The 44,344-nt window shown below is 70.6% G+C and carries 38 protein-coding genes and 1 pseudogene; 21 read left to right on the forward strand and 18 right to left on the reverse strand.

The window, feature by feature from the left end:
- The 7 genes and pseudogenes from B2K11_RS03845 to B2K11_RS03875 form a co-directional block, all read right to left on the reverse strand.
- Positions 1 to 1,234 (reverse strand): annotated as a pseudogene (locus B2K11_RS03845) (hypothetical protein); the annotation flags it as partial.
- Positions 1,235 to 1,354: 120 nt separating this feature from the next.
- Positions 1,355 to 2,485 (reverse strand): glycosyltransferase, encoded by a 1,131-nt coding sequence (locus B2K11_RS03850; RefSeq protein WP_163616959.1) that lies wholly within the window; start codon positions 2,483 to 2,485, stop codon positions 1,355 to 1,357.
- Positions 2,486 to 2,488: 3 nt separating this feature from the next.
- Positions 2,489 to 3,949: an LCP family protein gene (locus B2K11_RS03855; RefSeq protein ID WP_204260001.1), complete on the reverse strand. Its 1,461-nt coding sequence runs from the start codon at positions 3,947 to 3,949 to the stop codon at positions 2,489 to 2,491.
- Positions 3,950 to 3,954: 5 nt separating this feature from the next.
- The gene (gene purE / locus B2K11_RS03860; protein WP_163616991.1) at positions 3,955 to 4,422 is read right to left on the reverse strand and encodes a 5-(carboxyamino)imidazole ribonucleotide mutase; all 468 of its coding nucleotides are present in this window, start codon (positions 4,420 to 4,422) and stop codon (positions 3,955 to 3,957) included.
- Between the two features lie 251 nt (positions 4,423 to 4,673).
- A complete protein-coding gene (locus B2K11_RS03865) occupies positions 4,674 to 5,810 on the reverse strand; it encodes a 5-(carboxyamino)imidazole ribonucleotide synthase (protein ID WP_163616961.1) in 1,137 nt (378 codons plus the stop codon).
- Between the two features lie 67 nt (positions 5,811 to 5,877).
- Entirely contained in the window at positions 5,878 to 6,462 is a 585-nt protein-coding gene (locus tag B2K11_RS03870) for a PH domain-containing protein (protein WP_163616962.1), read from the reverse strand.
- A 193-nt stretch (positions 6,463 to 6,655) separates the two neighbouring features.
- The gene (locus tag B2K11_RS03875) at positions 6,656 to 7,471 is read right to left on the reverse strand and encodes a biotin--[acetyl-CoA-carboxylase] ligase (protein WP_163616963.1); all 816 of its coding nucleotides are present in this window, start codon (positions 7,469 to 7,471) and stop codon (positions 6,656 to 6,658) included.
- A 139-nt stretch (positions 7,472 to 7,610) separates the two neighbouring features.
- Here B2K11_RS03875 and B2K11_RS03880 point away from each other — a divergent pair, with 139 nt between their 5' ends.
- Complete coding sequence (locus tag B2K11_RS03880) at positions 7,611 to 9,209, forward strand: acyl-CoA carboxylase subunit beta (protein ID WP_163616964.1); 1,599 nt, start codon at positions 7,611 to 7,613, stop codon at positions 9,207 to 9,209.
- A complete protein-coding gene (locus B2K11_RS20575) occupies positions 9,206 to 9,502 on the forward strand; it encodes an acyl-CoA carboxylase subunit epsilon (RefSeq protein ID WP_239525700.1) in 297 nt (98 codons plus the stop codon). The genes B2K11_RS03880 and B2K11_RS20575 overlap by 4 nt, the downstream gene beginning before the upstream one ends.
- A gap of 514 nt (positions 9,503 to 10,016) precedes the next feature.
- Here B2K11_RS20575 and B2K11_RS03890 read toward each other — a convergent pair.
- The 4 genes from B2K11_RS03890 to B2K11_RS03905 are packed head-to-tail and all read right to left on the reverse strand — an operon-like array spanning position 10,017 to position 14,424.
- A complete protein-coding gene (locus B2K11_RS03890; protein WP_163616965.1) occupies positions 10,017 to 11,114 on the reverse strand; it encodes a hypothetical protein in 1,098 nt (365 codons plus the stop codon).
- Entirely contained in the window at positions 11,111 to 12,361 is a 1,251-nt protein-coding gene (locus tag B2K11_RS03895) for an ATP-binding protein (protein ID WP_204259998.1), read from the reverse strand. The genes B2K11_RS03890 and B2K11_RS03895 overlap by 4 nt, the downstream gene beginning before the upstream one ends.
- Positions 12,351 to 13,028 (reverse strand): response regulator transcription factor, encoded by a 678-nt coding sequence (locus B2K11_RS03900; protein ID WP_163616966.1) that lies wholly within the window; start codon positions 13,026 to 13,028, stop codon positions 12,351 to 12,353. Before B2K11_RS03900 ends, B2K11_RS03895 begins: the two co-directional genes overlap by 11 nt.
- A gap of 22 nt (positions 13,029 to 13,050) precedes the next feature.
- Complete coding sequence (locus tag B2K11_RS03905) at positions 13,051 to 14,424, reverse strand: class I SAM-dependent RNA methyltransferase (RefSeq protein WP_163616967.1); 1,374 nt, start codon at positions 14,422 to 14,424, stop codon at positions 13,051 to 13,053.
- A gap of 139 nt (positions 14,425 to 14,563) precedes the next feature.
- Between B2K11_RS03905 and B2K11_RS03910 the strand changes: the two genes are divergently transcribed.
- From B2K11_RS03910 to B2K11_RS03920, 3 genes are all read left to right on the forward strand, one after another.
- The gene (locus B2K11_RS03910; RefSeq protein WP_163616968.1) at positions 14,564 to 15,253 is read left to right on the forward strand and encodes a nucleoside triphosphate pyrophosphatase; all 690 of its coding nucleotides are present in this window, start codon (positions 14,564 to 14,566) and stop codon (positions 15,251 to 15,253) included.
- 155 nt (positions 15,254 to 15,408) lie between these two features.
- Complete coding sequence (locus B2K11_RS03915; RefSeq protein WP_163616969.1) at positions 15,409 to 17,175, forward strand: biotin carboxylase N-terminal domain-containing protein; 1,767 nt, start codon at positions 15,409 to 15,411, stop codon at positions 17,173 to 17,175.
- A gap of 41 nt (positions 17,176 to 17,216) precedes the next feature.
- Positions 17,217 to 17,513 (forward strand): hypothetical protein, encoded by a 297-nt coding sequence (locus B2K11_RS03920; protein ID WP_163616970.1) that lies wholly within the window; start codon positions 17,217 to 17,219, stop codon positions 17,511 to 17,513.
- 58 nt (positions 17,514 to 17,571) lie between these two features.
- Here the strand turns inward: B2K11_RS03920 and B2K11_RS03925 are convergent, their stop codons facing one another.
- Positions 17,572 to 19,029: an NAD(P)H-quinone dehydrogenase gene (locus tag B2K11_RS03925; protein WP_163616971.1), complete on the reverse strand. Its 1,458-nt coding sequence runs from the start codon at positions 19,027 to 19,029 to the stop codon at positions 17,572 to 17,574.
- A gap of 106 nt (positions 19,030 to 19,135) precedes the next feature.
- Here B2K11_RS03925 and B2K11_RS03930 point away from each other — a divergent pair, with 106 nt between their 5' ends.
- The 3 genes from B2K11_RS03930 (at position 19,136) to B2K11_RS03940 (ending at position 23,635) form a co-directional block, all read left to right on the forward strand.
- A complete protein-coding gene (locus B2K11_RS03930; RefSeq protein WP_163616972.1) occupies positions 19,136 to 19,969 on the forward strand; it encodes a purine-nucleoside phosphorylase in 834 nt (277 codons plus the stop codon).
- A gap of 35 nt (positions 19,970 to 20,004) precedes the next feature.
- A complete protein-coding gene (locus B2K11_RS03935; RefSeq protein WP_163616994.1) occupies positions 20,005 to 22,020 on the forward strand; it encodes a phospho-sugar mutase in 2,016 nt (671 codons plus the stop codon).
- Positions 22,021 to 22,159: 139 nt separating this feature from the next.
- Entirely contained in the window at positions 22,160 to 23,635 is a 1,476-nt protein-coding gene (locus B2K11_RS03940) for an MFS transporter (RefSeq protein ID WP_163616973.1), read from the forward strand.
- A gap of 27 nt (positions 23,636 to 23,662) precedes the next feature.
- Here B2K11_RS03940 and B2K11_RS03945 read toward each other — a convergent pair whose 3' ends face one another.
- The 5 genes from B2K11_RS03945 to B2K11_RS03965 form a co-directional block, all read right to left on the reverse strand.
- Positions 23,663 to 24,571, reverse strand: coding sequence for an ATP-binding cassette domain-containing protein (locus B2K11_RS03945; RefSeq protein ID WP_163616974.1), 909 nt, complete (start codon positions 24,569 to 24,571; stop codon positions 23,663 to 23,665).
- On the reverse strand, positions 24,568 to 25,449 hold the full coding sequence (locus B2K11_RS03950) for an ABC transporter ATP-binding protein (protein WP_163616975.1): 882 nt from the start codon (positions 25,447 to 25,449) through the stop codon (positions 24,568 to 24,570). Before B2K11_RS03950 ends, B2K11_RS03945 begins: the two co-directional genes overlap by 4 nt.
- The gene (locus B2K11_RS03955) at positions 25,446 to 26,318 is read right to left on the reverse strand and encodes an ABC transporter permease (protein WP_204259999.1); all 873 of its coding nucleotides are present in this window, start codon (positions 26,316 to 26,318) and stop codon (positions 25,446 to 25,448) included. Before B2K11_RS03955 ends, B2K11_RS03950 begins: the two co-directional genes overlap by 4 nt.
- Positions 26,315 to 27,274, reverse strand: a complete 960-nt coding sequence (locus B2K11_RS03960; RefSeq protein WP_163616976.1) for an ABC transporter permease — start codon at positions 27,272 to 27,274, stop codon at positions 26,315 to 26,317. Before B2K11_RS03960 ends, B2K11_RS03955 begins: the two co-directional genes overlap by 4 nt.
- A gap of 72 nt (positions 27,275 to 27,346) precedes the next feature.
- The gene (locus B2K11_RS03965) at positions 27,347 to 28,912 is read right to left on the reverse strand and encodes an ABC transporter substrate-binding protein (RefSeq protein WP_163616977.1); all 1,566 of its coding nucleotides are present in this window, start codon (positions 28,910 to 28,912) and stop codon (positions 27,347 to 27,349) included.
- Positions 28,913 to 29,079: 167 nt separating this feature from the next.
- Between B2K11_RS03965 and B2K11_RS03970 the strand changes: the two genes are divergently transcribed.
- Positions 29,080 to 29,664 carry a GNAT family protein gene (locus tag B2K11_RS03970; protein WP_163616978.1) on the forward strand — a complete coding sequence of 195 codons (585 nt, stop codon included), beginning with the start codon at positions 29,080 to 29,082 and terminating at the stop codon, positions 29,662 to 29,664.
- A 632-nt stretch (positions 29,665 to 30,296) separates the two neighbouring features.
- Entirely contained in the window at positions 30,297 to 30,878 is a 582-nt protein-coding gene (locus B2K11_RS03975; protein ID WP_163616979.1) for a hypothetical protein, read from the forward strand.
- Between the two features lie 138 nt (positions 30,879 to 31,016).
- Here the strand turns inward: B2K11_RS03975 and B2K11_RS03980 are convergent, their stop codons facing one another.
- Positions 31,017 to 32,966 carry a PRD domain-containing protein gene (locus B2K11_RS03980; RefSeq protein WP_163616980.1) on the reverse strand — a complete coding sequence of 650 codons (1,950 nt, stop codon included), beginning with the start codon at positions 32,964 to 32,966 and terminating at the stop codon, positions 31,017 to 31,019.
- A 244-nt stretch (positions 32,967 to 33,210) separates the two neighbouring features.
- Between B2K11_RS03980 and B2K11_RS03985 the strand changes: the two genes are divergently transcribed.
- From B2K11_RS03985 to B2K11_RS04035, 11 genes are all read left to right on the forward strand, one after another.
- The gene (locus B2K11_RS03985; protein ID WP_163616981.1) at positions 33,211 to 33,567 is read left to right on the forward strand and encodes a PTS sugar transporter; all 357 of its coding nucleotides are present in this window, start codon (positions 33,211 to 33,213) and stop codon (positions 33,565 to 33,567) included.
- A gap of 97 nt (positions 33,568 to 33,664) precedes the next feature.
- Positions 33,665 to 33,943: an HPr family phosphocarrier protein gene (locus B2K11_RS03990; RefSeq protein ID WP_163616982.1), complete on the forward strand. Its 279-nt coding sequence runs from the start codon at positions 33,665 to 33,667 to the stop codon at positions 33,941 to 33,943.
- 2 nt (positions 33,944 to 33,945) lie between these two features.
- Positions 33,946 to 35,637, forward strand: a complete 1,692-nt coding sequence (gene ptsP, locus B2K11_RS03995) for a phosphoenolpyruvate--protein phosphotransferase (protein ID WP_163616983.1) — start codon at positions 33,946 to 33,948, stop codon at positions 35,635 to 35,637.
- Positions 35,638 to 35,677: 40 nt separating this feature from the next.
- Positions 35,678 to 37,234 carry a PTS mannitol transporter subunit IICB gene (locus B2K11_RS04000; RefSeq protein ID WP_163616984.1) on the forward strand — a complete coding sequence of 519 codons (1,557 nt, stop codon included), beginning with the start codon at positions 35,678 to 35,680 and terminating at the stop codon, positions 37,232 to 37,234.
- Between the two features lie 173 nt (positions 37,235 to 37,407).
- Positions 37,408 to 37,845, forward strand: coding sequence for a PTS sugar transporter subunit IIA (locus tag B2K11_RS04005; protein ID WP_163616985.1), 438 nt, complete (start codon positions 37,408 to 37,410; stop codon positions 37,843 to 37,845).
- Positions 37,845 to 38,999 (forward strand): mannitol-1-phosphate 5-dehydrogenase, encoded by a 1,155-nt coding sequence (locus B2K11_RS04010; protein WP_163616986.1) that lies wholly within the window; start codon positions 37,845 to 37,847, stop codon positions 38,997 to 38,999. The genes B2K11_RS04005 and B2K11_RS04010 overlap by 1 nt, the downstream gene beginning before the upstream one ends.
- 45 nt (positions 39,000 to 39,044) lie before the next feature.
- Positions 39,045 to 39,845, forward strand: a complete 801-nt coding sequence (locus B2K11_RS04015; RefSeq protein ID WP_163616987.1) for an alpha/beta hydrolase — start codon at positions 39,045 to 39,047, stop codon at positions 39,843 to 39,845.
- Between the two features lie 281 nt (positions 39,846 to 40,126).
- Positions 40,127 to 40,849: a TSUP family transporter gene (locus tag B2K11_RS04020; protein WP_163616988.1), complete on the forward strand. Its 723-nt coding sequence runs from the start codon at positions 40,127 to 40,129 to the stop codon at positions 40,847 to 40,849.
- Positions 40,850 to 40,995: 146 nt separating this feature from the next.
- Positions 40,996 to 42,408, forward strand: coding sequence for an NAD(P)/FAD-dependent oxidoreductase (locus B2K11_RS04025; RefSeq protein WP_163616989.1), 1,413 nt, complete (start codon positions 40,996 to 40,998; stop codon positions 42,406 to 42,408).
- Positions 42,405 to 43,541: a bile acid:sodium symporter family protein gene (locus B2K11_RS04030; protein ID WP_163616990.1), complete on the forward strand. Its 1,137-nt coding sequence runs from the start codon at positions 42,405 to 42,407 to the stop codon at positions 43,539 to 43,541. Before B2K11_RS04025 ends, B2K11_RS04030 begins: the two co-directional genes overlap by 4 nt.
- On the forward strand, positions 43,538 to 44,344 hold an 807-nt coding region (locus tag B2K11_RS04035; protein WP_239525702.1), incomplete at its 3' end, for an NAD-dependent epimerase/dehydratase family protein. The genes B2K11_RS04030 and B2K11_RS04035, both read left to right, overlap by 4 nt.

The raw sequence follows: 44,344 nt of genomic DNA on the forward strand, positions 1-44,344 counted from the left end.
CCGACTTGAGCCCTTGCCACGTGGCCAGAATCCCGTACCACACGGCATGCGCTCCGGTTGCAGCTGACCAGTAGATCTTGCCGTGTTGGAACTCCTGGTAGCACCCGTCGCTCGGCAGACCACAACCCTGCTCCTCGATCGGGTAACCCAATTTGCCGACCTCATAACCCAACGACGACCACTCCGAGAGGATCACCCCGTAAGTCGCATGAGCACCAGTCGACGCAGTCCAGTGGATCTTTCCGCTCCGGAAGTCTTGGTAGCACCCACCACTGGCGATCCCGCAGACGACATCCTGCAGTGCCGGTCCGAGAACACCGCTCTCCCCGCCGAGAGACAGGTATGCAGCACGAATGGCGGACGCGCCGGAATTTGCCTGCGGGGAGCCGAACCAATCCGTGAAGTACTGGAAGAAGTTGCGGTTGCCGTAGGCCGAGCATCCGTCGCCCTCACCGTAACCCGCTCGCAACGCCGCGGCGTTCGGCTGGTATGGCGTGTAGTAGTAGAGGTTTGCGGTCGCCTGATTCTGAATGTAAACCGGTGACGAGCCGCAGGCGGCGTTCGGATGCCAGCGCACGTTCCAGGTCTTGCCGGGCGCGTACCAGGTGAAGTACTGGCTCGTTCCGGGCGGGTTGGCGTACCGCTTCAGTTGCCACGCGGCGCCGTAGACCTGGTTGAAGAAACCGTAGTACCGGGTGTCGCAGGCGGCTGTGTCGGGACATCCCTGCCCCATGGCGATCGTGTAGCGCCAGTCGGACGGCCACGTGTGCGTGACCAGTCCCTGCTCCTTCTGCAACATGACTATCAGCGCCTGCGGGTTGATGCCGCACGCTTGCGCCACCTTGTAGATGATCGCCGATGCCCGTTCGCGCATCCCCCCCGGGTAGGCGCCGCACATGGCGTCCGCGCTCGTCGCGCGAGATGTGTCGTACCAGTCCTTCAGGCAGACATAGCCCGACTGGCACGTCGGCACCTTCGACTGCAGGAACTGCTGGATCTGCCCTTCGCTCATCGTGTTGCGGTCGGAGAAGACGGCGTCGCTGATGATGTTGCCCGGTTGGAACTTGGAGAGGTCCGCGGCCCGCACGATGCTGGCATCGACGATGCCGGCGGCCGACTCCCCGGCTGCCGTCGCCGATGCCTCGGAGGATCCCGCGACCCCTGAGAGGACGCCCGCGAGGAGCGACACCAGTGCTGCGCACACCACCAGCAGAGACCGCGCTCGCGCGGCCATGGCACGTTTCCGACCCCCCGGCATGCGACCAGTGTGGCGCATGTGAAAGCCCACGACCAGCAGATTCGAGAATCTGATCGCCTTTCAAGCCTGCAACTGTCCGCTTCAGGCTCGACCGATCTACAGCTCGGCGTGCAGCATCCAGACCTTGTCGGCGGCTTCACGCCACGAAAACGCCCGTCCTCGATCCCCCGCGAGCACGCCCAGTCGCTCGGCGGCGGCGGTCGAGCCCAGCGACGCGGCCAAAGCTGCCCCGAGGCCGTCGACAAGACTCGACGCGTCGGTTCCCGCGATGAGGACCCCGCCCTCGGCGACCACGTCGCTGTGCACCCCGGACGACGCCGCGATGACCGGCACGCCAAGCGTCAGGGCGTCCACGACGCGCCAGGGGAACGCCGCGCGCCGCGACGGCGCGACGAACGCGACGGCTGCGCCGAACACCGCGGCACGATCCTCCACCGACAGCACCCCGCGCACGTGCAGCCCGCGTTCGGGGATCCCGGCCGCTGAGGCGAGGTCCGCAACCGCCGGCTCGTGGCCTTCTTCGACGTCGATCACCACGACAGGCAGGTCGACACCGGATGCCGCCACCGCCGCGAGTCCGGCATCCAACCCCTCAGAACCCAGCGGCCCGCCGGCCAAGAGGATGAACCCCTCGGGCAGGCCGAGTTCGCGACGGCGGCCGACCTCGTCCACCGGCACCGAGAAGCCCAGGGGGGACGCGCCCGCGATCACACGCATCCGGTCACCGAGCCCAGGGGCGATCTCCGCCACCCGGGCCGCCAGCGAATGCGTCGGCACCACCACGGCGTCGGCGTGCTTCACCGCGCGCTTGAGCATCGCCTTGTGCCACGCGACGACGGGGCGCGGCAGCTCGGCGGGCGACTCCCACGGGCGCAGATCCCACACGGTCACCACGGTCTGATCGTTGTCGTGCAGGCGGTCATGACGCACGAGCGGCGCGAAGAGCGACGGCGCGTGGATCATGCCGCCGCCGATGCCGGTGCCCACGCCGAGCTGCAATGCGGCCGACAGCTCGCGCCGCGGGAGTGCCGTGCGCCGCACGCCGGCCAACCCGGGAACGGCAGCCAATGCCTCATCCGAGCCGCCGGCCGGCGCGATGGCCTCGACCTCGCAACCGGAGGGGGCGCCGATCACGAGCGCCCGCGCGAGCTCGCGCGACGCCTCGGCGAGCTCGGGCTCGGTCGGCGCAACGAGCTGGTCGAGCACGACGCGCAGCGTGGCCACCACGGGTCAGCCCTCCGGCGTGGGGGTCGGCGGGTGGAGGGTCGTCTGCACGAGGTCGGCGATGTACGCGTAGTCGGGGTTGAACTCGTCGATGCCCTCTGCCGGGGTCAGCTCGATCGTCTGCACCGGCTGCTCCTTGGCCTTCAACCCGAGGTCGACGAGCGTCGGGATGAACGACTGGGGCAGGTCCGTCTTGACGAGGTCCGCACCCGCCGTGGCGACATCCTGGAAGCGCGTGAGCACGACCTGCGGCGTGAACTGCGCGAGGATCGCCTCCTGCAGCTCGCGCTGACGCCTCATGCGATCGAAATCGCTCGTCGTGTACCGCGAGCGGGCGTACCACTGGGCGGTGTCGCCGTCCATGTGCTGCGCGCCCGGTTCGATCCACCCGATGGCCCAGTCCTCAGCGGGCTCACCGGGGTACGACGGCCCGCCGCCCTTGGGCAGACGCTCGGTGACCGTGATGTCGACGCCGCCGAGCGCATCCACGAGCGCAGCGAAGCCGTGCATGTCGACGAAGACGTAGTACGGGATCTCGATGCCGAGGATGCCCTCGGCCGCGTCCTTCGTCGCCTCGATGCCCGGCTCCGAGCCCTGGGCCTCGGCATCCGGATACAGCGTCTTTCCGTCCTCGCAGACCTCGACCTCGGTGCGGAGCTGATTGATCCCACTCCCCCACCCGCAGGTCGGATCGGCGTGGCCCTCGTGTCCGTCGGGGTATCTGTCCTGCAGCGGACCCTCCGCGAACGGGAAGTTCGGCATGTCGCGAGGGATGCCGGTGATGGTGGTCGCGCCCGTCTCGGCGTTGACCGACACCACCGAGATGCTGTCGAACCTCATCGAGTCGCGGCCCTCGCCGCTGTCGGCGCCCAGCAGCAGGATGTTGTAGTAGCCCTCGGACGGCGCCACCGTCGGGCCGCTGGCGCCGAAAACCGTGCTGATGGTGCTGCGCACCGCGCCGAGGGTGGTCGCGGCGTACGCGGCGGTGCCGCTGGCCACGACCATCAGCCCGATGGCGACGAGCGCGATCCCGAACCGCGCGCCGCGTCCCGTCTTGACGAGACGCACGAGCCGAAGCGTGTCGATGGTGAGCACGCCCCACAGCACCGCGTAGCCGATGAGCAGTCCCTGCGCCAGCAGCAGCGGGAGGGGTCGCAGCAATGCGAGCCAGTCGGGCAGCCACGCGCTCGTGACGACGCTGAGTCCCGCGGTCGGGGCGAGCAGCGCGAACAGCACCGCGATCACGAGGAGCACCCACATCAGCAGCGTCGCGCCGATGCCGAAGCGTCCGAGCCTGCGGTTGCCGGCGAGCACCTGCGCGGACCCGGGAATGAGGAAGTTCAGCGCGACCAGCCACCACCCGCGGCGCGTCATGACCGCGCGGGACGAGGCATCCGGATTCCGCATCGGGCGCTCCTCGACGACGCCCGGCTTGACCAGGCGTGCTTTTGCGCTCGGCGGGCTCATGACGCTCACAGCGACTCCTTGAGCCGCCGGTTCTTCTGCTCGACCTGCGCTTCGAGGTCTCGGGCATAGGCCTCGACTCGATCAGCGATCGCGTCGTCGGCGGCCCCGAGGATCCGCGCGGCGAGCAGTCCGGCGTTCTTCGCGCCGTTGATGGAGACGGTGGCGACCGGGATGCCGGCGGGCATCTGCACGATGCTGAGCAGCGAGTCCATCCCGTCGAGGGTCGCGAGCTGCACGGGCACGCCGACGACGGGGAGTGCGGTGAGCGAGGCCAGCATGCCGGGAAGGTGCGCGGCTCCGCCGGCACCGGCGATGATGACGCGCAGGCCGCGCGAGCGGGCTTCACGGCCGTAACGCAGGAGCTTGTCGGGGGTGCGATGCGCCGAGACGACCTCGACCTCGTGCGGAATCCCGAAGTCCGTGAGCGCCTGCGAGGCATCGCTCATGACCCGCCAGTCGGAGTCGGAGCCCATGACGACGCCGACGAGCGGCGCCTCGGAGGAATGGAGGGGCCGCGATTCAGCAGAGGGCGCAGTCACCTGTCAAGGCTAGGGGCGAAGGCTGGAAGATCCCCGCAACGGCGCGGCCGTTCCGGTCGTTGAGCGAGGAACGAGACGAAACGCCCGCACCCGATGCACGACTTGGGCTCAACCCCTGTCGTCTCGCGTTTCGACTCGCAAGCTCGCTCAACGACCGAAGCATCGGCCCGACTGCGGGCCTCGGATCAGTCCTGGAAGAAGGATGCCGCGGCCCGGGCCCGGTACGCCACGTCGTCGAGGTCGTCGCCGATGACGTTGATGTGCCCGACCTTGCGCCCGGGGCGGGACGCCTTGCCGTAGGTGTGGACCTTGGCCTGCGGGTGCTCCTGCATGGCCGCGGTGAAGCGCGCGTCGAGAGGATCCTCGGTCGGGCCCCCCAGGATGTTCACCATCACCGCCCACTCGGCGACCGGTTCCGTCCCGCCGAGCGGAAGATCGAGCACGGCGCGCAGGTGCTGCTCGAACTGGCTCGTGACGGCGCCGTCCTGGCTCCAATGTCCGCTGTTGTGCGGGCGCATCGCCAGCTCGTTCACCAGGAGCCGTTCGTCGGTGGTCTCGAACAGCTCGACGGCCAGCATCCCGGTCACGCCGAGGCCCTCGGCGATCCCGACGCCGATCTCGGCGGCCACCTGCTGCAGGCGTCCGCTCGAGTGAGGAGCCGGCGCGATCACCTCGGCGCAGACGCCGTCGCGCTGCACGGTCTCGACGACCGGGTAGGCCCCCATGGCGCCGGAGGGGCGGCGGGCCACCTGCTGCGCGAGCTCGCGCGTGAAGTCGACGAGCTCCTCGACGAGGAGGGCGCCGCCATGGGCGTCCTCGGCGAGCGTCGCGAACCAGTCGTCGGCTTCGGTGCCCGCCGACACCACGCGGACGCCCTTGCCGTCGTAGCCGCCCCGAGGGGTCTTGACGACGGCGCGGCCGCCGTGGTCGTCGATGAAGGCCTGCAGCTCGTCAGCGTCCGTGACGGCCGCCCAGTCGGGCTGCGGCATCCCGAGCTCCTGCAGGCGTGCCCGCATGACGAGCTTGTCCTGCGCGAACTTCAGCGCGTCGGGGCCGGGGTGCACCGCGACCCCTTCGCCGACGAGGGCGGCGAGGACGTCCTGCGGAACGTGCTCATGGTCGAAGGTCACGACGTCGACGTCGCGCGCGAACGCGAGCACCGTGGCGGCGTCGCGGTAGTCGCCGACGGCGGTGGCGGCAAGGGATGCCGACATCCCCTCGTCTTCGGCGAGCACCCGCAGCTCGACCCCGAGCTCGACCGCCGGCGCGATCATCATGCGGGCCAGCTGCCCGCCCCCGACGACTCCGACTCGCAGCGCCATGCACTCTCCCTCTCGCCTTGAAGCTCCCTCCATCATCCCGCACGACGGGATGACGAACGAGCCGCAGTCAGGCCTGCGGGAGGGGCGGCCGTGGCGGGACCCCGGGCGGCGGGCCCGGTGGCAACGGCTGAGCGTCGCGGTGCGCGAGGATCTGGTTCACTTCGACCTGATCGACGAGCGCCTCGTGCACGAGGTCGGCGCTGGGGATGTTGGCGAGCCGCAGCGGCTCGTCGATGCCGTTGCTGAGGGTGATCGTGCCGGCACCCCAGATGCGCTGCAACAGGCCGCGATGCACCTTGAGCGTGTACCCCCGGACGTGGGCGAGCTCGCGGCGCTTCACCGCGAACACCCCCCGACGCTCCACCACGCGCCGTGTCGTGATCGTGTACACGTGCCCCCACCACACCAGGTACGGAAGGAGGACGAGCACCAGCACCACGCCGGCGGCAGCGGCCAGCAGCATCCAGTTCTCGAAGGGCGCCGGAAGGTTGCCGTAGAAGTACCCGCAGGCGCCGGCCACCGCCATGAGCACCAGCACCGACCATGCGAGCCGGCGCGCGTGCGGGCGGAACCGCGCGACGAGCAGCTCCGGCGTCGGTGCGCCGGGCGCTGGTGTGAGCGGTCTGCCGCCGTAGCTCGTCGGCTGCGTCATGTCCCCATTGTGCGACGAGCCGCAGACAGTTCAGGGCGCACCCGCCGTTTTCCGTCATGCCGGCGCGTTTCGTACCGCTCGGTCGACGACCGGGACACCGGATGCCTCGGGTTCGGGTGCAGGCGTTTCGTCTCGCTCGTTCCCGCTCGCTCAACGACCGGGGCTCAGGATGCGCGCGCTCAACGACCGGGACTCAGGAGACGACGGGACGCGCCCTGACGTGCACGACGTCGCCGGCCGACACCACGCTCTCGTACTCGCCGTCCTGCACGACCACCAGTCGTCCGTCGGCGTCGATGCGCTGCGCCCGTCCCCACAGTGTCTGGCCGTCCGGCAGCGACACGGCGACGTCGCTTCCCAGCGTGCTGCAGAGCGCTTCGACCTCGGCGAGCACGCCCGACGCGGCGGCATCCCCTCCGGCGGCGACGATCGCGGTCAACTGCTCGTCGAGTGCGGCGAGGTAGTCGGCCAGCAGGCGGTCCTCCTCGCACGTCAGGCCGGCGGCAGCGAACGACGTCGCGGTGTCGACGGGGAGGTCGGCGCGCGGCATCCGTGTGTTCACACCCGCACCGATCACGACGACATCGGGATGCCCCGGCACCACCTCCGCGAGGATGCCGCAGACCTTCCCGCCATCGAGCAGCACGTCGTTCGGCCACTTCAGTGCGGCGGTGTGCACGGTGCCGGCGAGCTGCGCGGCGATCGCGCGGGTCATGGCCGCGCCGGCCAGCAACGGGACCCAGCCGCGCGCCGCGGCGGGGATCGCCGATGCGTCGATGACGACCGAGACGGCGAGCGCGGTGCCCGGCGGCGTCACCCAGGCGCGATCGAGGCGGCCGCGCCCCGCGCGCTGGTCGGTGGTGAGCAGGAGCGACAAGTGCGGCCATTCGTGCGGCGCCTCGACGAAATGGCGCACGACATCGGCGTTGGTGGAGTCGGTGGTCTCCACGACCTGGACGCGCGGGCTCACGCCGGCGGTGAGCGGGAACCCCTCGGACGAGTACGACATGGTGCTCACGCTACGCCCGTCGCTGTGTGCGGAACTCTCCCCTTTCGCTATTCCGGAGTGCGGACTCCCGAGGACGCACAGCGGATGCCGCGACCCCTTGTACCAACCCTCCAACAGATCCCCCGAACCCGCCGATAGGGTGGAATCCGTGACCGATCAGCCCGACCTCTCGACGACCGCCGGCAAGATCGCCGACCTCCGCGCACGCTTCCAGGAGGCCGTCCTCGATCCCGAGGAGGTCGCCAAGGAGAAGCAGCACGCGAAGGGCAAGGGCACCGCGCGCGAGCGCATCGACATGCTCCTCGACACCGGAAGCTTCGTCGAGCTGGACGAGTACGTGCGCCACCGCACCACCGCCTTCGGCATGGACCGCTCCCGTCCCTACGGCGACTCGGTCGTCAGCGGCGTCGGCACGATCCACGGCCGCACGGTCGCGGTGTACTCCCAGGACTTCTCGACGTTCGGCGGATCGCTCGGCGAGGTCGCCGGCGAGAAGATCATCAAGGTCATGGAGTTCGCGCTGCGCTCCGGCATCCCCATCGTGGGAATCCTGGACTCCGGTGGCGCCCGCATCCAGGAAGGCGTCGTCGCCCTCGGCAAGTACGGCGAGATCTTCCGCCTCAACACCCGGGCCTCCGGCGTCATCCCGCAGATCTCGATCATCATGGGCCCGGCCGCCGGCGGTGCGGTGTACTCCCCCGCGCTGACCGACTTCGTGGTCATGGTCGACAAGACCAGCCAGATGTTCGTCACCGGACCCGATGTGATCAAGACCGTGACCGGCGAGGACGTCGGCATGGAGGAGCTCGGCGGCGCCTACACGCACAACACTCGCTCCGGCGTCGCGCACTACCTCGCGGAGGACGAGGACGACGCGATCGACTACGTCCGCTCGATGCTCGGCTTCCTCCCCGACAACAACATGGCGGAGCTGCCCGTCTACGAGAGCGGCTTCGAGTTCGAGACGACGGATGCCGATCGCGCACTGAACGCGATCATCCCCGACTCGCCCAACCAGCCGTACGACATCCACCAGGTGATCCGCGGCATCGTCGATTCCGAGGACTTCCTCGAGGTGCAGCCGCTGTTCGCACCCAACATCGTGATCGGCTTCGGACGCATCGAAGGACGCTCGGTGGGCATCATCGCCAACCAGCCGTCGCAGATGGCCGGCACGCTCAACATCGAGGCGGGCGAGAAGGCCAGCCGGTTCGTGCGCTTCTGCGACGCGTTCTCGATTCCGATCGTGACGCTCGTCGATGTGCCGGGATACCTGCCCGGCACCGACCAGGAGTGGACGGGTGTCATCCGCCGCGGCGCGAAGCTGCTGTACGCGTACGCCGAGGCGACCGTGCCGCTGGTGACCGTGATCCTCCGCAAGGCCTATGGCGGCGCCTACATCGTGATGGGCTCCAAGCAGCTCGGCGCCGACGTGAACCTCGCCTGGCCCACGGCCGAGATCGCCGTCATGGGCGGCCAGGGCGCCGTCAACATCCTCTATCGCGGCGAGATCAAGCGCGCGGAAGAGGCGGGAGAGGACGTCGCGGCGGTACGCACGCGCCTCGCCAACGAGTACACCTACAACGTGGCCTCGCCCTTCCTCGCCGCGGAGCGGGGCGAGCTCGACGGCATCATCGAGCCCGCGCAGACGCGTGTGTCGATCGCCAAGGCGTTGCGCGCACTGCGCGGCAAGCGCGCGACCCTGCCGCCCAAGAAGCACGGGAACATCCCGCTGTGAGCGGTGCGAACGGCGAGACGGTGCCGACGGCCGCTCCGGTCGACCGGGGCTCGTCCGGCGAGGCCTCATCACCCGCGGGCACCGCGCGCGACAGCGTCACGATCGACATGCTGCGCGGCACTCCCACCGAGGAGGAGCTCGCGGCGCTGATCGCCGTCGTGACCGAGGCCTACACCGGCGAGGCCGCTGAGGCGGTCGCCGAGGATCGCGCGCGCCGCACCGGCTGGGAGCTCTCGCAGCGCGCGCTTCGGCAGCCGCTCGACCGGGATCTGGGCTGGGGCCGCTTCGGCTGAGGCTTCGGGTGCGCACCGTTGCACCGGTCGTTGAGCGAGGAACGAGACGAAACACCCTCACCCGACGCGCGACGGCGGCTCGGCCCGTTTCGTCTCTGCGTTTCGACTCGCAAGCTCGCTCAACGACCACGTGCCTCGCTCGCTCAACGACGGGGGGACGAGTCTTGTCCCCCGAAATACCTACAGACACACCACTTGCGATCTGGAGATACTGGATCCGCTGGAACGCTTCTGCGTTCGGCCGATCCGAATCCGCTCTGCGGCTTCCTCGGGTCCGGCCATGCGGACGGTTTTCGGGTAACCGTCCGCGCAGGCGAGGGGCGGGCGGCTTCGCCGCCCCTCGCCTCTCTCTGTTCCGCTCCCCGCCCGGTATCCTCTCCCCCTCCGGGCGGCGAGCGGTTATGCCCTCCACCCGCCCCTGATCATCTGCGGCGCTGTGGGCCGGCCGCCCCACGCGCGACTCAACCCGGAGCGGGGCACGCGACTCAGGCCCGCACAGGCTGGGCGGTCCGCTTCAGGCCCTGCCGGGGTGTGGGATCTCGAGCCAGAGATCCACGGAGTCCTCGTCGCTCGGTCCTCCCCCCGACGGAGAGCGCCCGACCACGGTGACGGCGACGCGCTCGTCGGGAGAGGTGCGGATGTAGAGCCGATCGGATGCCGCCGATCGCAGTGCGTCGGCGAGCTGGGCGCGGATGACGCCGAGTTGCTCCTCGTCGACGTCGTCGAGTCCCCCCTCGTCGAGCACCGTGACGTTGGCGCCGCGACGGCGTGCGCGTTCGAGCTCCGCGCGCACCTCGTCGTCGAGCAGCCGTGGTCCGCGCATCTCGTCGCGGAGCTTGCCCTCGGCGATCCGCGCCTCCAGCCGGTCGGCGTCGGTCAGCATGCCGGCATGCGCGACCGTGCGCGTGAGCACGGGGCCGGCGACCGCCAGCGCCTTCTGCACCTGCACCCGGCGTTCGCGCTGGCGCACGACCTGCGACGTCTGCCACCCGGTCGCGGCACGCTGCAAGCGGGTGAGACGCGAGGTGTCGCGGGCGGCCCGGTCCATCGAGTACACGAGCAGCTGAGCGCAGGTCACCCACACGATCGAGCCGACCAGACCGAGCGCGAGCGCATTGAGAGGGCCCATCCAGAGCATCGACGCGACGGTGAGCGCGAGGATCCCGCTCCACGCGGTCCATGGCCGGCGCCGCACCATGACGATCGTCATGAGCGCGCCGATCCCGCCCAGGTACCACGTGGCGAACGGCGCCGTGCGCGACGCCGCCCCGACGGCGACCGAGATCGCGCTCGGCACGAGGACCGCGCACGAAAGGGCGAGGATCTGAGCGATCGCGGGAAGTGGGAGGGGACCACGGATGCCGTCGACCAGTGCCTTCGCGCCGTCTTCCGTGTGCGCGCCCGGAGCCTGCGCCTCGCCCGCCCGGGGTGCGCCACGGACGGACTCCGGTTCCCAGAAGATGCAGAGCCACGTCGTCGCCAGGTAGAAGGCGAGGGTGATGACGACGACGAGGGGCTGCGTGACCGTACCGGTCCACGACAGACCGCGCGCAGCGAGGTACGCCGTGAAGGCGACCGCGAGCACGACGAGCACGTTCTTGACGCTGATCATTCGGCCGGCTCCTGCCATGTGAGCCGCACGACCGTCCCGTGGGGACCGGTCTCGAGGTCCGCATGCCCTCCGACCGCGGCGACGCGCGCCATGATGGACGCCCGGATGCCCAGCCGGTCGTCCGGGACGGCGTCGAGATCGAAGCCCTCGCCGGCGTCGTGCACCTCGACGCGCACGCGCCCGCCCGCCTCCTTCACAGCGACGCCCAGTCCCGCTCCCCCGGCGTGCTGCAGCGCGTTCGCCACCGCCTGCGTGGCGGCCAGCGCGAGAGCGCGGGCGACGCGTCCGGGGATCAGCGGACCCGCATCGCCGAAGTCGCGCTGCACGTCGACATCGACGCCCAGCTCGCCGGCGGCCGCGTCGATCGCGGCTGCGAGGGCCGCGACATCCCACGGCTCGTCGGTACCCTCGTGCGCATCCTGCTCGGTGTTGGCCAATCGGGTCAGCGCTTCACGCGCCATCGACGCCGCGAGCGTGCGCTCGCGGGGCGTGCTCGCCCGCTCCGCGGCGATGAGCGCCGCCAGCACGCTGTCGTGCATCAGCGCCGCGACCGCGACGCGCTCCTGCTCCGCAGCATCCGCCGCCGCCGCCCGCGCATACGATGCGACCGCACGGGCGCGCGTCTCGTCGACGTTGACCGCCATCGAGCGGAACAGCCACCCGAGGGTGACGATGACACCGCCGAGGATCAGCGCGAACGACACGTCCAGCCCGACTGTGATCCAGTAGTCGCTCGAGAAGCCCAGCTGCATCAGCCGGACCACCCCGAAGAGCACGGGGGCGAGGATCGTCCAGCCGATCTGCAGCGGGAAGGGGAAGGCCAGCACGGCGGCGAGGGTCGACAGATTGAGCAGGTACCAGATCCACGGCTCCTCGCCGGAGGTGGGCGGTACTCCAGCGGTCGCGATCGGCCAGGCGACCAGCGCGAGCACGTAGACGAGCCCGAAGACAGCTGCGGCGACGCGGACGCCGCGTCCGATCACACACGCGAGGATCATGACCGCCAGAGTGCCGAACACCGAGATCATCAGGGCTTCATGCCAGCCCGGCCGCTCGTCGGTCGAGCCGAGCCCTGTCAGGAACGACTGCAGGCCGAGGACGAGGGGGGCGAACGCGCCGCCGACGAGCGAGATGATGCGCTCCACACGAGAGCGCGTGAACGATCCGATACCCGCAGTGACCTGAGGCGAGTGCGGGATCTGACCCCACGCCGTGTCGAGCAGGCCGGTCTGCGCGTCAACGGCCACGCGTGCGGTCTCCCGGGTCCGCCGACGGCTCGACGAGGATCCCGTCCTCGACGGCGCGGTGCAGCAGATCGATCTTGGTCGGGGCGGGGCGTCCGACCTCGACGTACTTGACGCGGATGCGCGTGATGTTCTCCTTCGCCGTGGAGTACGCGACCCCGAGGCGGTCGGCGACGACCTTGAGCGGCAGCCCGGCGGCGTAGAGCCGCAGCACGTCCCGCTCGCGGGCCGAGAGCTGCGCGTCGGCGAAAGCGCGGTCTCCCTCGACGGCGCTGGCCCACTCCACGTTGTTGAGCGGCTCGCCGCGCGCCACCGTGCGCACCGCCGCGATCACGTCGCCGATGGGCGAGGACTTGCTGACGACACCGGCCGCCCCCGCGGCGAGCGCCTCGCGCACCGCTGCGGGCCGATCGGCGACGCTGTGGATGATGACGCTCGACCCGTCGAGCACGAGGCGCCGCACGTTCTCGGTCACCGTGGTGCCGTCGCCGAGGGTCAGATCGAGCACGACGACGTCGGCCGGTGGCTGGCGCGAGAAGGCGCGCCAGTCGACGTACTCGGTGACCGTGCTGCCCGAGAACGCGACGTTCATCGCCTCCGCGCGGAGGCAGGCCGCCTCGAGCCCGAGCCGTACCGACTCGTGGTCGTCGATGAAGGCCACACGCGTCATTCCGCCAGCCTAGCCACGTGGGTCACCCGCGGGTGAGAACCGCCACGGCTTCGACGTGATGCGAGTTCGGGAAGAGATCCAGGGCGTCGACCCGGGCGAGGTCGTAGCCCCCTGCCCGGAAGGTCGCGATGTCGCGCGCCAGCGCCACGGGATCGCACGCCACGTAGACGACGGTTGCCGGCGAGAGCGCGACGATCTGCTCCACGACTTCGCGTCCGGCGCCCGAGCGGGGCGGGTCGAGGAGCACGACGCCCCGCGACAGCCGTTCGCGATCGGATGCGGATGCCTCGGCCCCGAGCCGCGTCAGCCACCGGTCGACCCGCCCGGTCTCGGCACGTGCGCCGACCCAGTCGACGAGGTTCTCGCCCGCGTGCTCGGTGGCCCGGGCGTCGGATTCGACGGTGGTCACCCGCGTCGAGGGCCCGCCGAGCCGACCGAGTGTGGCGGCGAAGAGCCCGACGCCGCCGTAGAGATCGAGATGCCATGCCTCGGGGTCGATCCAGAGCCCGCCGGACTGACGGATCGGCCCGTCCTGACGCAGACTCTGCAGGGCCCCGGTGACCGCCTGGGTGAGTGAGTGGGCGGCGAGACGGTGCACCTGCCAGAAGCCGCCCGCATCGACCCGGAACTCGCGACCGTCGACGCGCTCGATGACCGTCTCCGCCTCGGGGGCACGGCGGCCTCGGCGACCGCTGCCCCGGCGGCCCGCGGCATCCGGGCGGCGTTCCGGGCGCGGCAGCACGCGAACCCGCCCATCCGCCGGCTGCACGAGGTCGACACGGCCGGGCTCACCGGCGCGGAGTGCCAGGGCGGCCTGCTCGACCTCGGCTGTCGCGAGCGGCAGGTCCTCGAGCGGCACCACGCGGTGACTGCGGGCCGCGTACTGGCCGACGTTGCCGTCGGCATCGACGTGCAGGCTCACGCGTGTGCGCCACCCGGTGCCGTCGACGGTCTCTTCCGCGAGCGGCTCGCCGGCGAGCGCGCCGGCGGAGTCGGAGTCGGAGAGGATCGGCAGCGCCGACTCCATCGAGAGGACCGGCCCGGCGATGCCACCGAATCGCTGCAGCGCGTCCATCAGGACATCGAGCTTGAGCCTGCGCTGGTGGTCCATCGAGATGTGCCCGAAGTCGGCGCCGCCGGGTCGCTGCTCGGGCGGCACGTCGACGTCCGCCTGCCGCCACACGTGCAGCTGCCGATGCGGCGACGCCTCGAGCACCTCGAGCGTCTCGGCGCGCCAGAACGAGCTCTTGGCCGTGTCGGTGAGCCGGACTCGGACCCGCTCCCCGGGGATGGTGTCCGGCACGAACACCACTCGGCCCTCATGCCGGGCGACGAAGACGCCGCCGTGGGCGACGCCCGTGATGTCGAGGTCGAGGAGGTCGCCGGTTCCGCTCATCCGTCGAGCCTACGCCGCGCCCGTTCGTCCGATGTCGCTCGTGGGCTCGTGCGTTTCGACTCGCAAGCTCGCTCAACGACCGTGCAGTAAAGCTCATTGAGCGGTCGACGTTCGCTCTCGGCCGCGTACCGTGGGGGGCATGCGCGTCTGCCTCGCCTCGACCTCCCCCGCCCGGCTCATGCTGCTCGAGCAGTTCGGCATCCGTCCCCTCACGATCGCCCCCGACGTCGACGAAGACGCGGTCATCACCGCGGTCGAGGCGGCCGAGGGCCGCGTGCTGGAGCCCGACGAGCACGTCCTGCTGCTCGCGCGGCGGAAGGCCGCGGAAGTGGCGGCGCGGCTGCGCGACGACATCCCCGGCTTCGACGGCATCGTCATCGGCGGCGACTCGATGTTCGAGCTCGACGGCGAGGTGCTCGGCAAGCCCTACACCGCCGAGAACGCCGTCGCCCGGTGGCAGGCGATGCGCGGCCGCACCGGCGTGCTGCATTCGGGCCACGCCGTCGTGCGCATCGAGCCGGGCGCACCCCCGCGCGAGGTGCATGCGACGGCTGCCGCGTCCGTCTCGTTCGTCGAGGACGTGACGGATGCCGAGATCGAGGCGTACGTCGCCACCGGCGAACCCCTGCACGTGGCCGGGGCGTTCACCGTCGACAGCCTGGGCGGCGCCTTCATCGAGCGCGTCGAAGGGGACCCCTCGACGGTGGTCGGGATGTCGGTGTCGACGCTGCGCCGGCTGGTCCGCGAGGTCGGAGTGGACTGGGCGTCGTTGTGGAACGTCACCGATCCGTCGCTCCGGACGACGGAGACCGAGCCGCCCACTCTCTGACGACGGTCGGGTGAGAGCGCGCGCGGCGACGCGACCGACGTCGCGCCGCCGCCTCCGACGGCCGATTGGCCTTGTAGTAGGAAGCCCACGTTTCTGATCGGTTCTTGTATGAACCGCTCAAAAGCAGCTGGGATGCCGTCGGTAGGCTGGCATCCATGCCCCAGATCGCCAAGGTTCTCATTGCCAACCGCGGCGAGATCGCCGTCCGCGTCATACGCGCCGCCCGGGATGCCGGGAAGTCGTCTGTCGCCGTCTACGCAGACCAGGACCGCGACGCCCTGCACACCCGCCTCGCCGACGAGGCGTATGCCCTCGAGGGCTCGACCAGCGCCGAGACGTACCTGTCGATCGACAAGATCCTCTCGGTCGCCCGCCGCTCGGGCGCCGACGCCGTGCACCCGGGCTACGGGTTCCTCGCCGAGAACGCCGACTTCGCCCGCGCCGTGGTCGCGGCGGGGCTCGTGTGGATCGGCCCCTCACCGGAGGCGATCGAGGCCCTGGGCGACAAGGTGACGGCCCGCGCCGTCGCCGAGAAGGTCGGAGCTCCCCTCGCCCCGGGCACTCCCGGCCCTGTGGCGGGCGCCGACGAGGTCGTCGCGTTCGCCGAGCAGGTGGGCCTTCCCATCGCCATCAAGGCGGCGTACGGCGGCGGCGGGCGAGGTCTCAAGGTCGCCCGCACCATCGACGAGGTGCCCGAGATGTTCGAGTCGGCGACGCGCGAGGCGATCACCGCGTTCGGTCGTGGTGAGTGCTTCGTCGAGAAGTACCTCGACCAGCCGCGTCATGTCGAGACGCAGTGCCTCGCGGACGCCGCCGGCAACGTCGTCGTCGTCTCCACGCGCGACTGCTCGCTGCAGCGCCGTCACCAGAAGCTGGTGGAAGAGGCGCCGGCACCGTTCCTCTCGGACGAGCAGAACCGGATCCTCTACGACTCATCGAAGGCGATCCTCCGCGAGGTCGGATACGTCGGCGCAGGGACCTGTGAGTTCCTGATCGGCGCGGACGGCACGATCTCGTTCCTCGAGGTGAACACGCGCCTCCAGGTGGAGCACCCCGTGTCGGAGGAAGTCACCGGCATCGACCTCGTGCGCGAGCAGTTCCGCCTCGCCGAGGGCGCAGAGCTGGGTTACGACGACCCCAAGCCCGAGGGCCACTCGATCGAGTTCCGCATCAACGGCGAAGACCCGGGACGCGGGTTCCTCCCCCAGCCCGGGCCGATCCACGTGTTCAAGACGTTCGGCGGTCCCGGCATCCGTCTCGACTCCGGCGTCACCGCGGGCGACAGCGTGTCGGGCGCGTTCGACTCGCTGCTCGCGAAGATCATCGTCACCGGCCGGGACCGCGCCGAGGCGCTCGAGCGCTCGCGCCGGGCCCTCGACGAGTTCGAGGTCTCGGGCCTTCCCACCGTCCTCCCGTTCCACCGGGCGGTCGTGCGCGACCCCGCGTTCACCGCCGAGGACGGCCGATTCGGCGTGTACACGCGCTGGATCGAGACCGAGTTCGTGAACGACATCCCGCCGTGGGACGGCGAGCTCGACGCGCCGGCGCCCGCGGAGGCGCGACACACTGTCGTCGTCGAGGTCGCCGGCAAGCGCCTCGAGGTGAGCCTTCCCGACCGCGTGGTCACGGCGCCCGGTGTCGCGGGGCGTCCCGCCGCCGTTCCGCCGTCGAGGCGCTCGCACGCGCCGACGGTCGTAGCCGGCGCCTCGGGCGACGCGGTCAAGTCCCCGATGCAGGCGACGATCGTCAAGCTCGCGGTCGAGGAGGGCCAGCAGGTCGTCAAGGGCGACCTCGTGGTGGTGCTCGAGGCGATGAAGATGGAGCAGCCGATCCAGGCGCACAAGGACGGCGTCATCGGCGCGATCAACGCGAACCCCGGCACCACGGTGTCGGCCGGTCACCAGCTGCTGACGATCTCCTGACGCCCGTTCCGCCGAGCAGGTGCCCGGGGCAGGATGGCGGGATGGATGCCTCACCCACCTCTCCCGAAGTGTCTGCGGCGGCGATCAACGTCGTGATCCCGCCCGAGCTGCGCTGGCACGACTCCCGGCGCGGCGAGGAGTTCGAGCTGCAGACCCTGACCGTGCGGCTGCTGCCCGATCACAGTCTGGCGGTGAAGGCGTACGGCCGCCCGATCGCCGGCGGGCGCGGGGCGTACGTCTCCTTCGCGATGCCCGACCGGCCCGAGCTGCGGGCACTCGTCGACGCCGGCGCGCGCCGTGCCGCGGAGCTGTGGGCCGCCAGCACCGGACTCGATTAGCGGGGCGAAGACGGATGCCGCGGCATCCGTTCCCGCACGCGCAGATGCGGGGTAGGGCTCAGCCGCCGTAGACGTTGTGGTCGACGACGTGCATCGCCCGGGCGGCATCCGTGATGCTGCCCGACAGCGACGGGTAGACCGCGAACACGCGCGAGACCTGGTCGACGGTGAGGCGCCGCTCGACCGCGATCGCGATCGGGTAGATGAGCTCCGAGGCGCGCGGGGCGACGATGACGCCGCCGATGACGGTGCCGCTGCCCTCGCGCGCGATGATCTTCACGAAGCCGTCCTTGATGCCCATCATCTTGGCGCGCGGGTTGGCCGCCAGCGGCAGCTTGTGCACGACGCCGTTGATGTGGCCGTCTTCGATGTCCTTCTCCTGCCACCCGATCGTCGCGATCTCGGGAGCGGTGAAGATGTTCGACGTGATGCGGCGGCGCTCGAGCGGGATGACCACGTCGCCCAGCGCGTGGAAGATGGCGGTGCGGCCCTGCATCGACGCGACCGAGGCGAGGGGGACGAAGGTCGTGCAGTCGCCGGCGGCGTAGATGTTCGGGACCGATGTGCGCGCCACGCGGTTGACCTGGATGTGGCCGGACTCGGTCATCTGGATGCCCGCCTCTTCGAGGCCGATGCCCGCGGTGTTCGGGACGGAGCCGACGGCCATGAGGCAGTGGCTGCCTTCGACGGTGCTGCCGTCCGACAGGGTCACCACGACCGCATCGCCGGTGTTCTCGACCTTCTCGGCGCGCGACTTCGACAGCAGCTTCATGCCGCCGCGCTTGAAGACGCGCTCGAGGACGGCCGCAGCATCCTTGTCTTCACCGGGCAGCACCTGGTCGCGGCTGGACACCAGCGTGACCTTCGCGCCCAGGTTCATGTAGGCGCCGGCGAACTCGGCTCCGGTCACACCCGAGCCCACGACGATGAGGTGCTCGGGCAGCGCGCTCATGTTGTACAGCTGCGTCCAGGTGAGGATGCGCACGCCGTCGGGCTTGGCGCTCGCCAGCTCGCGCGGCGAGGAGCCGGTCGATACGACGAGCGTGTCGGCCTCTATGCGGTCGAAGTCCGTCCCGCCGGGGCCGGTCGAGACGACGACGGCGTGGTCGCCCTCGAGCCGCCCGTGGCCGGAGATGATGCGCACGCCTGCCTCGACCAGCGATGCGCGCATGTCGTCGGACTGCTGCCGGGCGAGAGTGAGGAGGCGCTTGTTGACGGCGCTCAGATTGATCGCGATCTCGGGCTTCAGCGGCTTGCCGTCCTTGCCCTTGGCGAACAGCTGCACGCCCAGGTCACCGGCGCCGGCGATCGCGACGGCTGCGTCGGCGGTCGCGATCAGCGACTTCGACGGGACGACGTCGGTGATGACCGCCGAGCCGCCGATGCCTGCTCGTTCGACCACGGTCACCTCGGCTCCGAGCTGGGCGGCGGCCAGCGCCGCTTCGTAGCCTCCGGGTCCGCCGCCGAGGATGGCGACGCTCTGGGTGGTCTCGAAGCTGATCGACATGGATTCCATTCTCCCCTGCCGGACGACGCCACCACGACACATCCGGCGACACTCCCGGATGCGGGGCGGAGCGTCCGCGCTGGCCCTTGGCCCCGGGGGTTCCTAAAGTGGTGGCATGTCAGACACCACCGGCAACCCTCTCGACGACCCCACGGCCGACCCCTTCGAGGTCGCCGCCGCCGCCGCGGAGGACATCGCCCGCATCACCCGCGTCGAGCGTCACGACATCGCGCTGACGCTCGGCAGCGGCTGGGGCAAGGCCGCGGAGCTGCTCGGCGAGACCACGGCGACGTTCCCCGCCGCCCAGGTGACGGGCTTCAGCGCCCCGGCGCTCAGCGGTCATGTCGGGACCCTGCGCAGCATCGTCACCCCGAAGGGCCGCCGCGTGCTGGTGATCGGCGCCCGCACCCACTACTACGAGGGCCACGGCGTGCGCCGGGTCGTGCACAGCGTGCGCACCGCGGCCGCGGCGGGGGCGCGCACGATGGTGCTCACCAACGGCGCCGGCGGCATCAAGCACACGTGGACGCCGGGGCGACCCGTGCTGATCAGCGACCACATCAACCTCACCGGCGACTCGCCGCTCGAGGGTGCGACGTTCATCGACCTCACCGACCTCTACTCGCTCCGCCTGCGCGACCTCGCGCGCTCCATCGACCCGAGCCTCGACGAGGGCGTCTACTGCCAGTTCCGTGGCCCGCAGTACGAGACGCCGGCCGAGGTGCAGATGGCGAAGGCGATCGGCGGGCACATCGTCGGCATGTCGACCGCCCTCGAGGCGATCGCGGCGCGCCAGGCCGGCATGGAGATCCTCGGCTTCTCGCTCATCACGAACATGGCCGCCGGCATCCAGAAGTCTCCCCTCAGCCACCAGGAGGTGCTCGACGCCGGCCGCGAGGCCGAGCCCGTCATCTCATCGCTCCTCGCGCGCGTGATCGGCGCGCTGTGAACGGCGCGAAGGAGGTGCCGGCAGCGAGCCCGGACATGCAGGAGCCGGCACCCGACAAGGTTCCGGCCGGGTCGGATGCCGCCACCGCCGTCCTGGAGCGCGCGCACGCCTGGCTCGCCCAGGACCCCGACGGCGAGACGCGCACCGAGCTGCGTGCGCTGATCGAGGCCGCCGAGTCCGGCGACCAGGCCGCCGCGGAAGACCTCGTGGACCGCTTCTCGACGCGGCTCGCGTTCGGCACCGCCGGGCTGCGGGGCGCGCTCGGCGCCGGCAGCAACCGCATGAACCGCGTCCTGGTCGCCCAGGCCGCCGCCGGGCTGGCCTCCTACGTGCGCGAGCGGGCCGGACTTCCTCCCGTGGGTACAGAGGCGCCCGTCACGGACGCGGCCGGTGCCGAGACGAACGAGCAGGCGGACGCCGACGCAGATGCTGAGCCAGGCGCCGCGGCAGACGATGCGTCGTCCGACACAGACATCGCGGTGGCGCCGACGAACGCAGCCGATGCGGAGGGCGGATCGCCGGCGGCGGAAGGCGCCCACGACACGGCCGTCGGGCTGCCGAATGCGCCCGAGCTCACCGACCCTCCCTCGGCGGACGCGCTCGAGGCGGAGGGCCCGGAGGTTCCCGGCATCCTCGACGATGCGCCGATCGTCGTCATCGGCTACGACGGACGCCGCAACTCCGACGTGTTCGCTCGTGACTCGGCCGAGATCTTCGCCGGCGCGGGGCTGCGCGCGATCCTCTTGCCGCGCCTGCTGCCGACGCCGGTGCTCGCGTTCGCGGTGCGCCACTTCGGCGCCGCCGCCGGCGTCATGGTCACCGCGAGCCACAACCCGCCCGCCGACAACGGCTACAAGGTGTACCTCGGCGGGGACGACGACGGCTCGCAGATCGTCGCGCCGGCCGACGCGGAGATCGCCGCGCACATCGCCCGGGTCGCCGAGGGCGACGACATCAGCACGCTCCCCCGTTCGCTCGCCTTCGAGCTCGCCACCGAGAGTGTCGTCGACGAGTACGTCGCGGCGACCGCCGCGGTCGCGCCAGCGCCCGCCGGCGCGGAGGGGCTGACCTGGGTGTACACCGCGATGCACGGCGTCGGGTGGGAGACCCTGTCGCGCATTCTCGAGGCGGCCGGCTACCCGGCACCGGTACCGGTGTCGGCGCAGCTGGAGCCCGACGGCGACTTCCCGACCGTGGCGTTCCCGAATCCCGAGGAACCCGGCGCGATGGACCTCGCCTTCGAGGCGGCGCGCGACGCCGGCGCCGAACTGGTGATCGCCAACGACCCCGACGCCGACCGGCTCGCCGTCGCCCTCCCCGACGATTCGGCCGAAGACGGTTGGCGACGGCTGACGGGCAACGAGGTCGGGCTGCTGCTGGGGTGGCGTGCTGCGCAGCTCGCAGCGGCCGGCGGCGCAGCCCCCGAGGGCGCCTCGCTGGCCTGCTCGCTGGTCTCCTCACCCGGCCTGCAGGCTGTCGCGGAGCACTACGGACTCGGCTTCCATGCGACGCTCACGGGCTTCAAGTGGATCTCCCGCGCGCCCGGACTGGTTTTCGGATTCGAGGAGGCGCTCGGCTACCTCGTGAACCCCGGCACAGTGCGGGACAAGGACGGCATCTCTGCGGCCGTCGCGATCCTGGGCATGGTGACCGAGGCGCGCGGCCGAGGCGCGACCCTCGCCGACCTCCTCGCCGAGTTCGAGGAGCAGTTCGGCGCCTTCGCGAGCGATCAGATCTCGATCCGCGTCGACGACGTGTCGCAGATCTCGGGCATCATGGCCGCGCTGCGGGCACGGCATCCGGAATCCGTCGGGGAGGTCGCGGTCGATCGCATCGACGACCTGCAAGAGGGCGTCGACGACCTCCCGCCGGGCGACGTGCTGCGGCTGTGGCTCGCCGACGGCTCGCGCGTCGTCGTGCGCCCGAGCGGGACCGAGCCGAAGCTCAAGCTGTACCTGGACGTGCGCGGTGAGTCGCGCGACGACGCTGCGGCACGAATCAGCGCGCTCGCGGACGGCGCGCGGGCGCTCCTCGCGCAGTACGGCGGCTGAGGCTTCGCGCAGTACGGCGGCTGAGACTTCGGGCGCGGCGCGTGTCCGGGCTCCGTGCTACAGTCGCGCCCGCGATGTCGCGACCGCCACCTCGCCGGCGGATTCGCGATCATCCGGGCATTCGATACGAGGAGCGATGATGAACGGCGCGCGCGACGACGACAGGACGGATGCCGAGGGCACCCGCTCCGTTCCCGCGACGGACTTCCCGCCCGGCCCGGCGGACGTGCCGGGGAGAGCCGCGGCGGACGCTGCCGGCGACGGCGGCACCGACGCCGACGAGACTCCCGACCCGCCCGGGTGGCTGCGCAACGTCGTCCTCTTCCTCGGCGGCCAGACGGTGAGCCTGTTCGGCTCCATGCTGGTCCAGTACGCGGTGTTCTGGTATCTGACCATCACGTACCAGTCGGGGCTCGTGATGACGCTCGCGGCCGTGTTCGGGTTCCTTCCGCAGGCCGTCGTGTCCATCTTCGGCGGCGTGTGGGCCGACCGCCACAACCGCAAGTACCTGATCATGGGCGCGGACGCCGCGATCGCGCTGTCGACACTGGCGCTCGCCCTCGTCATGATGGCCGGCTACGACGCCGTATGGCTCATCTTCGCGACGATGGCGATCCGCTCCGCCGGCGCCGGCATCCAGATGCCCGCGGTCTCGGCCTTGATCCCGCAGATCGTGCCGACGCGCAACCTCATCCGCGTCAACGGCATCAACGGCTCGATCCAGTCGGCGATGGCCCTGCTGGCGCCGGCCGCCGCGGGCGCGCTCTACGCGTGGGCCTCTGCGGCGTCCGGCGGCACCGCAGCATCGCTCATCCCGATCTTCTTCATCGACGTCGTGACCGCGGTGATCGGCGTCGGCATCCTCTCGCTGATCCCAGTGAGCACGATCCGCCGGGCGGCCGACACTCAGACGGGTTACTTCGCCGACCTCGTCGACGGCGTGCGGTACATCGCGCACCACGCGTTCGTGCGCTGGCTGCTCGTGCTGTTCGCGATCATCTTCCTGCTCACCGTCGCCCCCTCCAACCTCACGCCGCTCATGCTGGTCCGCTCGTTCCCGGCGGGTGAGGCGCAGAACGTCGTCAACCTCGCGGTGCTCGAGGTCGCGTTCAGCATCGGCATGGTGCTCGGCGGCATCCTCGTGGCATCTTTCTTCGCCAAGCGCAGCCGGGTCGGGCTGATCGTGGTGTCATCGCTGGTCTTCGGCATCCTCTCGATCGGACTGGGACTGTCGCCGAACGTGTGGGTGTTCTTCGGCTTCATGTTCCTCGTCGGACTCGCGGTGCCGTTCTTCTCGACGCCGTCGATGACGCTGCTGCAGGAGACGGTGGAGCCCGAGCGTCAGGGTCGTGTCTTCGGCTTCGTCGGCATCGTGATGGCCGTCGCGATGCCTGTCGGCATGGTCGTGTTCGGTCCCCTCGCCGACATCATGCCGATCGAGGTGCTCCTCATCGCGGCCGGCCTGCTCACGTTCGTCGTCGTCGGACTCGCCGTCTGGCTGCCCGCCGGTCAGCGAGCGATCGCCGCCGCCCGGCGCGCGTCCGAGGTCACCGATCACGACCCGGCCGCCGCGGCCGCGGTCGTCGAAGCGGAGATGCACGGGAAGGACGCCTGACCGCACGACCGACGCTTCGCGCATCGGTCAGCGGAGCACGAAGTGACCGGGTGAGACCTCGGCGAGCACCGTGCCGTCGGGCTCGAGGCCGACCGGCTCAGGTCGCGTCGAGATGCGTTCGAGCCTGCGCCGCGCCTGGGCCGGGTCCGTCGACAGCGCGGCGTCGAGCAGATGGCGCGTGTAGGCGTGCTGCGGCGACGCGAAGACCTCCGCAGTCGGTCCGAGCTCGACCACGCGGCCACGGTTCATGACAGCCGTACGTGTGGCGATCTCGCGCACGACGGACAGGTCGTGCGAGATGAAGAGGTAGGTGAGCGCCAGTTCCCGCTGCAGCCGCAGCAGCAGCTCGGTGACCTGCGCCTGGATCGACATGTCGAGGGCCGAGAGCGGCTCGTCGCACACCACGAACCCGGGACGCACGGCGATGGCACGCGCGATCACGATGCGCTGGCGCTGACCGCCCGAGAACGCGCGCGGGCGCCGGTGGACGGCATCCCCGTCGATCCCCACCGCGGCGAGCGCCTCGATCGCCTGCGCGCGAGGGTCGGCGTCGGGGACGAGCACGGTGAGCGGCTCCATGACGTTCTGCAGCGCCGTGCGGTGGGGATTCAGCGATGAGAACGGGTCCTGGAAGATGACCTGCATCGATCGGTGGTACGGCGCTCGGCGGGCGCGCGGGAGGGACGTGAGGTCGACGCCGTCGTACGTGACGGTGCCGCTCGTCGGCTCTTCCATCTGCAGGATGCTGCGGCCGAGCGTCGATTTGCCGCTGCCCGACTCCCCCACCAGGGCGAGCGTCTCGCCGCGGCGGATCGTGAGGTCGACGCCGTCGACCGCGCGGACGGTCCCCGTCGTGCGACCCCACGCATTGCGCACGGGGAAGGTCTTGACGAGCCCGTCGACCCGCACGAGGTCGTCTGTCACCTGCCCGCTCATGCGTCCTCCTCCCCGGGCGACGACGCTTCAGACGACAGTGCGTCCGGTGCGGCATCCAAGAGCTCTCGCGTATACGGATGCCGCGGCTCGCGGAAGACGCGATCCACATCGCCCGACTCGACGATGCGGCCGTCCTTCATCACGAGCACGTCGTCGCACACGGCGGCGACGACGGCGAGATCGTGCGTCACGATCAGCACGGTGAGCCCCCGCTCGGCCTGCAAGGCGCGCAGCAGCGCGAGGATCTGCGCCTGGATCGTGGCATCCAGCGCCGTCGTCGGCTCGTCCGCGAGAAGCAGCTCGGGTCGCGCGAGAAGCGCCATCGCGATCATCGCCCGCTGGCGCATGCCGCCCGACAGCTCGTGCGGGTAGCGCGAGAGCACGCGGTCGGGGTCGGGGATGCGCACCGCGACGAGCGCCTCGCGGGCGAGCGCCGTCGCCTGGCGCCGCCCGACCCGCTGGAATCGCCGGGCGACCTCGGCGAGGTGCGCACCGATCCGCACGAGCGGGTTGAACGAGGTCATCGGGTCCTGGAACACCATCGCGGCCGGCAGCCGCTCGCTCGACGCCGCGGCGGTGATGTCCCGTCCGTCGAGGACGACACGCCGGCATTCCCGGGTCGCACCGTCGGGAAGGATGCCCATGAGCGCGCGCAGCAGCATCGTCTTGCCGGAGCCGGACTCGCCGACGATCCCGACGACGCGGCCGCGAGGCACCTCGAACGAGACGTCGTCGAGGACGCGGACCTGGCCGCCGGTGCGGCCGGGGAGGTCGACGTCGAGCCCCTCGACGCTCAGCAGCACGTCGCCGCGGGGCAGCACATCCTCGGCTGCGCCCGGGGCACCCGCCGACGCGGTCGCGGGATCGGGGACCGTCATGACGCTCCTCCTTCGCTGACCGACTGCCGCAGCGCATCGCCGAGCACGTTGAACGACAGGACCGTGAGCAGGATCAGGATGCCGGGGATCAGTGCCAGGTACGGCGCGGTCTGCAGGCTGCCCTGCGCCGACTCGAGGAGGCTCCCCCATGACGCCATCGGCGGCTGGATGCCGAGGCCGAGGAAGCTCAGCGCCGACTCGGTGAGGATCGCGGTCGAGATGCTGGCCGTCGCGGCGACGATGATCGTCGGCGCGGCATCGGGCACCACGTGCCGCCACATCACGAGTTCGCGCCGCACCCCGATGTAGCGGGCGTACCGCACGAACGCGCGCTCCCGCAGGGTCAGCGTCTCGGCGCGCACGAGGCGTGCCGTCGCCATCCACGAGAACACGCCGATCACGAAGATGATGGTCCAGAGCCCCGGCTTGAGGAACACGCTGGCGACGATCACGAGCACCATCCACGGGATCGACGACAAGAAGTCGACGAACCGCATGAGGAGGTCGTCGATCCGCCCGCCGGCGTATCCGGCGACAAGGCCCACGACGACGCCGATCGCGGTGGCTGCCGTCATCGCCAGGATGCCGACGGTCAGCGAGATGCGCCCGCCGTAGACGACGCGCGAGAAGTAGTCGCGGCCGAGTTCATCGGTGCCGAACCAGTGCGCGGCGCTCGGCGGCTGCCAGCGGATCGCGAGGTCGGTCGAGGTCGGATCCAGCGGGAGCAGCGGCGCGAGGAGCGACACGGCGCCCACGACGACGAGGAATGCGATCGCGAGCAGCGACGCGACCGAGCGGAACGAGCGCGTGCGGTGCACCAGCGTGGTCGCGTCGATCGCGGCGGCGACGTTGGGCGTGGTGGCGGTCATGAACCCCCTCCGATCCGGATGCGCGGGTCGACGACCACGTACAGGATGTCGGCGATGAGGTTGCCGACGATCACGAGCACCGCCGACAGCAGCAGCACAGCGAGTACGACGGGGTAGTCGAGGCTGCGGGTCGCCGTCAGGAAGTACGGCCCGATGCCCGGCCAGCCGAAGATCGACTCGGTGACGATGGCACCGGTCACGAGGATCGGGAGGGCGAGGCCCAGCTGGGTGATGATGGGAAGCATCACATTGCGGCCGACATGGCGCGTGAGCACCTGACCGCGCGAGGCGCCGAAACCGCGCTGCACGAGCACGTAGTCCTGCGACAGCTGACTGATCGTGGCCGCGCGCACGTAGCGGGCGAGCTCGGGGAAGAAAGCCACCACGAGCACCAGGAACGGCATCACGAAGTGCATCAGGAAGTCGACGGGATCACCCTGCTTGCCCACCGAATGCATGCCGATGATCGGGAACCACCGCAGCTGGTACCCGAAGACGTAGATCACCAGGAGCGCGAACCAGAACGACGGCGTGGCGATGCCGATGCCGGCGATGCCGTCGATCGCCTTGTCGATCAGGGTGCCGCGGCGGGAGCCGGCGATCAGGCCGAGCACCACGGCGATCACGAGAGCGGCGACGTAGGCGGGCGCCACCAGCAGGATGGTGTTCGGGATGCGGGCGGCGAGCTCCTCGGCGATGGGATGCCGGCTCACCAGCGAGTAGCCGAGATCGCCCTGCACCACGTTGGCGAGCCAGAGTCCGTACTGCACGACGATGGGCTGGTCGAGGCCGTAGCGGGCGCGTATCGCCGCCTGGGTCTCCTCCGACATCTGCGGCGTCGTGATCGTATCGACGACGTCATACGGCGCCGCGTGCAGCAGCAGGAAGACGACGAACGTCACCAGCAGCAGCATCGGCAGGACCTGCAGCAGACGACGCAGGATGTAGACCGCCATCGTTCTCCTTTCGGGCGGACGACGAAATGGATGCCGGCGGCCGAACCTCGGCCGCCGGCATCCACTCGTTCCTTACTGCTCGGTGAGCAGCCCGAAGTTCTCGAGGGTGTAGATCGGCACGAGCTTCGCGTCGTCGACGCCGCCGATCCGCGGGTTCACCGCGAGGATCTTGAGGTTGTCGGCGAGCGGGAAGACCACCGCGTCCTCGGCGATCTGCGCCTGCAGGTCGGCGTAGACCGCCTTGCGGGCCTCGGGGTCGAGCTCGACGGCGCCCTGGTCGAACAGCGCGTCCGTGGCCGGGTTCGAGTACGAGAAGTAGTTGGCCGAGGCGCCGGTGCGATACAGCAGGCTGTACGCGTCCGGGTCCTGGCCCATGATGTAGCCGCCGAGGAACGCGTCGTACTGCGATTCGGCGCCCTTCTGGATCTCCTCGAAGACCGCAGCCGGCTCGATGCCGGCCAGCTCGACCGTGATGCCGGCATCCTGCAGCTGCTGCTGGATGAGCGTCGCCTCGGTGGTCTGCGCGGGATCTGCACCGGCGTACGCGAGCGTGATCGAGAGGTCGGAGACGCCGGCCTCTTCGAGGAGGGCTGCCGAGGCATCCGCGTCCTGCTCGTACTGCTCGACGTCGTCCGTCGCGAACGCGTTGCTCGGCGGGAGGATCGCGTACGCGCTCTCGTAGTAGTCGTCGCTCAGGAACGCCCCGGTGTTGATCTCGTCGCGGTCGAGGGCGAAGAAGATCGCCTGGCGCACCTTCTGGTCGGTGAGCTTCGCGGCGTTGAGGCCGACGTAGGCGACGCGTCCCTCGGCGTACGGGTAGACGTTCAGTCCGGCGCCCTCGAGCTCGGTGATCTGGTCGGGCGTCGCGAACGAGGCGTCCACTTCACCGGTCTGCAGCGCCGTCTTCACGGTGTCGGCGTCGGCCACGATGCGCAGCGTGACCTCGGGGATCTTCGGCGCGTCGCCGTAGTAGTTCTCGTTCGCCTCGAACGTGAGGTACTGGCCGCGCTCGTACTCGGTGAGCTTGTAAGGGCCCGAGCCGACCGCGATCGGGTCGAGCTCCGACACCGAGAAGTCGGTGACGTCGCCGTATACGTGCTCGGGGATGATGTACGTCTCGGTCGCGATGTTGCTGAGGGCCGCCGCGCTCACGCTCGGCAGGTGGAAGACGACGGTGCGCTCGTCGGCCGCCTCGGCCGTGATGGGCTGGTCGCCGACGTACAGCAGGTCGGCGTTGCCGTTCTCACGCACCGCCTTGTTCGTGTAGGTGAAGACGACGTCGTCGGCGGTCAGCGGCTCTCCGTCGGACCACTTGAGGTCTTCCTTCAGCGTGACCGTGACCGAAAGGCCGTCCTCGGCGGGCTCGATGGACTCGGCCAGCTCGTTCACGACCGTGCCGTCGCCCTCGACCCGCGCGAGCGGCGAGTAGACGAGGTTGGTGACGGTCAGACCCCAGCGGTCGCCGACGTTGATTGGGTTGAGCGACGTCGGGTCGCTCGCGATCGCGTAGGTGAACTGGCCGGTCGCCTCGGCGCCGGTCGTCTCAGGTGCCGCGTCGCCCTGCGCGCAGGCAGCCAGTCCGATGGTCGCCGCCAGTGCCAGTGCGATGGGGGCGATTACTCGCCGTCTCGGCTTCATGAGCCCTTGGGTCTTCATCGTGGTTCGAGTCCTCTTCGCTGTGCATGCGCCCGAATGAACGCACCGTTCGAGCCTAGGTCGGCCCGTGAGAGGCAGGCGCCGATCGGCAGAACAATTGCGAAGTATGTCGGCGCGGTGACATGCACATCGAGCCCTAGGCTCAGAGCATGCTGCTCACCCTGCCCATCGCGCTGGAGAACGAGTACGTGCGCCTCGAGCCGCTCGCGCCCGAGCACGAAGCCGATCTCGCCGCGGCGGCCGTCGGTCTCGAGCACACCTGGTACACCTCGGTGCCGCGTGCCGAGGGCGTCGGCGCCGATATCGCACAGCGTCTGGCGTGGCGCGACGAGGGCCACATGAATCCGTGGGCTGTGCGACGCCTCGACACCGGGCGGGTGGTGGGGACCACCACCTTCTGCAACATCGACCAGCCCAACCGCCACGTCGAGATCGGCCACACCTGGATCGGACGAGAGGCGCAGCGCACCGCGGTGAACACGGCGTCGAAGCTGCTGCTGCTCGGCCATGCGTTCGAGGCGTGCGACGCGATCGCGGTCGAGTTCCGCACCCACTGGCACAACCTTCAGTCGCGCGCGGCGATCGCCCGCCTCGGCGCCCGCCAGGACGGCGTGCTGCGCAACCACCGCCTTGGCCCCGACGGCACACTGCGCGACACCGTGGTCTTCTCGATCCTCCCCCACGAGTGGCCCGCAGTGCGCCTCGGCCTCACCGAGCGCCTCGCCCGCGGCTGACCTGCCGCAGCGGCATCCGTCCCCTTGCCCTGGTCCGCGGCACTTGTCGGGTTTGGGGCGCGTTCTCTCCGTTGGGGCGCAGATTCTCCGCCCCAACGAAGATTCTGCGCCCCAAACCAGAGGAGGGACAGATGCTGCACCCGGGGACCGCAGCACCCGCTCCTCCCCGACCGCGGCTATTCGCGGCTCGACGGGGCTTTTCCACGATCAGCGCCACGGGACTCCGCACCCGCGCGGGCTGTGAGCAGGCTCGACGCATGCCACCGATGCGTCTGCTGCGTCACCACGATCTCGTCCTGCTCGGTGTGAGCCCGCGCCGGCTGGCGGCGGCGCTCCGTGCGGGATCAGTGGTCAAGGTTCGGCCCGGCGTGTTCGTGCGAGGCGACGCGTGGAATGCAGCGATACCCGAAGCCCGCTCCGTCGCACGGGCCCAAGCACTGACGGCGGTCTCAACGATCCCTCCGGTCGTGTCCCACGAAACGGCGGCCGCTGTGTACGGTCTGCCCCTGTATCGCGCGCATGACCGGGATCGCGTCCATGTGATCGCAGCCACCGGGCGCCCCGGTGCCGCCGCAGGGGTCATACGCCATCGCGGGGAACTCCCCGACGACCACGTTGTCGAGCTAGAGGGCATGCGCGTCACCTCGCTCATGCGCACGGTGGCCGATGTCGCGCGCACCACCACCTTCGAGCAGGGGGTGACCATCACTGACGCAGCGCTGCGCCAGCAGTTCGTGACCGGCCCTGGTCGGTACGACCTCGAGGGCGCCGAGGACTTCAGGCAGAGGGTGTTCGAGATCGTGCGACGAGCTGCGCATGGGCAGACGCGCGCACGGCGTGTGCTTGAGTTCGCCGACGGGCGTGCGCAGCTTCCGGGCGAGAGCATCAGTCGAATCCGCCTGCACGACCTGGGGTTCCGAGCGATTCAGCTGCAGGTGGCGGTGGCAGGACCACGGAACACCACCTACTTCGTCGATTTCGGCCTGGAGGACATCGCCGCGCTCGGCGAGTTCGACGGTGCGATCAAGTACGTGGACGGCCGACTCCTCGACGGGCGCACGTCGTCGCAGGCACTCGACGAAGAGAAGCAGCGCGAGGACTGGATCCGCGGGACTACCCAGCGCCGCTTCGCCCGCTGGGGATGGCCGCACCTGCGCACGGCCGCCCACTTGGGCGCACGGCTCGAGGCGTTCGGCATCCGCCCTCTGTCCTGAGAGCGCCGCCGCCCCGAGCGGGACCGACTGTCCCCTGCTCGCGAGGTTCGGGGCGTGTTCTCTCCGTTGGGGCGTAGATTCTCCGCCCCAACGGAGGAAGTGCGCCCCAAACCCGAGAAGAAACGCCGGATGCCGGGCTCAGCCGTCGATGACGGCGACGAGCTCGTCGAGGAAGGCGTTGAAGTCGCTGCCGCGGCGCACGATCCGCTGCACGCTGTCGCGCTCGCTGAACACCTCGACGAACTGCTCGAACACGGTCTGGAACGCCTCGCGGTCGGTCTCCGAGAAGGCGACGAGCGCCACGACCTGCACGCGGCCGTCGCCCCACGGGATCGACGGGTCCGCGATGCCGATGGCGATGGCCGTGCGGGATGCCGTCATCTCCAGCGCATGCGGCACCGCCAGGGCATCCGTGAACGCGGTGGATGAGAGCCGCTCTCGTTCGATCGTGCGCTCGATGTACTCGGCGTCGATGACGCCGCGCTCCCGGAGCAATGCGCCGAGCGCGCGGATGACACCCTCCTCGCCGGCGACGGCCGCGTCCTCGAGCCCCCGCACGAAGGCCGACGGCTCGAAGTAGCGCTCGAGTTCGGCACGCAGCCTCGCCAGCCGTCGCGAACGACGGATGCGCCCCGCGGCCGCCTGCACGCGTTCGACGTCGCCGTCGGTCAGGAACGGCTGGATGCGGACGATCCGCTCATTCGTCACGGGCGGATCGATGGTCGTCAGCACCAGGTCGGTGTCGATCGACGCCCAGTCCGGATCGACGCGCGTCTCGACGCCGACGACCTCGATCGCCTGCCCGAGCGAGCGGTCGACGCTCGAGCGCAGCAGCTCGTGCAGGTCGTAGTACCCGGGGCACACGATGGTCGCGGTCAGCAGCTGGTCGGCGCGGCGGCTGCGCTCGAGGCGGCCGCCGACATGCATGGCGATGTAGGCGATCTCGTCGTCGGGCAGCGGGATGCCCAGCCTCTGCTGCAGGCGGCTCGCGATGAAGACCGCCACCTCGAAGATCATCGGATACGTCGACTTCAGCGACCGCGTGAGCGGGTTGCGCGACCACGCCTGCTCGCGGGCGCGGTGCAGCAGGTTCTGCACGTGGAGGGCCAGCCGCGCCACGAAGTCGTCGTGGGCGATGTCGACCAGGAACTCCTCGGCGGCGGCGCTCACGACGTCGTGCACCGCCGTCTCGACCTCGGGATCGAGGGTGGACGGCGCGGTGGCGGATGCCGCGCCCTCGAGCCCGTCCGGTGCGACGACGCGCGTGAGCACCAGGGTGGCGAGATGCTGCAGGTCGGCACTGCCGAGCTGCACCTGGAGGTGCCGCTCCGACAGGTCGGCGATGATCGCCGCCACCTGGGTCTGCGTGGGCCGGTCACGCGCGCCAGCGCCCTCGGCGCCGACGGCGTCGAGCGGGCGGTCCCGCGCGGTGCGGTCCGCCGCGATCGCGATGTGCATCACCACGTCGGCGATGCCGAACTCGTTGACGAACCAGCCCAGCTCGCCGAGCCGCGCGACGAGCTCGGTCTTGAACGGCCCGAACGCCTGGGCACCGACCGACCCCTCGCCGAGCGTGCGCCGGAGGGCCGAGAGGTCGAAGGATCCGGCATCCATCTCGTCATGCGCGAGCTTGCTGAGAAGCCGTCGCTGGGCGCCCTCGGTGCCGCGCAGCCGGGCACGCGATGCGGAGCGCTCGAGGGTCAGCTCGGTACCGCCGAGCAGGCCGCGCACCCGCGCAAGGTCGGCGTCGAGCGTCGCGGGCGAGACGTGCAGCGCTTCGGCGGTCTCGAACACCTCGATGCCGTCGGCGGCGTCGAGGAGGGCCCGCACCAGCGTGTGCAGGCGGTCGCGGGGCGTGCCGGCGTCGCCGCCGACTCGGAGGGCTGCGGCGGCCTCGGAACCGGCCCGGTACCCCTGAGGACCCGACTCGACCGCGACGCCCGGGGCGACGCGGGCATTGGCCGCCGTCACGTACGACCGAATACTGCGGGGGGTGACGCCCAGGGCGTCGGCGAGGGCGGATGCCGTCACCCAGTCGCCGTCGCGCAGGAGCAGTCCGAGCACACGATCCTGCCGGGCCCGGGTCACCTGCCCAGTCAACCACGCGCACGTCGGCGCCGGCCCGAGGCGTTTCGTCTCGCTTCGCTCGCTCAACGACCGAAACCAGCGCCGGGAGCCCCCATCCCCGGTCGTTGAGCGAGGGGGCGCCAGCGACAGAGACGAAACGCCCCGAACCCGCCGCACGACACAGTGCGTTTCCGCCCCCGTGGAAGAAGGAGTGGTTGTCCCCTCTCAGCGTTCTCACAAGAATGGCCATTGAGGAGGCGGGTCGATGAGGATCCTTGTGGTCTGCGGAGCGGGTGCCTCGAGCACCTTCGTCGCTCAGCGTGTGCGCCATGCGGCGCACGCCGAGGGCCTCGACTACTCCGCCTTCGCCGGCACCGAGCAGTCGCTGCCCATCGACCTCGATGCCGCGGACGTCGTCCTCGTCGGTCCGCATCTCGCTCACGCGCTGGAGCGCATCGAACGGGATGCCGCTGCACGGGGCACGACGGTCGTGCTGCTGCCGTCCGACATCTTCGGAGATCGCGACGGCACCCGCACCCTCGCGCTGGTCCGCGCCGCGACCGGGAGCCTCGGGGGGCCGCTCCCGGCCGCGGATGCGGCAGGGCCCGAAAGCCCGGACTGACCCCCACCCGAGCCCCCGCAGACAGAGCGCGCACGGCCAGACAGACCCGCACCGACAGAGCAGTCCTGAACCAGAAACCAGAAAAGGGGTCGACAACATGCCACCCATCTCCCGCACCGTCCGCATCGGATCGGCGCACGGTCTGCACGCCCGGCCGGCGAAGCTGTTCGCGCAGGCGGCGAAGAACGCCGGCATCCCGGTCACGATCGCGAAGGACGCGGGAAGCCCCGTCAACGCGGCAAGCATCCTCGGCGTGATCGCGCTGGGCGTCGAGCGGGGCGATTACGTGACGCTCACCGCGGACGGCGACAACGCGGAGGCGACGCTCGACACGCTCGCCGAACTCCTGACCACCGACCACGACGCGGAGGCGTGAACATGACCGAGCTGCGAGGTGTGGGAATCGGCCTCGGCGTCGCCCAGGGGCCCGTCGCGCGCATGGCGGAACCGGCGCCGGCTCCGACCGACGCGCCCAGCACGCTGAGCGCCGACGACGAGAAGGCACGCGTGGCGGATGCCGTGGCCACCGTCGCGCGCGAACTCGAGGCCCGCGGCGTGCAGGCCGGGGGCGCCGCCCAGGAGGTGCTCGAGGCGCAGGCGATGATGGCCGAGGATCCCAGCCTCGCCGACGAGGTGGGCGCCCGCATCGCCCAGGGCAAGACGGGCGAGTTCGCCGTGTTCGACGCCTTCGCGTCGTTCCGCGATCAGCTCACGGCGCTCGGCGGCTACCTCGGCGAGCGCGCGGCCGACCTCGACGACGTGGCGCAGCGCGTCATCGCCCGGCTGCGCGGGGAGCCTGCTCCCGGTGTGCCCGACCCGGGGCATCCGTTCGTCCTCGTCGCGAAGGATCTCGCACCGGCCGACACCGCCCTCCTCGACCTCGACAAGGTGCTCGCCCTGGTGACCACCGAGGGCGGCCCGACCTCGCACACGGCGATCCTCGCCCGCGAGAAGTCGATCGTCGCGATCGTCGGCGCGGTCGACGCCAAGGACCTCCGCGACGGCGAGACCGTGATCGTGGATGCCGCCGCCGGCGTCGTCACGACGGCACCGACGTCCGACGAGCTCGAGCGGGCGCTGCGACGCGCCGAAGACCGCGCGTCCGCGTCGTCCGCGCCGATCACCGACGGCGCCCTCGCCGACGGCACACCGGTGCCGCTGCTCGCGAACCTGGGCAAGCCCGAGGGCGCGATCGACGCGGTGGCGCTCGGCGCCGAGGGCGTCGGACTCTTCCGCACCGAGTTCCTCTTCCTGAGCTCGGCCCAGGCTCCCACGGTCGAGCAGCAGCGCGAGGCCTACACGCAGCTCCTTTCGGCGTTCCCCGGCAAGAAGGTGGTCGTGCGCGTGCTCGACGCCGGGGCCGACAAGCCGCTGGCGTTCCTCAACGACGCCCATGAAGAGAACCCGGCGCTCGGCCTCCGCGGCATCCGGGCCCTACGAGCCAGTGAGGACATCCTGCGCGAGCAGCTCACGGCGCTGGCCGACGCGGATGCCGCAACAGACGCGGATCTGTGGGTGATGGCGCCGATGGTGGCGACCGTCGAGGAGGCCGAGTACTTCACCGACATCGCGCGCGACTACGGCATCAAGACCGCCGGCGTCATGGTCGAGGTGCCGTCCTCCGCCCTGCTCTCCGACCGGATCCTGTCGTACACCGACTTCGCGTCGATCGGCACCAACGACCTCACGCAGTACACGATGGCCGCCGACCGGCTGCTCGGGTCGGTCGCCTCGCTCCAGGACCCGTGGCACCCCGCGGTGCTGCGGCTCATCCGGGAGGTCGGCGACGCCGGTCGGGCGCACGGCAAGCCCGTCGGCATCTGCGGCGAGGCCGCAGCCGATCCGCTCCTGGCGGTGGTGCTCGTGGGCCTCGGCGCCACCAGCCTGTCGATGGCCCCGACGGCCCTCGCCGACGTGCGCGCCACCTTGCTGAAGCACACCATCGACCAGGCACGCGACATCGCCGCAGCCGCCCTCGCCGCGTCGGACGCGGCATCCGCTCGGGCCGCAGCGCAACAGGCGGCGAGCGGCACCACACCCACAACCGCCCAGACGGCGGCCACCCGATAGGCCGCCCGCAGCTGCGGCGACGAGAGAAGGAGACAGCAAAATGACAACGGCGTCAGTGCCCGCATCGGGCACCAGCAAGGCGCGGGTCGGAGTCCAGCGCTTCGGCACGTTCCTGTCCGGCATGATCATGCCGAACATCCCCGCGCTGATCGCGTGGGGCATCTTCACGGCGTTCTTCATCGGAGTCGGCTGGACACCCAACGCCGACCTCGCGACGATCGTCGGCCCGTTCATCCACTACCTGCTCCCGTTGCTGATCGCCTATACGGGCGGAAGCATCATCTACGGCATCCGCGGCGGGGTGGTGGCGTCGATCGCGACGATGGGCGCGATCGCCGGCTCCGACCTGCTGATCGCGCAGATCAACGCGGACCTGCCCGCTGACAACCAGCTGGGCCAGGTGCACATGTTCATCGGCGCGATGATCATGGCGCCGATCGCCGCCTACTCGATGAAGTGGCTCGACAGCCTGTGGGAGGGCAAGATCAAGGCGGGCTTCGAGATGCTCGTCAACATGTTCTCGGCCGGCATCTGGGGCTTCGTGATGGCCATCGTCGGGTTCTACCCGATCGCCTGGCTCGTCAACGGCATCATGCAGGTGCTCAGCAACGCCGTGAACTGGCTGGTCGACTACAACCTGCTGCCGCTCACCAGCATCATCATCGAGCCGGCGAAGGTGTTCTTCCTCAACAACGCCATCAACCACGGCGTGCTGACGCCGCTCGGCGTCTCGGAAGCCGCCGACACCGGATCCTCGATCCTCTTCCTCCTCGAGGCGAACCCCGGACCGGGTGTCGGCCTGCTGCTCGCGTTCACGTTCTTCGGGCTCGGCGCCGCACGCGCCTCGGCGCCGGGCGCGGCGGTCATCCAGTTCTTCGGCGGCATCCACGAGGTGTACTTCCCGTACGCGCTGATGAAGCCGATCCTGATCCTCGCCCTCATCGGCGGCGGCATGACCGGTGTCACCACCAACATGCTGCTGGGCGGTGCGCTGCGCGCGCCGGCGGCCCCGGGCAGCATCATCGCGGTGCTCGCACAGACCGCGCAGGGCGCGTACTTCGCGGTGATCCTGTCGGTCGTCCTCTCCGCTGCTGTCACCTTCCTGATCGCCGCCCTCATCCTGCGGGCCTCGCGCAAGCGCGACCTCGCAGCGATGGCGGCGACCGACGACGCCTTCGGCGCCGCGATCACGCAGACCGAGGCGGCCAAGGGCAAGTCGTCCGACGCCCTCACCGGCCTGCGCGGCGGTGCCGCCACCGGAGTCGAGGGCGGCATCGAGCCGGCGACGATGACCGAGCGCGAGATCAAGAGCATCGTGTTCGCGTGCGACGCCGGCATGGGTTCGTCGGCGATGGGCGCCAGCGTGCTGCGCAACAAGATCAAGAAGGCGGGCATCGAGGACGTCACGGTCGTCAACAAGGCGATCGCGAACCTGGACGCCTCGGCCGACCTGGTCATCACGCAGAACCAGCTCACCGAGCGGGCGCGTCAGAAGACGCCCGGCGCGGTGCACGTGTCGGTGGACAACTTCATGAACTCGCCGCGCTACGACGAGGTCGTGGACCTGGTCCGCGCGCAGCACGAGGATGGTGCGTAGCTGAGACCGCGGTGGGGCCGGGCGGGCGCTTCATGCCCTCGGCCCCATCGCCCTCGCTCCGGCCGCGCCATCACGCGGCAGCCGGCGCGAACGGCGGGGGCGGCATCCGTTCCCCTGAGCACGACAAGTGAACACGACAGCCAGTACGACAAGACAGCGGGAAAGGCGAAGACATGGCACGCGAGGTTCTGAGCATCGGCCAGGTGCGCATCCACTCCGGCAGCGCCACGCGCGACGAGGCCATGAAGGAGGCCGCCGACATCCTGCAGGCGGCCGGCGCCGTCACGGGGGCCTACTACGACGCCATGCTGCAGCGTGAGCAGACCGTGTCGACGTACATGGGCAACGAGCTCGCGATCCCGCACGGCACGAACGAGACGAAGGGCGAGATCCTCGAGTCCGCGCTGTCCGTGGTGCGCTACGACGGCGGCGTCGACTGGGACGGCAACCCGGTGACGTTCGTCGTCGGCATCGCCGGCAAGGGCGACGAGCACCTCGAGATCCTGTCGCAGATCGCGATCCTCTTCTCGGAGGAGGACGACGTCGCGCGCCTCAAGCAGGCGCAGACACCGGAAGAGCTGTACGGCCTGGTGTCCGCGGCAGGCGTCTGATGAAGGCCATCCACTTCGGCGCCGGCAACATCGGCCGCGGCTTCGTCGGCCTGCTGCTGCATGAGGGCGGGTACGAGCTCGTCTTCTCGGATGTCGCCGCCCCGCTCGTCGACGCGATCAACCACGCGTCCCGGTACACCGTGCACGAGGTGGGCGAGGGCGGCAAGGACACGGTGGTCACCGGCTTCCGGGCGATCAACAGCGCCGAGCATCCTGAGCGGGTCGTCGAGGAGATCGCGAGTGCGAACGTCGTCACGACCGCCGTCGGGCCGACGATCCTGAAGTTCGTCGCGCCTCACATCGTCGCCGGACTGGCGCTGCGGAATCCGTCGAGTCCGCCGCTGCAGATCATGGCGTGCGAGAACGCCATCAACGCCACCGATCTGCTCCATGAGGAGATCAGGCTGCTCGCCGGCGATGCGTGGGACGCGCTCGCCTCCCGCGCCGTGTTCGCGAACACCGCCGTCGACCGCATCGTGCCCGGCCAGCCCGAAGGCGGAGGGGTGGACGTCACCGTCGAGCCCTTCTACGAATGGGCGATCGAGCGGCAGCCGTTCGGCGAAGACCCGCCCCGCATCCCGGGCGCCCACTTCGTGGACGACCTCGCGCCCTACATCGAGCGGAAGCTGTTCACGGTCAACACCGGCCACGCGGCGACCGCGTACTTCGGCGCCCGGGCCGGGGTCGAGGGCATCGCCCAGGCGCTGTCGGATCCCGCGCTCGCCGCGCGAGTCGAGGCGGCGCTCGAAGAGACCTCGGCGCTCCTCGAGGCCAAGCACGGGCTCGACGCGGCGGAGCTCGCGGCGTACCGCGCCACGATCCTGCGTCGCTTCCGCAACACGGCCCTCCCCGACACGGTGTGGCGGGTCGGCCGGCAGCCGCTGCGCAAGCTGTCGCGGCACGAGCGGTTCGTCGGCCCCGCCGCCGAAGCGGCGGAGCGCGGACTCGGCGTCGATGCGCTGGTCGCCGCGATCGGGGCAGCGCTCGCGTTCGACGACAGCGAGGACGCACAGTCGGTGGACCTGCAGCGGATGCTGCGGGAACAGGATGCCGCGACCTTCACCGCATCGGTGACCGGCCTCGAGCCGGGGCATCCGCTCTTCCCGAAGGTCGAGGCCGTCGTCGCGGCGCGGCAGGCGGAACTCGCGGGCTGATCGCGTTCGCAGCTTGGGCCGCTCGGGCCGGGCTACGCTCTTCCGGTGACCCCGAGCGAGCCCACTGTTGAACCCACTGCCGAGCCGACCGTCAAGACCCGCCGGCGCGGCCTCAGGGTGGTGTGGTGGATCCTCGGCTCGCTGGGCGCTCTCATCGTGCTCGGCATCGTCGGCATCGTGATCTGGAGCCAGGTCGGCGTCATGGCCGCCGAGCCCGAGCCGCTCGCCGAGGTGCGGTCGAACGCCGCGATCGAGATCACCGACACCGACGCGGGCATCGTGCTCGCACCCGCCGGCGAGTCCGCCGACGTCGGCCTCGTCTACGTGCCGGGCGCGAAGGTCGACCCCTGGGCCTACGCCGACAAGCTCTCGGGACTCGTCGCCGAGGACCGCGTCACCGTGGTCATCACGAAGCCCTGGCTGAACCTCGCGTTCTTCGACCTGCGGCCGCTGTCCGCCTTCACCGACCTCGCGACGGGCGTCGACACCTGGCTCGTCGGCGGGCATTCGCTCGGCGGCGTGCGGGCGTGCCAGCTGGCCACGGATGCCGACGGCCTCGCCCTGTTCGGGTCGTACTGCGCGAACGACCTCTCGGCGTCCGGGCTGCCGGTGATCAGCGTCGCGGGCAGCGAGGACGGGCTCTCCACATCGGAGAAGATCGCCGACGCGCGGCCCCTCCTCCCCGACGACGCGGAGATGCACGAGATCGAGGGCGCGAGCCACGCGTCGTTCGGGGACTACGGCCCGCAGCCGGGCGACGGCACTCCCACGATCTCGGACGACGACATGCGCGACCAGCTCACCGAACTCGTCGGCCCCTTCGCCCTCACCACGGCCGGTCGCTGACCGAAGGCGCGTCGAGCTTCCCGGTCGTTGAGCGGAGGCGCTTCGAGCTTCCCGGTCGTTGAGCTGAGGGCGCTCTCGCGCCCGGAGACGAAGCGGGCTGACGTTTCGACCGCGTCCCGGGCGTCTCGTCTCGCTCGTCCCTCGCTCGCTCGACGACCGGGTACCCACCCGGTCGTTGAGCGAGGGAGCGCCAGCGACCGAGACGAAACGCCTTGAGCCGACCGGCCACACCGGCCACACCGGGCTGAACGACCCGCGCCCGCCGCCTAGACTGGAACCCCGTGACCGTCATCCTCGCGGCGATCGCAGCCTTCGTCGCTGCCGTCATCCAGCGCATCACCGGGCTCGGCTTCGTGCTGGTGCTGGTCGGCCCGATCGTCCTGCTGTACGGACCGGTCGAGGGCGTCACCCTCGGCGTGCTGCTGGCGCTGGTCGCGTCCCTCGTCGCCATCCCCCTGGTCTGGCGGCAGATCGACTGGGGTCGCTCGTGGTGGCTCATCTGGCCCGGCATCGTCGCCGCGCCGTTCGGTGCGCTGCTCGTGCACCTGCTGCCTGACGCCGCCCTCCTGCTCCTCATCGCGGCGATGGCGTTCCTCGCGCTGCTGGCGGGACGGATCTCGGCCCTCTCCGCGTCACTGACGGGACGCATGGGCGCCGTGGTCTCAGGCTCGGCCGCCGGGTTCATGCATGTCGCGAGCGGCCTGTCGGGCCCGCCGCTCGCGGCCTACGCGGTCGGCGACCGATGGCCGCAGCGCAGCTTCGCGGCGAGCGCGCAGCTGATCTTCACCGTGTTCGGTGTGGTGTCCGTGGCGCTGCGCGGACTCCCGGTCTCCCCCGCCGAGGATGTCGGCACCCTCGTCGTCGCGACGATCGCCGGCATCGCGATCGGCACGATCCTGTCCCGCAACGTCTCGCCGCGCATCGCCCGAGCGGCGATGCTCGTGCTCGCCTGGGCCGGAGCGACGGTGGTGCTGGTGCGCGGCATCCTGGCACTGTTCCTTTGAGAGGTTCCGCCCTCGGCGGCGGTCGTGCCGGCGCGCAGGGGCGTGAGCACACTCGATTTCGGTTAATGCTGCTTCACGCTTAGTGTTCTGTCGGCGGAATCGTCACGCCGGCACGAGGACGTGCGCATCGACGAACGTGAGGATCAATGAGCGACCATCGCTACGCCGTCATCGGCGCCGGGCCGTCTGGCCTGTCTGCTGCCCGTGCCCTGCAGAAGGCCGGCATCGAGTTCGACGGCTTCGAGGCGTCCCGCGGGGTCGGCGGCCTCTGGGACATCGAGAACCCGCGCTCGACCATGTACGAGTCGGCCCACCTCATCTCGTCGCGGACCACCACCGAGTTCGCCGAGTTCCCCATGCGGACGACCGCCGATTATCCGAGCCACCGCGAGCTCATCGCGTACTTCCGCGACTTCGCCGACCACTTCGGGCTCACCGACCGCTTCCGCTTCGACACGAAGGTCACCTCCCTCGAGCGCACCGACGACGGCGGATGGATGCTGGAAGCCACCGCTGCCGCCGGCTCCGACGCCGGCGAGCCGCTGAAGCAGCGGTACGACGGGGTCATCCTCGCCAACGGCACGCTGGCCGAGCCGAACGTTCCCGCGTTCCGCGGCGCGTTCGCCGGCGAGCTCCTGCACACCAGCGCGTACAAGTCGGCGTCACAGCTCACCGGCAAGCGCGTGCTCATCATCGGCGCCGGCAACTCCGGCTGCGACATCGCGGTCGACGCGGTGCACCATGCGGCCTCCGTCGACATGAGTGTGCGGCGGGGGTACTACTTCGTGCCCCGGTACCTCTTCGGCAAGCCGTCCGACACGCTCAACCAGGGGCGACCGCTGCCCGCACGGATCAAGCAGTTCGTCGACACCCGGGTGCTCCGCGCGTTCACCGGCGACCCGGTGCGGTTCGGCTTCCCGAGGCCCGACTACAAGATCTACGAGTCGCACCCGATCGTCAACACCCTGATCCTCAACCACCTCGGCCAGGGCGACCTGCGCATCGTGCCCGACATCGACCGCTTCGACGGCCGCGCCGTCCGCTTCCGCGACGGGTCCTCCTCGGAGTACGACACCGTGATCCTCGCGACCGGGTACAAGCTCGACTACCCGTTCGTCGATCGCGGCGAGCTCGCGTGGACCGGCATGGCGCCGCGCCTGTACCTCAACGCGTTCACCCCGTCGTTCAACGGGCTGTACGTGATGGGCATGATCGAGGCATCCGGAATCGGCTGGCAGGGCCGCTACGAGCAGGCCGAGCTCATCGCCGCCTACCTCGCGGCGCTGGAGCGGCACCCCGAGCGCGCCGCGGCCTTCCGCCGGCGGGTGGCCGGCGAGCCGTGGCCCGACCTCACCGGCGGCTACCACTACCTCGGCCTCGAGCGCATGTCGTACTACGTCAACAAAGACGCCTACCGCGGTGCCGTACGCGCCGCCACCCGGATGCTGAAGACGGATGCCGCGGCGCCGACGTCGCGGGGCGGCCCCTTCGACAGGCTCAGGGACCGAAGGATGTCGGCATCCGTGCGTAGGCCCTCGTCGAAGAAGGTGACCGTATGAACCCGGACGACGTTCTCCTCAACTTCAATCCGGGCACGCTCGTCCTGCTCAACGTGGTGCTGGGGCTGATCATGTTCGGCATCGCGCTCGACACCACGCTCGACGACTTCAAGGTCGTCGCCCGCAAGCCGAAGCCGTTCGTCATCGCGATCATCGCGCAGCTCGTCGTGCTGCCGGCCGTGACCTTCGGGCTCACCCTGATCCTGCCGGTGACGCCGTCCATGGCGCTCGGCATGATCCTCGTCGCCTGCTGCCCGCCCGGGAACATCTCGCAGGTGTTGACGCACCGCTCCGGCGGCAACGTGGCGCTGTCGGTGTCGATGACGGCGGTGTCGAACCTCCTCTACATCTTCGTGCTGCCGCTCTCGGTCGCCTTCTGGGGGTCGTTGCACCCGACCGCGAGCGAGCTGCTGGTCGCCGTCGAGCTCAACCCCTGGGTGATGCTCGGCGACATCCTGCTCATCATCGGCGTGCCGTTCGCCCTCGGTCTGTTCATCCGGCACCGCTTCCCCGCCTTCGCCCGCAGGGTGCAGCCGTGGGTGAAGTGGTTCTCGCTGCTCGCGCTCGTCGGCTTCATCGTGGCCGCCCTCGCGGGCAACTGGACGTACTTCGTGGCGTTCCTCGGCATCATCGTGCTCGTCGTCACCATCCACGACGCGGTCGCGCTCGCCACCGGCTACACCACCGCCGTCGTCGGCGGTCTCGGCACGCGCGAGCGCAAGGCCATGACCTTCGAGGTGGGCATCCGCAACGCCGGCCTCGGGCTCGGTCTCGTCTTCACGTTCTTCGGAGGCCTCGGCGGGATGGCCATCGTCGCCGGCTGGTGGGGCATCTGGGACATCATCGCCGGCCTCGCCGTCGCCGCTCTGTGGGCCCGGCACACCCGCCGCCGGACCGGCTCGGCCAAGGGGGACGCCTCACGCCACGCGCTGCGGGGAACGGATGCCGCGGCCCGGGGTTCCGACGCGGGCTCGAGCTCGGGCGCGGGGTCGGGGTCGGACTTCGGTTCGGGGTCGGGGTCGGGGTCGCGCTCGGGGCCGGGCTCGGGCTCGGGCGCGGGGTCGGGCTCGGGCTCGGGCGCGGGGTCGGGGTCGGGCTCGGACTCGGGCGCGCCCGCGGGAGCACCGGAGTGAGCCGCACAGGGCACACCGGCGCGGCGCGCGCCGCGGCCGCGCTCAGCAGCCTCTCGACGCAGCCGATCACGGTGGTCGATCGCGCCGCGCGCCACACCGCGAACGAGCGTGTGCGGGTGCTGGTCACCGGGGGCGCCGGTTTCCTCGGATCCCACGTGGCCGCAGCGCTGGTCGCGCGCCCCGACGTGGAACTGGTCGTGGCGGGCGACGTGCGGCGGCCGGAGCATCCGATCGAGGGCGTCATCTACGACGAGTGCGACGTGACGCGCGCCGCAGGGCTGGTGCCGCTGCTCGAGCGCCACCGCATCGACGTGGTCGTGCATCTCGCCGCGATCGTGAACCCCGGCCGCGACCACGATCTGGAGTACCGCGTCGACGTCGACGGTTCCCGCCACGTGCTCGAGGCCTGCGTCGAGGCGGGTGTGCGGCGCATCGTGGTGTCGTCGTCGGGTGCCGCCTACGGCTACCACCCCGACAGCCCCGAGTGGCTCCGCGAGTCCGACCCGGTGCGCGGCAACGACGAGTTCGCGTACTCGAAGCACAAGCGCCTCGTCGAGCAGCTGCTCGCCGCCTACCGCGTCGCGCATCCCGAGCTCGAGCAGGTGGTGTTCCGCATCGGCACGATCCTCGGACCCACCGTGCAGAACCAGATCACCGCCCTCTGGAACGGCCGCGCGGTGCTGGCGGTGCGCGGCTCGGAGTCGCCGTTCGTGTTCGTGTGGGTCGACGACGTCGCCGGCGCCATGGCACGCGCCGCGACGGACGGTCCTCGCGGCGTCTACAACGTCGCCGGCGACGGCCGG

The organism is Microbacterium sp. B35-30, assembly GCF_010634855.1.
GTDB lineage: Bacteria > Actinomycetota > Actinomycetes > Actinomycetales > Microbacteriaceae > Microbacterium.

Excerpts from the sequence above, each read along its gene's own strand:
- B2K11_RS03855 (WP_204260001.1), bottom strand. The coding sequence starts at position 3,949 with ATGAGCCCGCCGAGCGCAAAAGCACGCCTGGTCAAGCCGGGCGTCGTC.
- purE (WP_163616991.1), bottom strand. The coding sequence starts at position 4,422 with ATGGGCTCCGACTCCGACTGGCGGGTCATGAGCGATGCCTCGCAGGCG.
- B2K11_RS03865 (WP_163616961.1), bottom strand. The coding sequence starts at position 5,810 with ATGGCGCTGCGAGTCGGAGTCGTCGGGGGCGGGCAGCTGGCCCGCATG.
- B2K11_RS03870 (WP_163616962.1), bottom strand. The coding sequence starts at position 6,462 with ATGACGCAGCCGACGAGCTACGGCGGCAGACCGCTCACACCAGCGCCC.
- B2K11_RS03875 (WP_163616963.1), bottom strand. The coding sequence starts at position 7,471 with ATGTCGTACTCGTCCGAGGGGTTCCCGCTCACCGCCGGCGTGAGCCCG.
- B2K11_RS03890 (WP_163616965.1), bottom strand. The coding sequence starts at position 11,114 with ATGATCAGCGTCAAGAACGTGCTCGTCGTGCTCGCGGTCGCCTTCACG.
- B2K11_RS03900 (WP_163616966.1), bottom strand. The coding sequence starts at position 13,028 with ATGACGCGTGTGGCCTTCATCGACGACCACGAGTCGGTACGGCTCGGG.
- B2K11_RS03905 (WP_163616967.1), bottom strand. The coding sequence starts at position 14,424 with ATGAGCGGAACCGGCGACCTCCTCGACCTCGACATCACGGGCGTCGCC.
- B2K11_RS03910 (WP_163616968.1), top strand. The coding sequence starts at position 14,564 with ATGCGCGTCTGCCTCGCCTCGACCTCCCCCGCCCGGCTCATGCTGCTC.
- B2K11_RS03915 (WP_163616969.1), top strand. The coding sequence starts at position 15,409 with ATGCCCCAGATCGCCAAGGTTCTCATTGCCAACCGCGGCGAGATCGCC.
- B2K11_RS03920 (WP_163616970.1), top strand. The coding sequence starts at position 17,217 with ATGGATGCCTCACCCACCTCTCCCGAAGTGTCTGCGGCGGCGATCAAC.
- B2K11_RS03925 (WP_163616971.1), bottom strand. The coding sequence starts at position 19,029 with ATGGAATCCATGTCGATCAGCTTCGAGACCACCCAGAGCGTCGCCATC.
- B2K11_RS03930 (WP_163616972.1), top strand. The coding sequence starts at position 19,136 with ATGTCAGACACCACCGGCAACCCTCTCGACGACCCCACGGCCGACCCC.
- B2K11_RS03935 (WP_163616994.1), top strand. The coding sequence starts at position 20,005 with ATGCAGGAGCCGGCACCCGACAAGGTTCCGGCCGGGTCGGATGCCGCC.
- B2K11_RS03940 (WP_163616973.1), top strand. The coding sequence starts at position 22,160 with ATGAACGGCGCGCGCGACGACGACAGGACGGATGCCGAGGGCACCCGC.
- B2K11_RS03945 (WP_163616974.1), bottom strand. The coding sequence starts at position 24,571 with ATGAGCGGGCAGGTGACAGACGACCTCGTGCGGGTCGACGGGCTCGTC.
- B2K11_RS03950 (WP_163616975.1), bottom strand. The coding sequence starts at position 25,449 with ATGACGGTCCCCGATCCCGCGACCGCGTCGGCGGGTGCCCCGGGCGCA.
- B2K11_RS03955 (WP_204259999.1), bottom strand. The coding sequence starts at position 26,318 with ATGACCGCCACCACGCCCAACGTCGCCGCCGCGATCGACGCGACCACG.
- B2K11_RS03960 (WP_163616976.1), bottom strand. The coding sequence starts at position 27,274 with ATGGCGGTCTACATCCTGCGTCGTCTGCTGCAGGTCCTGCCGATGCTG.
- B2K11_RS03965 (WP_163616977.1), bottom strand. The coding sequence starts at position 28,912 with ATGAAGCCGAGACGGCGAGTAATCGCCCCCATCGCACTGGCACTGGCG.
- B2K11_RS03970 (WP_163616978.1), top strand. The coding sequence starts at position 29,080 with ATGCTGCTCACCCTGCCCATCGCGCTGGAGAACGAGTACGTGCGCCTC.
- B2K11_RS03975 (WP_163616979.1), top strand. The coding sequence starts at position 30,297 with ATGCGCGTCACCTCGCTCATGCGCACGGTGGCCGATGTCGCGCGCACC.
- B2K11_RS03985 (WP_163616981.1), top strand. The coding sequence starts at position 33,211 with ATGAGGATCCTTGTGGTCTGCGGAGCGGGTGCCTCGAGCACCTTCGTC.
- B2K11_RS03990 (WP_163616982.1), top strand. The coding sequence starts at position 33,665 with ATGCCACCCATCTCCCGCACCGTCCGCATCGGATCGGCGCACGGTCTG.
- ptsP (WP_163616983.1), top strand. The coding sequence starts at position 33,946 with ATGACCGAGCTGCGAGGTGTGGGAATCGGCCTCGGCGTCGCCCAGGGG.
- B2K11_RS04000 (WP_163616984.1), top strand. The coding sequence starts at position 35,678 with ATGACAACGGCGTCAGTGCCCGCATCGGGCACCAGCAAGGCGCGGGTC.
- B2K11_RS04005 (WP_163616985.1), top strand. The coding sequence starts at position 37,408 with ATGGCACGCGAGGTTCTGAGCATCGGCCAGGTGCGCATCCACTCCGGC.
- B2K11_RS04010 (WP_163616986.1), top strand. The coding sequence starts at position 37,845 with ATGAAGGCCATCCACTTCGGCGCCGGCAACATCGGCCGCGGCTTCGTC.
- B2K11_RS04025 (WP_163616989.1), top strand. The coding sequence starts at position 40,996 with ATGAGCGACCATCGCTACGCCGTCATCGGCGCCGGGCCGTCTGGCCTG.
- B2K11_RS04030 (WP_163616990.1), top strand. The coding sequence starts at position 42,405 with ATGAACCCGGACGACGTTCTCCTCAACTTCAATCCGGGCACGCTCGTC.